Raw genomic sequence first — 54,647 nt, 5'->3', positions numbered from 1 at the left:
CGGTCCTCGCCCCGCGGGTCGTTCTTCCCCCGGGACGCGCAGTCGACGCACAGCGTGACGACGGTGGACAGGCTGAACTGACCGGCGCCCAGGCTCAGCTCGGGCGGCAGCGCCTCGTCCTGCTTGAACAGGTCGAGCCGGGGAATGCCCAGCTCGACCGACCACTGCAGTCCCGACGATCCCGGGAACGGGATCGGGGCCATCTGGGTGGCCGAGGTGCTGGACGCCGGCACGAACGCGGGTGACCCGTAGTGGAGCAGGTGCGGCCTGGTCGTGCACACCGCGGTGATGAGGTCGTTGAGCGCCGACTCCTCGACGGCGACGAAGACCTCGCTGGTTTCGGTGAGACTCATGGTTCCCTCCTGGATCATGCGGCCCCAGAGAAGGCCGTTGATGGGAGGAGTCGCCGGACCGCCCCGTGATACCGGAACCGTGAGCGGTGTCGCCGCGTCAGCCCGTCAGCAGTCCGCCGCGATCACGTGTGCGATCTGCACCTGACGGAGCAGGAACGCGCCGTCGTCGCGCTTCTTGCGACGCAGCCAGGTGGTCACCTCGGTGTTGCACTTGCTGGCGTTGCACGACCGGCACGCCGGCACGACGTTCGCCAGGGTGTACCGGCCACCGCGGGAGATCGGCAGCATGCAGTCCTTCTGCAGGGCGTCCGCGACGTTGCCGCAGTAGGCGCAGCCGCCCCACGCCTCCATCAGCGCGAACCACTGGGCGTCGGTCAGGTCGTGCTCGACGAGGGACATCCGGCGCTTGCGGCGACGGGCGTACGTCGCAGCGCGGGTGCGGGAGGCCACGGACCGAGACTAGAGCCGGGCGGGCCCGCTACGAGCGAGGCGTGCCGATCGCCCCCACACACCGGCCGCGTGCGCCACGATGGCAGGCATGGACGAGCCCACCTTCCGCACGATCTTCGAGCCGTTCCGCATCCACTCCGTGGAGCCGCTGCGGATGAGCACCCGCGCCGAGCGCCGGTCCTACCTCCGGGAGGCGGCGTTCAACCTCTTCCAGGTGCGCGCCGAGCACGTGCTGGTCGACCTGCTCACCGACTCCGGCACGGGCGCGATGAGCCGGGACCAGTGGGCCGCGATCCAGCACGGCGACGAGTCGTACGCCGGCTCGCCGTCGTACTACCTGTTCGCGGACGCCGTGCGCGAGCTGTTCCCCTTCGAGCACGTCATCCCCGTGCACCAGGGGCGGGCCGCGGAGAAGATCCTGTTCTCGGTGATCGGCGGGCCCGGCAAGGTGGTGCCGAACAACACGCACTTCGACACGACCCGCGCCAACGTGGAGGCGACCGGTGCGCAGGCGGTCGACATCCCGATCCCGGAGGGGCGCGACCTGTCGTCGCAGCACCCGTTCAAGGGCAATATGGACCTCGCGGCGCTCGAGGACCTGCTGGCGGCCCGCGCGGACGACGTACCGTGCGTCTTCGTCACGATCACCAACAACAGCGGCGGCGGCCAGCCCGTCTCGCTGGCCAACCTGCGCGGCGTCCGCGAGATCTGCGACCGCTACGGCAAGCCGCTGTTCCTCGACGCGTGCCGGTTCGCCGAGAACGCCTGGTTCATCCGCGAGCGCGAGGACGGCCAGGGCGACCGCGAGGTGGCCGACATCGTGCGCGACGTCGCCGGTCTGGCCGACGGCATGACGATGAGCGCCAAGAAGGACCCGATGGGCAACATCGGCGGCTGGCTGGCGATGAACGACGACGAGCTCGCCGCCGCCTGCCGCAACACGCTGATCCTCACCGAGGGCTTCCCGACGTACGGCGGGCTCGCCGGGCGCGACCTCGAGGCCCTGGCCCAGGGGCTGAAGGAGGTCGTGCAGCACGACTACCTGCGCTACCGGATCCAGTCCACGGCGTACCTCGGCGAGGCGCTGCACAAGCGCGGCATCCCGGTGCTCAGCCCGTTCGGCGGGCATGCCGTCTACATCGACGCCCGCGCGCTCGCCTCGCACCTGGATCCCCTGCAGTACCCCGGCCAGTCGGTCGCGGTCGCGCTCTACGAGACCGGCGGGATCCGCTCGTGCGAGATCGGGACCGTGATGTTCGGGCGGCAGCCCGACGGCACCGAGGTGCCGGCCTCGATGGACCTGGTCAGGCTGGCGATCCCACGGCGCACCTACACCCAGAGCCACATCGACTACGTCATCGAGGTGTGCGAGGAGGTGGCCGCCCACGCGGAGGACCTGCCGGCGTACCGGATCGTCGACGAGCCCAAGTCGCTGCGGCACTTCACGTCGTCGTTCGAGCCGATCTGACCGGCCGGACGCCCAGGCGCTGCCAGTGCTGGACGCCGCAGTAGTCCTCGACCATGCCGTAGGGGTACGGCGGCAGCCCGGGGTCGCTGACCTCGGTGAGCGCGCGCACGGCGTCGTCGTCGAGCTCGAGGTCGATCGCTGCGAGCGCCTCGGCCAGCTGGCCGACGGTGCGCGCACCGAGCAGCACCGAGGCGACGCCGGGCCGGGTCAGCAGCCAGGCCAGCGCGACGTGCGCGGGCGGCCGGCCGTGCCCCTCGGCGATGCGGGTGACGACCTCGAGGATCCGCCAGGTCCGCTCGGTGTTGCGGACGTCGTAGGCCTCCACGCCCCGCCCGGGGTCCTCGCCGAGCCGGGTGTGGCCGACGGGACGGCTGTCGGGCCGGTACTTGCCGGTCAACCACCCGCCGGCGAGCGGCGACCATGGCGTCAGCGCGACCGACTCCTCCAGGCAGAGCGGCAGCAGCTCGAGCTCGATGCCGCGGTCCAGGAGGTTGTACTGCGGCTGGAGGAGGGCCGGGACGACGTACCCGCCGAGCCGGGCGGTCGTCAGGATCCGTTGGAGCTGCCAGCCCGTCACGTTCGACCACCCCAGCTGGTGGATGGTGCCGGCACGCACGAGCGAGCTGAGGGTGTCCAGGGTGTCCTCGACCGGCGTCTGCTCGTCCCAGCCGTGCACGAAGTACACGTCCAGCGCGTCGAGACCGAGCCGCGAGCGGCTGCCGTCGACCGCGCGCCGGAGCCCACGGCGCGAGGCTCCCGGGGTGCCGGCGGGCGCACCGAAGCGCCCCTTGGTCGAGATCACCAGGTGCTCGTGCCGCCGGTCGGCGAGCCACCGTCCGATGATCCGCTCGGACTCGCCCCCGCCGTACACGTCGGCGGTGTCGACAAACGTGCCCCCCTGCTCGACGTAGTGATCGAGCTGCGCGAACGCCTCGTCCTCGACCGTCTCGACCCCGAAGGTCATCGTCCCGAGCGCGAAGCGGGTGACCACCGGGCCGCCTCGGCCGAGCGGCGCGGTGGAGGAGGTGAGGGACGGGGTGGGGACGGGCTGAGTGGACATGGGGCCAGTTCACTCGTTGGAGCGCACTCCACGTCAAGGGCCTCCGGTCCCGGGATCGCGGTGGGCCCTGCGATCATCCCCGGGTGTCCCATCCCACAACACCGGCCGCCGAGGACGTCATCGACGCACCTCCCAAGGTCCAGTTCGAGACCTTCCTCGATCAGCACCGCGACGCACTGAACGCCTGCCTCGACGGACTCACCGAGGAGCAGGCCCGCCGTTCACTGGTGCCCTCGAAGACCACGTTGTTAGGCCTGGTCAAGCACGCGACCTTCGTCGAGCAGGTCTGGTTCGGCGAAGCCGTCACCGGCCGTCCCAGGCACGAGCTGGGCATCCCATCCGGCCCCGACAGGTCCTTCGACCTCCACGACGACGACACCATCGCCACTGTCCGCGACGCGCATCGCGAGGTGTGCCAGGCGTCGCGTGAGGCGGTCGCAGCCCTGGAGCTGGGCGACCTTCTCCACGGGAACCGCCGCGGCCCGCTGCCGCTGCAGTGGGTCTACCTCCACGTGCTGCGCGAGCTCGCCCAGCATTGCGGACATGCGGACATCCTCCGCGAGCAGGTGCTGCGCGTTGCGCCGAGCGGTTGAGTCCGCTGTGCGTGCCCGAGCTCGCGATCGCCCGGCAGACCCACCCCGCCTCCACCCGCGCCACCACCGGCGACGCCCTGGACCTGCGGCACCGGCTGCCGGCGACCTGGGCCCAGGTCGTCGCACTCGAGTGCGAGCCCTGGGTGGCGTGCAAGGTGGCCCGGATGTCCCGCCGCCTGGAACGCGACCAGGTCCGCATCGTCGACCAAGCGGTCGCGGACGCGATCGGCGATGAGTCACCCGGCCGGATGCTCACCATCGCCGAGGCCAAGGTCGTCTAGGCCGACCCGCCCACACCGCCCGGTTCGACCAGGCCCGGCACCGCAAGGGCGACTGGGTCAGCCGCACCGACCTGGACACGCGGCCAGGTGACGACCTGGGATCACCGCGCCGGCGACCACACGCCGAGCCACTGCTCCGCACCGAACTCCTCGAACCGCTCCACCTCGGCGAACCCGAGCCGCGCCGCCAGTCGCATCGACGCGGCGTTGGCGGTCTGGGTGCAGAGCACCACCCGTTCACCCGGCAGTACGCCGGCAAGCCAGTCGAGCACCGCGGCGCAGGCCTCGGCGGCGTACCCGCGTCCCCAGGCGGTCGGCAGGAACAGGTAGCTGAGCTCCACCTCCCCGGCGTCGGAGCGGAGCTGACCGGGGCGCTCCGGATCGCGCCGACCGAGCGTCACCGTGCCGATCGCCGCGCCGTCGAGGTCGACGACGAAGTAGCCGGGGCGTTGCCCGGGCACCTCCGGCACGAGTCGCTCCAGCTCGTCGAGCGCACGTGGCCCGCCGAGATAGGCGTGCACCTCGGGCGACGCGTACAGCTCGATGACCGCAGGCCGGTCGCGAGCCTCCGCGTCACGCAGCACGAGGCGCTCCGTGCGGATCGGAGCAGGCGGCCAGGTGACGGGTCCGAGATCTGCCATGCGGGGCAGGGTAGCCACGTCTCCTCAGCGGACCGGGAAGCCCGCCCCGGCGAGCGACTGCTTGACGTCGGCGATCCGCAGCGTGCCGAAGTGGAACACCGAGGCGGCCAGGACGGCGTCGGCACCGGCCTCGACCGCGGGCGGGAAGTGCTCGACCGCGCCCGCGCCGCCGGACGCGATGACCGGCACGGTCACCTCGCGGCGTACGGCGCGGATCAGCTCGAGGTCGAAGCCGTCCTGGGTGCCGTCGGCGTCCATCGCGTTGAGCAGGATCTCCCCCGCGCCCAGCTCGGCCGCGCGGACCGCCCACTGGATGGCGTCGAGCCCGGCCGACTGGCGGCCGCCGTGCGTGGTGACCTCGAAGCCGGACGGCGTGCCTGGGGCGCGGCGGGCGTCCACGGACAGCACCAGCACCTGGTTGCCGAACCGGTCCGCGATCTCGGCGACCAGCTCGGGACGGTGGATCGCGGCGGTGTTGACGGCGACCTTGTCGGCGCCGGCGCGCAGCAGCCGGTCGACGTCGGCGACCGACGACACTCCCCCGCCGACCGTGAGCGGGATGAACACCTCCTCGGCGGTGCGCGACACGATCTCCATCGTGGTCGCGCGACCCTCGTGGGAGGCCGAGATGTCGAGGAAGGTCAGCTCGTCGGCGCCCTCGGCGTCGTAGGTCCGCGCCAGCTCGACCGGGTCGCCGGCGTCGCGGAGCTCCTTGAAGTTGATGCCCTTCACGACCCGGCCCGCATCGACGTCCAGGCACGGGATCACCCGGACGGCGAGCGTCATCGCGGCCCTCGGGTCAGCGCGAGGGCGTCCTCGAGCGTGAACCGGCCCTCATAGAGCGCGGTGCCGGCGATCGCACCCTCGACGCCGACCGGCACCAGCTCCATCAGCGAGCGGACGTCCTCGAGGGTCGTGACGCCGCCGGAGGCCACCACCGGCGCCGACGTGGCGGCGCAGACGTCGCGGAGCAGCTGCAGGTTGGGGCCCTGGAGCATGCCGTCCTTGTTGACGTCGGTGACGACGTAGCGGGCGCAGCCCTCCGCGTCGAGGCGCGCCAGCGTCTCGTAGAGGTCGCCGCCCTCCTGGGTCCAGCCGCGGGCGGCCAGCGTGCGACCCCGTACGTCGAGCCCGATCGCGACCCGGTCGCCGTGCTCGGCGATCACCCGGCGACACCACTCGGGCTGCTCGAGCGCGGCGGTGCCGATGTTCACCCGACGGCAGCCCGTGGCGAGCGCGGCGGCGAGGGACTCGTCGTCGCGGATCCCGCCGCTCATCTCGACCTGGATGTCGAGCGCGCCCACGATCTCGGCCTGGAGGTCGCGGTTGGAGCCGCGGCCGAACGCCGCGTCGAGGTCGACGAGGTGGATCCACTCCGCCCCGGCGTCCTGCCAGCGCATCGCGGCGGCGACCGGGTCGCCGTACACGCGCTCGGAGCCGGCAACGCCCTGGGCGAGCTGGACGGCGCGCCCCTCGGTGATGTCGACGGCGGGGAGCAGCTCGAGGTAGTCAGACATGGTGTCCTTCAGGATCGGCGGAACAGCATCGTGTGGAAGACGGGGGCGGCCAGCACGCTGACCACGAACGCGGCGAGCCGGATCTCCCACTCGCCGAAGAAGATCCAGGCCAGCACGTTGAACGCGAGCAGCCCGGCGAACAGCGCGCCGTTCTGGCGCCGGCGCCGCTGGGCGAGCAGCCCGGTCGGGCGCTTGGGCGGCTTCGGCAGCCGCGAGGTGACCGCGCGCACCCGCGCGTCGCGGCGCTCCTGGCGTTCGGCCTCCGCCGCACGGGCGGCGGCCAGCACCGCCGCCGCGCGCTCGCGCTCGGCCCGGCGCTGGGCCCGCTCCTTGCTCACAGCGAGCCCACCCAGTTGCGCAGCAGCGCGGCGCCGGCGTCGCCGGACTTCTCCGGGTGGAACTGGGTGGCGCTCAGCGGCCCGTTCTCGACCGCCGCGACGAACCGGTCTCCCCCGTGCTCCCTCGGACCGGTCTGGGCCCACGTGACCAGCGGCGGCCGGGTGCGGCCGTGGGTCTCCAAGGTCCACTCGCGCACGCCGTAGGAGTGCACGAAGTAGAAGCGCTCCTGCTCGATGCCGCGGAACAGCGTCGACCCGTCGGCGGCCTCGACGGTGTTCCAGCCCATGTGGGGTACGACGGGCGCCTGGAGCCGCTCGACGACACCCGGCCACTCGTCGCAGCCCTCGGTCTCGACGCCGTGCTCGACGCCCCGCTCGAACAGGATCTGCATGCCCACGCAGATGCCGAGCACCGGGCGGCCGCCGGCCAGCCGGCGGCCGATCACCTCATGGCGGCGGACCGCGCGCAGGCCGGCCATGCAGGCCGCGAACGCGCCGACCCCGGGCACCACGAGGCCGTCGGCCTCCTGCGCCAGCGCGCGGTCGGCGGTGAGCGTGACGTCGGCGCCGGCGCGCTCGACCGCGCGCACGGCCGAGCGGAGGTTTCCCGAGCCGTAGTCGAGGACGACGACGTTCGGACGGGTCACAGGCTGCCCTTCGTGGAGGGCACACCCGTCTCGCGCGGGTCGAGCGCGACCGCGTCACGGAACGCGCGGGCGAACGCCTTGAACTGCGTCTCCACGATGTGGTGCGGCTCGCGGCCGGCGAGCACCCGCACGTGCAGCGCGAAGTGCCCGTGGAAGGCGATCGACTCGAACACGTGCTGCGTGAGCGAGCCGAGGTACGACGGAGTGGTCCCGCCCAGCTGGACGTACTGCTGCCCCTCGGGCTCGCCGGTGTGCACGCAGTACGGCCTCCCCGACACGTCGACGACGGCCTGCACCAGCGCCTCGTCGAGCGGCACGGTGGCGTCGCCGAACCGGCGGATGCCCTGCTTGTCGCCGAGCGCCTGGCGCAGCGCCTGACCGAGCGCGATCGCGGTGTCCTCGACGGTGTGGTGGGCGTCGATGTGGGTGTCGCCGTCGGTCTGCACGGTCAGGTCGACGAGCGCGTGCCGGGCGAACGCGGTCAGCATGTGGTCGTAGAAGCCCACACCGGTGGAGATGTCGTGACGCCCGGAGCCGTCGAGGTCGACCTCGACGAGCACCTTCGACTCACTCGTCTGGCGCTCGACTCTGCCGATGCGAGGGGCTGCGGTGCGGCTCATGCTTCCTCCTTGACCCGGGCGATCACCTGGGTGAGTGCGTCCTTGAATGCCTGCATCTCCTCGGCCGTGCCGATCGACACCCGGAGCCAGCCGTCCGGGCCGGTCTCCCGGATCAGCACGCCCCGGTCGAGCAGCCCCTGCCACACAGCATGACGGTCGGGGAACGTGCCGAACAGCGCGAAGTTCGCGTCGGAGTCGGCGACCCGCAGCCCCTGGCCCCGCAGCCAGTCCACGGTGGCGTCCCGCTCGGCCCGCAGCCGGTCGACCTGGCCGAGCAGCTCGGGGGCGTGCCGCAGCGCCGCGAGGGCGGTCGCCTGGGTCACCGCAGAGAGGTGGTACGGCAGCCGCACCACCCGGATCGCGTCGCAGATCTCGGGCGCGGCCGCGAGGTAGCCGACCCGGGCGCCCGCCAGCGCGAACGCCTTGCTCATGGTGCGGGTGACGACGAGGTTGCGGTGGCGCGGCAGCAGCTCGAGCGCACTCGGAGTGCCGGCGCGGCGGAACTCGCCGTACGCCTCGTCGACCACCACGATGCCGCTCTGCTCATACCCGGCGGCCGCCTCACACAGCGTCGTGACGGCGTCGAGCGGCAGCGCCGTGCCGGTCGGGTTGTTGGGGCTCGGCAGCAGCACCACGCTGGGCCGCCGCTCCTCCACGAGCCGGCGCGCGTGGTCGAGGTCGAGGGAGAAGTCGCTCTCCCGGTGACCGACCACCCACTCGGTGACCGAGTCGCGGGCGTACTCGGGATACATCGAGTACGTCGGCGCGAAGCTCAGCGCCACCCGGCCCGGCCCGCCGAACGCCTGCAACAGCTGCAGCATGACCTCGTTGGAGCCGTTGGCCGCCCACACCTGGTCGTGGGTGACGCCGTGGCCGAGGTACGACGCGAGCGCCAGCCGCAGGTCGACGAACTCGCGGTCCGGGTAGCGGTTGAGCGTGCGCGCGGCGACCGCGACCGCGGCCGCGATGTCCGCGGCGCAGGCCGGGGACGGCCCGTAGGGGTTCTCGTTGACGTTGAGCTGGACGGGCACGTCCAGCTGCGGGGCGCCGTACGGCTCGATGCCGCGCAGCTCCTCGCGCAGGGGAGGCCAGGTCACTCTGCTGATTCCTGGCTGAACCGCACCGAGACCGCGGCGCCGTGGCCGGGCAGGTCCTCGGCCTCGGCCAGCGTCACCACGTGGCGGGCGACCTCCTCGAGCGCCGCGCGCGAGTAGTCGACGACGTGCACCGACTTGGTGAACGCCCGCACCGACAGCCCCGAGGAGTGGCAGGCGCAGCCGGCGGTCGGCAGCACGTGGTTGGACCCGGCGCAGTAGTCGCCGAGGCTCACCGGGGCGTGCGGGCCGACGAAGATCGCGCCGGCGTTGCGCACCCGGGCGGCGTACGACGCGGCGTCGGCGGTGTGGATCTCGAGGTGCTCCGCGGCGTAGGCGTTGACCACATCGAGGCCCTGCTCGAGGTCGTCGACGAGCACCACGCCCGACTGTCGGCCGGACAGGCTGGTGCGGATCCGCTCGACGTGCTTGGTCGCGGCGACCTGGACGTCCAGCTCGGCGTCGACCGCGTCGGCGAGCCGCACCGACGGGGTGACGAGCACGGCGGCGGCCAGCGGGTCGTGCTCGGCCTGGCTGAGCAGGTCGGCGGCGACGTACGCCGGGTCGGCGGTGTCGTCGGCCAGGATCGCGATCTCGGTCGGGCCGGCCTCGGAGTCGATGCCGACCAGGCCCTTGAGCAGCCGCTTGGCCGTGACGGTGTAGATGTTGCCCGGCCCGGTGACCAGGTCGACCTTGGCGCAGGGACCGGTGCCGTAGGCGAACATCGCGATCGCCTGGGCACCGCCGACGGCGTAGACCTCCTCGACCCCGAGCAGCGCGCAGGCGGCCAGGATCGTCGGGTGGACGGCGCCGCCGAACTCGCGCTGCGGCGGGCTCGCCAGCGCGATCGACTCCACACCGGCGGTCTGGGCCGGCACGACGTTCATCAGCACGCTCGAGACCAGCGGCGCGAGGCCGCCCGGCACGTAGAGGCCGACCCGGCCGACCGGCACCTTGCGGTGGGTGACCCGGGCGCCGGGGCCGAGGTCGGTGACCGCGTCGTGCTCGAGCTCGGCCGTACAGGTCGCACGCAGGCGGGAGATCGACTCCTCCAGCGCCGCCCGGATGTCCGGGTCGAGCTGCTCGAGGGCGGTGCTCAGCGCCTCGGGAGCGACCCGGATGTCGTCGACCGTGACGCCGTCGAAGCGCTCCGAGAGCTCCCGGATCGCGTCGAGACCGCGCGTGCGCACGTCCTCGCAGATCGCATGCACCGCCGGCACCGCGGCCTCGACGTCGAAGTCGGCGCGGGGAACCGCTGCGCGGTAGTCGACACTCTGGTCGGCTCCTCGCAGGTCGATGCGTCGGATCATGGGCCCGATTCTACGGGCGGTCGCCTGTCGCTCCGGACCGGCGACGGTGGCTGGACTACGTTGGCAGCGTGCCCGAGCCGCTGCCGATGTTCCCGCTGAACGCGGTGCTGTTCCCGGGGGTCAGCGTCCCGCTCACGGTGTTCGAGGACCGGTACCGCGCGCTGGTGCACCACCTGCTGCGCATCGAGGACCCGGCGGCCCGGGTCTTCGGGTCGGTCGGGATCCGCGAGGGCTACGAGGTCGGCGACCACGGCGCCCAGTCGCTGTACCGCGTCGGCTGCCGGGTGCAGCTGACCGACGTCGAGGCCCATCCCGACGGCACCTTCGACATCGTCGCCGTCGGGCAGGAGCGGATCCGGCTCGACCGGCTCGACGCCACCGGCCTGTTCCCGGTGGGGCACATCACCGAGCTGCCCGACCCGGAGGCCCCGGTGTCCGAGGCCGTCCTGGAGCAGGCCCGGGTGGCGTTCACGGCCTACCGGGCGGCGCTGGCCGACATCCGGGCGGACCCCTACAGCGGGGCGCTCCCCCGTGACCCGACGTACCTCTCGTGGACGCTGTCGGCGGTCGCGCCGCTGCCGATGCCCGAGCGTCAGGCGCTGCTCGAGGCCGAGGACGCCGCGGTCCGGCTGGTGCTGGTCACCGACCTGCTGCGCACCGAGCTGCGGGCGATGAACGTGATCCCGTCCCTCCCGGCCACCGAGGTGGCCCGCACAAGGTGGAGCCCCAACTGAGCGAGCGAGCAGTGGCACGCGAGGAATGAGCGTGCCGCGTCGCGAGCGAAGATTGAGCAAGCGACGCGACTGAGGAACGAAGTCGCGCGAGCGCGTCGAAATCCAGTCAGCTGAGTGGAGCGGTATGCCCAGGAAGACAACCGGAAGCACGCCCGCCACGGTGACCCTCACCAAGGCCGGCATCCCCTACACGGTCCACGAGTACGACCACGACCCGCGGGCGACGTCGTACGGGCTGGAGGCCGCCGAGGCGCTCGGGCTGGACCCCGGGTGTGTCTTCAAGACGCTGCTGGCCAGCGCCGACGGCAAGCTGGTCGTCGGGATCGTCCCAGTCTCCCAGCAGCTCGACCTCAAGGCGCTCGCCCGCGCCCTGGGCGCGAGCAAGGCCACGATGGCGGACGTGGCGGCCGCCGAGCGGGCGACGGGGTACGTCGCGGGCGGGATCTCGCCGGTCGGCCAGAAGCGCCCGCACCCGACCGTGCTCGACGAGAGCGCGCCGGCCCACGAGGTCGTCTACGTGTCCGGCGGCCGCCGGGGCCTCGACCTCGGCATCGCGCCCGCCGACCTGGTGCGGGTGACGGGCGCGACGGTGGCGCGGATCGCCCGGTAGCCCGTCAGTCGGTCGTGACCCGCAGCACCGCGTGGCTCACGCCGTCCTCGAGCCAGGCGCTGACGCCCAGGCCCTCGAGCGGCTCGAGGTTGTCGGCGACCTCCGGGTCGTCCTCCGCGAGGCCGGCGAGCCAGTCGCCGGCGTCGAAGTTCACGAAGACGACGGCGGCCGCATCGTCGGCCTCGCGCACGACGTTGTCGAACACGTCCGAGTCACCGAGCCCGCCGTCGTCGAGCAGCCGCTCGCGGTAGTCGCCGTCGGGGCCGATCGCGATGACGTCACCGTCGCTGTCGCTGCCGAGGGCCGACTCGGCGCCGCCCATCTGGGGGCGGAGCTTGTCGAGCACGGACTCGATCGCGTCGGGGTCGCCCTGCACCTTGAGCCCGACCGGCACCCCGCTGCCGTCGGCGGAGTTCACGAACGTCTCCAGGTCGAAGTCGCTGCCCAGGGCGAGCGCCGCGGAGTCGCCCATCATCGTCTCGACGTCGTCGGGGAGGTCGAGGCCCGACTCGGCCGAGAGCTCGTCGAGGAGCTCGTCGGCGGACATCCCGCCGACCTGGCTCGACACCTGGTCCATCAGGTCGCCGAACCATCCGTCGGCGAACCCGATGCCGATCGCGGCGGCGGTGTCCTCGGGCAGCGTCGCGAGCACGTCACCACCCCGGTCGGCGTCCTTGAGCGCGTCCTGGGACGTGCCGGGGTCGGCCGCGAGCTCGAGCTCGAGCGACCCGTCGTCGAAGCGGACGGTCGCCGCCATGCCCTGGAAGTCCTCGAGCGCCGTGGTGACCTCCGTGGGCGTGAGCGGCGCCAGCTCGCCGGTCGGTCCTGGGACCGCCTCGTCAAGGCCCTGCGTCAGGGGCATCAACCCGTTGAGACTGTCGGCGAAGAGCTTGCCGGCCTCGGGGGCGACGTAGAACGTCGCGATGCCGGCGTCGCCGGCCGCGTCGGTCCAGCTCTGGTATTCCTCGTCGTCGGACAACGACGTGTCGGCCGCGTCGTCGGCGATCCCGTCGACGATCTCCTGGGTCTCGCCGAGCAGCGCCCAACCGTCGTGGATCGTCCAGGCGCCCTCGGCGGAGCCGTCGCCGCCGTCACCGTCGGCGCTGCACTCCTTGATCTTGGCCATGCCCTGGTCGGCCCGGTCCTCGTCGGTGACCTGCAGCACGAACACCGGGGACGGGGTGTCCTCACCGGTGTCGACGGCCGCGACGGCCATCCGGTCACCGAGCCAGGGCTCCACGTCGTCGCCGTAGTCGAGGTCCTCGCACGCACCCGTGCCCTGGATCTCCTCGAAGATCCGCTGCCGGATGTCGTCGTCGGTCTCCAGGCCGATGTGGTCCTTGAAGGCGGGGAACTTGCGCAGCGTCCGGAGCGCCTCGATCTTCTGCCCGCCGCTCGGGTCGAGGTCGATGCTCGCGTAGACGACCGTCGACGCCGGCAGCGCCTCGGCCGGCTGGGGTCCGGTGGCGAAGAACGACCAGGCCGCCCAGGCGCCGGCTCCGATGCCCGCCAGGACGACGACCGAGCCGACGGCGATCAACGCCGTACGCCTGCCACCACCGCCGCCGGACGGGCCGCTCGGCGGCGGGATCGGGCGGCCGCTGCCGCTCTCGAGGTACTCCGGGCTGTTGGTCACGAGAATCCCCCATGCGTCGTTCGCGGACCGATCGTCCACGGCGGGAGCCTACCCGGCGCGGTGGGGATGGTCGTGGCGGTGAGCGTCGGGGTGGGCACTGTGGTGACCGTGGTCGTCGAGCGGGTGCCGCCGCCCGGCGGAGAGCCCGAAGAACACCAGCGTCAGGGCCACCAGCGCCCCGGCGGGCATCGAGATCCACGGCGTACGGCGGGACACCTCGAGCCGGCCGGGCAGGTGCGTGCCGTCCTTCGCGGTCGCCGCGAGGTGCACGGGGTCGGGGGGTCCGAGCGCGGCACCCACCTCCAGCATCAGCCAGGTGCCGAGCACCGAGCCGATGACCACGGCGAGCAGCGTCAGCAACGGGACCCGGTCGAGGAACATCGCGACCACGCCACCCGCGAGCAGGCCGGCGACGGTGGCGATGACCACGAACCACCCGGTGCCGGAGAACTGGCCGCGCAGGCCCGCCTCGTCCTCGGCCAGCCACTTGTGGTCGACGACCACGCCGACCGGCGCGGTCCACAGCCACTCCCACACGACCCCCGCGAGGGCTCCGGCGGCCCCGAGCACGAGCACGCCGATCGCCGCCTGCACCAGCCCGGGCCGCAGGGAGGCACCCCTGGATCGCGCATGCCCGGGGCCGCTCACCCCGTCAGGCACCCAGGCCCCAGCAGCTGCTTGAGGTCGGCGAACAGCGCCGGGCTCGGGGTGACCCGGAGCCGGTCGTCGAGGCGCATGACCAGGGTCTCCTCACGGGTCAACAGTCGCAGGCGCACCTCGGTCACGCCCGGGTGGGTGCCGAGCACGTCCTTGAGCTGCTCGACCACCGGGGGCGTGCACCGGGTCGACGGCAGGCTGATCACCACCGGGCCCGAGGGCCCGTCGGAGAGGTCGGGGACGGTGACCTCCTGGCCGTGGATCTCGGGCTGGTCCTTCTGCCGCGAGAGCCGGCCCTTGACCGTGATGATCGCGTCCTCGACCAGGTGCGGCCCGGCGAGCTGGTAGGCGCTCGGGAACAGCAGCACGTCGATCGCGCCGTCGAGGTCCTCGACGGTGATCATCGCCCAGGCGTCGCCGCGCTTGGTGATCTTGCGCTGCACGCCGGTGATCAGGCCGCTGATCGTGACGGGCGTGCCGTCGGCGCGGTCCTCGTCGAGCATCAACTGCCCGATCGTGCAGTCGCTGCTGTTGGCGAGCACGTGCTCCAGACCGAGCAGCGGGTGGTCGGAGACGTAGAGGCCGAGCATCTCGCGCTCGTGACCGAGCAGCGTGGTCTTGTCCCACTCGTCGATCTCGGGGATCGTCACCGTGATGCCGAAGCCGCTGCCCGCGGCGTCGTCGAGCCCGCCGAACAGCGAGTCCTGGCCGATCGCCTCGTTGCGCTTGATGTCGACGTACTGGTCGACCGCCGTCTCATGGATCGCCACCAGCGCCCGGCGCCGGTGCTTCATCTCGTCGAAGGCGCCGGCCTTGACCAGCGACTCGATCACGCGCTTGTTGCAGACCAGCGCCGGGACCTTCTCCATGAAGTCGTTGAAGTCGGCGTAACGACCCTTCTCCTCGCGCGCCGCGACGATGCCGTCGACGACGTTGCTGCCGACGTTGCGGATCGCCGTCAGGCCGAAGCGGATGTCGTTGCCGACCGGGGTGAAGTCGGCCGCGGACTCGTTGACGTCGGGCGGCAGCACCTGGATCTTCATGCGCCGGCACTCGTTGAGGTAGATCGCCGACTTGTCCTTGTCGTCGCGCACCGAGGTCAGCAGCGCCGCCATGTACTCGGCCGGGTAGTTGGCCTTGAGATAGGCGGTCCAGTAGGAGACCAGGCCGTACGCCGCCGAGTGGGCCTTGTTGAAGGCGTAGTCGGAGAACGGCAGCAGGATGTCCCACAGGGTCTTGACCGCGGCCTCGGAGTAGCCGCGCTCGCGCATGCCGGCGGAGAAGCCGGCGTACTGCTTGTCCAGCTCCTCCTTCTTCTTCTTGCCCATCGCCCGGCGCAGGATGTCTGCCTGTCCGAGGCTGTAGCCGGCGAGCTTCTGCGCGATCGCCATGACCTGCTCTTGGTAGACGATCAGGCCGTAGGTCTCGCCCAGGATGTCCTTGAGCGGCTCGGCCAGCTCGGGATGGATCGCCTCGACCGGCTCGCGCCCGGTCTTGCGCCGGGCGTACTTGTTGTGGGAGTCGGCGCCCATCGGCCCGGGCCGGTAGAGCGCGCCGACCGCGGAGATGTCCGCGAAGCAGTCGGGGCGCATGCTGCGCAGCAGCGCCCGCATCGGGCCGCCGTCGAGCTGGAAGACGCCGAGGGTGTCGCCGCGCTGGAGCAGGGAGTACGTCGCCTCGTCGGTGAGCGGGAGCTCCTCGAGGACGATCTCCTCGCCACGGTTGGCGCGGATGTTCTTGACCGCGTCGTCGAGCACGGTGAGGTTGCGCAACCCGAGGAAGTCCATCTTGATCAGGCCGAGGCCCTCACAGGTGGGGTAGTCGAACTGCGTGATCATCGCGCCGTCGGCGGGCCGCTTGAGCAGCGGGATGATGTCGATGAGCGGCTCGCTCGACATGATCACGCCGGCCGCGTGCACGCCCCACTGGCGCTTGAGGCCCTCGATGCCGATGGCGGTGTCGACGACGCGCTTGACGTCGTTGTCGCCGTCGTAGAGCGAGCGGAACTCGCCGCCCTCGCCGTAGCGCTTGTGGGCCGGGTCGAAGATCTCCTTGAGCGGGACGTCCTTGCCCATGACCGAGGCCGGCATCGCCTTGGTGATGCGGTCGCCCATCGCGAAGGGGTAGCCGAGGATGCGGGAGGAGTCCTTGACCGCCTGCTTGGCCTTGATCGTGCCGTAGGTGACGATGTAGGAGACCCGGTCGTCGCCGTACTTTTCGGTGACGTACTTGATCACCTCGCCGCGCCGGCGCTCGTCGAAGTCGATGTCGAAGTCGGGCATCGAGACGCGGTCGGGGTTGAGGAAGCGCTCGAAGATCAGGCCGTGCTCGAGCGGGTCGAGGTCGGTGATGCGCATGGCGTAGGCGACCATCGAGCCCGCACCCGAGCCGCGGCCAGGCCCGACCCGGATGCCGTGGTCCTTGGCCCAGTTGATGAAGTCGGCGACCACCAGGAAGTAGCCCGGGAACCCCATCGAGGTGATCACGCCGACCTCGAACTCCGCCTGCTTGCGGACCGCGTCGGGTACGCCGTTGGGGTAGCGGACCTTCAGGCCCCGCTCGACCTCCTTGACCAGCCAGGAGTCCTCGTTCTCCCCCGGCGGGCAGGGGAACCGTGGCATGTAGGTGCCGTTGCCCTCGGTGAACGACACGTCGCACCGCTCGGCGATCAGCAGCGTGTTGTCGCACGCCTCGCGCAGGTCGTACTTGTCGACCCAGAGCGCGCGCATCTCGGCCGGCGACTTGATGTAGTAGCCGTCGCCGGAGAACGCGAACCGCTGGCCGGGGCCGTCGCCGGCCGGGATGTCCATCGTCGAGCCGGAGTTGATGCACAGCAGGTGCTCCTGCGACGGAGCGTCCTCGCGCATGACGTAGTGGGAGTCGTTGGTCGCCAGCAGCGGGATCTGCAGGTCCTTGGCGAGGCGCAGCAGGCCGTCGCGGACGCGGTTCTCGATGTCGAGCCCGTGGTCCATCAGCTCGAGGAAGTAGTTGTCCTTGCCGAGGATGTCCTGGAACTCGCCGGCGACCTTGCGTGCCGCGTCGTACTGGCCGTAGCGCAGGTGGACCTGCACCTCGCCGGACGGGCAGCCGGTGGTGCCGATGATGCCCCGGCCGTGCTGCGCGAGCAGCTCGCGGTCCATCCGCGGCTGCTTGAAGAAGCCGTCCCGCCACGCCCCGGTGGAGAGCCGGAACAGGTTGTGCATGCCCTCGGTCGTCTCGCTCAGCAGCGTCATATGCGTGTAGGCGCCGCGCGCCGAGACGTCGTCGGGGCCGCCGTCGTAGAAGTTGACGCCCTTGCGCTCGAACCGGGAGATGTTGGGGGTGAAGTAGGCCTCGATGCCGATGATCGGCTTGACCCCGGCGGCCTTGGCCTTGCGGTAGAACTCGTGCGCCCCGAACACGTTGCCGTGGTCGGTCATCGCGATGGCCGGCATCCCCAGCTCCGCCGTGCGCTCCGCCAACGCCCCGAGCCGGGCGGCCCCGTCGAGCATGGAGTACTCGGTGTGGACGTGGAGGTGGACGAAGGAGTCCTGGGAGCCTGTCGCCATCGTCGCGGGCCACTCCTCGATGTGCTCAGCGGGAACTCGTGTGCGGGCATGCGGGACCAGAGCCACGGGCGAGCGCGGCGCCGATCAGGGGAAGGGGACCACCCTAACCCGCCCGCGGAACCCATCGTGGCAGCAACCGCCGACAAGGTCGGGAGGGGCCTATCGGTCGACCGTGTCCAGGCTCTCGGTGATGATCGTGTGCACGATCCGGGCCAGCCGGTCGGCGCCGAGGACGGGGGCGCGCAGCGCCATCGCCTCGGCGATGGCGCGCTCCCGCTGCGGGTCTCGGGATTGCTCCGGCTTGTGCGCCTGGACCGCCCTCGTCAGGGCCACCCGCCGGGCCAGCAGGTCGCCGAGCTGCTCGTCGACCTCATCGATCAGTCCACGGAAGAACGCCAGCGGCTCGGCCCCCGGCCAGGCCATCCGGAGGTCGGGCGAGCGCTCCTCGTTGGCCGAGCCGTCGGTGCGCTCGAGCTCGACCAGCCCACGGTGGCGGTAGAACGTGCGGGCCGGCTCGTTGCTCTCGAACACCCACAGGCAGAAGCCGCCGGGACGGCTGGCCTTCACAAGGTCGAGGAGGGCGGTGCCGATGCCCTGGCCGGCGTGGGTGGGCAGCACATAGAGGTCGTCGAGCCACGTGTCGGTGAGCCGCACGTAGCCGACGACCTCGCCGCCGGCCTCCGCGACCCACGCCTCGTCCTCGCGGAGCCTCGCCGCGAGCCAGTCGCGGACCTCATCGTCCTCGTGCACGGGCGGCGGCATCGCCGCGGCCCGGCGGCTGGCCAGGTGCACCTCGGCCACCGCGGGTGCGTCCGCCTCCGTGGCGGGCCGCAGGAGAAGCTCGCTAGTCGGCATCGCGGATCACCTCGAGCGCGTGCGCGAGGTCCTCCGGATACTCCGACTCGTACTCCACGTGCTCGCCGCTGTCCGGGTGCTCGAACCCGAGGCGTACGGCGTGCAGCCACTGTCGCTCGAGCCCGACCCGCTTGGCCAGCGACGGGTCGGCGCCGTACGTGAGGTCGCCCACGCACGGATGCTTGAGCGCGGCCATGTGCACCCGGATCTGGTGGGTGCGGCCGGTCTCGAGGTGGATCTCGAGGAGGCTCGCGAACCGGTGCGCCTCGAGCGTCTCGTAGTGGGTCACGCTGTGCCGGCCGTCGGCCATCACCGCGAACTTGTAGTCGGCCTTGGGGTGCCGCCCGATCGGCGCGTCGATCGTGCCCTCGTGCGGATCGGGGTGCCCCTGCACCAGCGCGTGGTAGACCTTGTCGACCGTGCGGTGGCGGAACGCGTTCTTGAGCACCGAGTAGGCGTGCTCGGACTTGCAGATCACCATGACGCCCGAGGTGCCGACGTCGAGCCGCTGCACGATCCCCTGCCGCTCCGACGCCCCGCTGGTGGAGATCCGGAAGCCGGCGCCGGCGAGGTGCCCGACGACGGTCGGCCCCGACCATCCCGGAGACGGGTGCACCGCGACCCCGACCGGCTTGTCGATCACCACGATGTCGTCGTCGTCGTGGATGATCTTGATCCCCTCGACGATCTCCGGCACCACCGCGAGCGGGTCGGCCTCGATCGGGATCGTCACGTCCACCACCGATCCCGGCAGCACCCGGTCGCTCTTGCCGACGGGCGCACCGTCGACGAGCACGTGTCCGGCGGCGATGAGATCTGCACCGCGGGTCCGCGAGAGCCCGAACATCCGCGCGAGTGCGGCGTCGACGCGCTCCCCCGCGAGCCCCTCGGGCACGGAGAGCACCCGGTGGTCGGCGCCCCGGCTCATGCGGACTCCTCCGTCGTGCGCTCCTTCGGCACGCGGGTGCCGTCGAGCCGGATCCCGCGGTAGACCTGCACGAGGATCAGCGCCGCCGCGGTGTCGATGCAGATGTCGGCCACGTTGAACACCGGCCAGTGCGGGAGCATGAAGAAGTCGATGACGTGCCCGCGCAGCGGGCCGGGCGAGCGCAGCAGCCGGTCGGTGAGGTTGCCCCCCACGCCGGCGAGCAGCAGGCCCAGCGCGACCGCCCACCCGGTGCTGCCGATGCGGCGGGCGAGGTAGAGCAGCACCAGCACGGCGGCGATCGCCACGCCGCTGAGGACCTCGGTGTACGCCGTGCCTGTGCTGAACGCGGCGCCGGGGTTGCGGACCAGGTGCAGCTGGAAGAGGTCGCCGACCAGCTGCACGTCCGGCCGGTCGGTCAACCGGTCGACGGCCACGACCTTGGATACGACGTCGACGGCGTACGCCGTGAGCGCCACCGCGGCGAAGACCAGCAGGCGGGTCCGCGGACGGCGGGTCGGGTCGGTCGGGGCCGGATCGGTCTGGTCGCCGGTCAGCGACGTTCCTCGCGCTGCTTGCATGTCATGCACAGTGTGGCACGCGGGAACGCCATGAGCCGCATCTTGCCGATGGGGTTGCCGCAGGACTCGCACACGCCGTAGGTGCCGTCGTCGATGCGGCTCAGGGCCCGCTCGATCTGGGCCAGCTTGTCCCGCTCGCTGTTGAGCACGGTGAGCTCGTGGTCACGCTCGAAGCTGGTCGCGCCAAGGTCGGCCTGGTCCTGGCCGGCACCGTCGCCGGAGTCGCGCATCAGGCCGTTGAGCTCGCTCTCCTGCTCGTCGACGACCTCCTGGCTGTGCGCCCGCTGCTCGTGCAGCTCGTCGAGCACCTCCTTGAGCTCGGCCTTGGTCCACGCGGCCTCGCCCTCCTGGACGACCAGCGCGCTGACCGGGGCCTTCTTCGCCGGGGTCTTCTTCGCCGGGGCCTTCTTCGCCGGGGCCTTCTTCGCGGGGGCGGCCTTGGTTGCGGGCGCCTTCTTCGCCGGGGCGTTGGTCACAGGAGCTGCCTTCTTGGCCGGGGCCTTGGTGGTGGCCGGGGTCGTCTTCTTCGCGGGGGTGGTCTTCTTCGCGGGGGTGGTCTTCTTCGCGGGGGTGGTCTTCTTCGCGGGGGTGGTCTTCTTCGCGGGGGTGGTCTTCTTCGCGGGGGTGGTCTTCTTCGCGGGGGCGGTCTTCTTCGCGGGGGCCACCTTCTTCGCGGGGGCCGCCTTCTTGACCGGCTCGGTCTCCGCCTTCTTGGCCGGTCGGCGCGCGATCACCTTGCGGGCGGCCGATGCCGCCTGGCCAGCGAGCGACTTCCTCGTGGAGCGAGCCATGGTCGGGCCTCCTTGGGCCTCGGGACTGTGGCTGCAGCCACAGGTGTGCGTGGAGGGTAGCCGGTGAGCCCAAGCCCCTCCAATGCGGCACACCGTGAAGACCCCGAACACCCGGGAACGCGAACTGCGGCCGCCCCCCGAAGGGGCCGGCCGCAGCAGCGTGCGTACGTCGTCGAGGCAGCGACTCAGGAGTCGTCCTCGCCCAGGATCGAGCGCAGGCGCTTGGGCGCCGGAGCGTCGTCGCCGGAGGCGATCGGGGCGTCGGTCGGCCCGCTCAGTGCCTCCAGCTGCTGGGTGAAGTAGCTCTTGAGGCGGGAGCGGTACTCGCGCTCGAAGGAGCGCAGGTTCTCCACCTCGCCGTTGAGCTTGTCGCGCTCCTTCTCCAGGTCGCCGAACATCTGGCGGCGGCGCTCGGCGGTCTCGGAGTCGAGCATCTGGGCACGGGTCCGGGCGTCGGACTCCATGCGGTCCGCCTTGGACTTGGACTCCGACTCGAGGCGCTCGGCCTTGGTGCGCGCCTCTCCGACGATCTTGTCGGCCTCGTTCTTCGCCTCCTCGACCAGCTCGTCGGCGTTGCGCGTGGCGATCTCGAGCAGCCGGGCCGCGGCGTTGGACGCCTGGGGCACGGTCTCGACCCGGATGGTCTCCACCGGGCTCGCGGCGACGACCGGGGCCGGCGCGACGACCGGCGTGGGCTCGGGCGTGGGCTCGGGGGCCCGCTCCTCCACGCGGGGCTGCGGGGCGGGCTCGGAGACCGCACCCGACCCCTGCGCGGCGGCGAGCTTCGACCTGAGGTCGTCGTTCTCCTTCGTGAGTCGCGCCAGCTCGGCCTCCACCTCGTCGAGGAACTGGTCGACCTCACCCATGTCGTAGCCCTCACGGAGCCGGACGGGAGTAAAGCGCTTGTTGCTCACGTCCTCAGGCGTCAGCGGCATGACCTCACCCATTCATAGATCGTCAAAGTAACTGTCGGTCGAACAATAGCGCTTGCACCGGGGCCCGGCGCATTGCCAGGGGCACCCCCGGAGCTGCGTCTCCGGTCTAGTTCAACATGATCTCCCGGTTGAGCTGGAGGAGCACGTAGGCCGCGATCATCACGATCAGGAAGCTCAGATCGAGCGAGATGCTCCCGATCCGCAGCGGCGGGATCACCCGGCGCAGCGCCTTGATCGGTGGGTCCGTCGCGGAGTAGACGCCCTCGAGGAGCACGAGCATCACCCCGCGCGGGACCCACGCCCGGGCGAAGATCTGCACCCAGTCCACGACGAACCGGATCCAGAGCAGGGCGATGAAGACCCAGAGGACGATCTCGATGACCGACCCGACCGCATGCACGTGTAGCCCTCAGCTCTGGTTGAAGAATCCGCCCTCAGCGATGCGCTGCTTGTCCTCAGCGGCGACCGAGACGTTGGCCGGCGAGAGCAGGAAGACCTTGTTGGTGATGCGCTCGATGGTGCCACGGGTCGCAAACACGAGCCCGGCCGCGAAGTCGACGAGACGCTTGGCGTCCGAGTCGTCCATCTCGGAGAGGTTCATGATCACCGGAGTGCCCTCGCGGAAGTTCTCTCCCACGGTGCGCGCCTCGTTGTAGGTGCGGGGGTGCAGGGTCGTGATGCGGGACAGCTCAGCCACCACTCCGGTCGGGCCCGTCGCCGGACGGCGGCGCTCGGACAGGTCTGACACGGGCGCCGGACGGCTCTCCCGCCTCGGCGAGCGGACGGCGACCGGAGCGGTCTCCTGGGTCTCGTAGTCCCCGGCCCGGTGGTCGTACTCGTCGCCGTACTCGTCGTCGTACCGGCCGGTGTCCTCGAGCAGGCCGAGGTACTCGCCGATCCTGCGCATCGCGCCGCTCATGACTGTTGTCCTCCGGAACTCCGCGCCCCTTGCGGGACGCACTCTTGGTGTCTTGGACCCTACTTGAACTTCGGCCGCGGACCGAGGACCGCGGAGCCTATGCGCACGTGTGTCGCGCCGACCCGTACGGCGTCCTCGAGGTCGCCGCTCATGCCCGCCGAGAGCCACCCCGCGTCCGGGTGGTCGACGAGGAACTCGCGGCGGATGGCAGCCAGGTGGGCGAACGCCGCGGCCGGCTCCTCGCCCCCCGATCCGGGCAGCGGCGCCACCGCCATCAGCCCGCGCAGCCGCAGGTGCGACGACTGCGCGACCGCGGCGGCGAGCGTCGGCAGGTCGTCCGGGTCGGCCCCGGAGCGACCCTCCGCGCCGGGCGGGTCCAGGCTGACCTGGAGCAGCACGTCGACGACGTGCCCGCGCCGCTCGGCGCCCCGCTCGAGCGGCGCGACGAGCTTGGCCCGGTCGACCGACTCGACGACGTCGGCGTACGCCGCGACCGCCGCGGCCTTGTTGCTCTGGAGGCCGCCGATGAAGTGCCAGCGCAACCCGAGGTCGGCACACTCGGCGGCCTTGGCCTCGGCCTCCTGGTGCCGGTTCTCCCCGACGTCGGAGACGCCCAGCTCGGCGAGCAGGCGCACGTCGGAGGCGGGGAAGAACTTGGTGACGACCACCAGCTGCACGTCGGCCGGGTCCCGGCCCGCGTCGGCGCAGGCCGTGGCGATCCGGCCGTGCACGGTCTCGAGGCCGGCCGCGATCTGGTCGCGGCGGGTGGTGCCGTCAGCGCCGTTCATGCCGCCCTCCAGATGACGCCGGCCATCCGCCCGGCATCGGCTCCGTCGCGTCGGTAGGAGTGGAGGGCCGGGAGCTCGCGGGTGCAGCCCCCGACCTCGACCACGGCGCAGTCCGCAGCGTCGAGCTGGGCCCGCACCCCGGCGCCCAGGTCGAGCGCGGGCGTGTCCCAACTGGTGGTGGCGTGGGTCTCCGGCACCGCGGCCGCGACCTCGGCGCGCATGCTCTCGGGCACCTCGTAGCAGCGCCCGCAGATGTGCGGCCCGACCCAGGCCCGCACCCGGTCGGCGCCGAGTGCCCGGAGCCGCTCGACCGCGGCCGGCACGATCCCTCGGCGTACGCCCTCGCGTCCGGCGTGCACCGCCCCGACGGCGCCGGTGTCCGCGGCCAGGAGCACCGGCACGCAGTCGGCGGCGCGGGTGAGCAGGGCGCGTCCGGGCTCGGTGGAGAGCAGCGCGTCGACGTGCGGGTCCCAGGTCGGCGCGTCCCACTCCTCGACCACGAGCACGTCGGTGCCGTGCACCTGGTGCATGAGGTACGGCGTCGCCCCCGTCACCGCCGCGAGCTCGGCGAGCGCGGCGTCGCGCGTCGCCGGCGGCGCCAGGTCGCCGAGGTCGAGGCGCCGCTCGGTGAAGCCGACCGACACCGTGCCGGCCGGCCCCAGGAGGAGGGTGTCGTGGTAGAGGAACGTCACTTCAGGAAGTCGGGGATGTCCAGGTCGTCGTCGTCGAACTGGACCTGTCGCGGCGCCGGGCGCGTGGCCGCGTCCGGCGTGGTGCCGCCCTGGGGACGCGCCTGCGCACCCGCGGGCACGCGCTCCTTGGACTGGGCGTCACCCGACGCCGGGGACCCGGCCGGGGCCGCGGACCTGGTCTCCTGCTGGGACTGGGCGGGCGCCGGGGCCTGCTTCGGCTCCCGGCGCAGCACCGTGCCCTCGCCGCTGCGCTTGGGCATGCCGCCGTCGAACCCGGCCGCGATCACCGTCACCCGGACCTCGTCGCCCAGGGCGTCGTCGATCGTGGCGCCGAAGATGATGTTGGCGTCGACGTGCACGGCCTCCGCGACCAGGGCCGCGGCCTCGTTGATCTCGAAGAGGCCGAGGTCGGAGCCGCCGGCGATCGAGAGCAGCACCCCGTGGGCGCCGTCGATGCTGGCCTCGAGCAGCGGGCTCGAGACCGCCATCTCCGCCGCGGCCACCGAGCGGTCCTCACCGCGTGCGGAGCCGATGCCCATCAGGGCCGAGCCGGCGTTGGACATCACGGACTTGACGTCGGCGAAGTCGAGGTTGATCAGGCCCGGGGTCGTGATCAGGTCGGTGATGCCGGAGACGCCCTGGAGCAGCACCTGGTCGGCCTGCTTGAACGCGTCGAGCACCGAGACGTTGCGGTCGCTGATCGAGAGCAGCCGGTCGTTGGGGATCACGATGAGGGTGTCGACCTCCTCGCGCAGCCCGGCGATGCCCTCCTCGGCGGACGTGGCACGGCGGCGTCCCTCGAACGCGAACGGCCGGGTCACGACGCCGATGGTCAGCGCCCCGAGCGACCGGGCGATCCGGGCCACGACCGGCGCTCCGCCGGTGCCGGTGCCGCCGCCCTCACCGGCGGTCACGAAGACCATGTCGGCCCCCTTGAGGACCTCCTCGATCTCGTCGGCGTGGTCCTCGGCGGCGCGGGCGCCCACCTCGGGGTTGGCGCCGGCGCCGAGGCCGCGGGTGAGCTCGCGGCCGATGTCGAGCTTGACGTCCGCGTCGCTCATCAGGAGCGCCTGCGCGTCGGTGTTGATCGCGATGAACTCGACGCCCTTGAGCCCGACCTCGATCATCCGGTTGACGGCGTTGACGCCGCCGCCACCGATGCCCACGACCTTGATGATGGCCAGGTAGTTCTGCGCTGCTGCCACGGCGGATTCGCCTCTCGCTGCTCGGGTGCGGGATGAACGGGTGCTTCGGGATGTCGGGGAAGCGGCTCGGTGTGTCGGAACTCTTACCCTCAGCCTGAGGGTTATAGTTATGTCAACCTCGCCGTGGTGACGAGACTAGGCAGCGCACACCGCCAGATCGTGGCGACACGCCCAACCCGTGTCGACCCGCCCGAAACTTTCGGGCGGGTCAACCGTGCGTGGTCGGTCGCCCGGGGACGCTCACGTCGTAGTGCGGAGCCTTCGGGGCCGCGGCGAGCAGGTCGGCGAGCACCCGGGCCTTGAGCTCGGAGTCGTCCGCGCTCCCCCACTCGACGCTGCGCCCGTCGCGCAGCTCCAGCGAGATCTCGTCGATCGTCGCGACCTCGACGTGGTCGACCTTGGCCTGCAGGTCCGTGGGCAGCGAGCCGGCCACGAGCGCGGCCTCGCGCAGCGCGTCGCTGCTGGTCGGTCCGCCGGTCTCCACTCGGGGCAGCCCGGCCGGCGGCTGGGCGTAGTCGCGGAACACGACCCCCTGGTCGTCCATGCCCTTCAGCTGCCCGCCGATCTCGACCACCGCGACGGCGACCCGCTCCTCGACCTCGATCAGCACCTGGTCGGGCCACTGGCGCGACACGTCGGCGGACCGCACCGGCGCGAGCGCCTCGACCCGGGACCGGATCCGGTCGAGGTCGACGCGCGCCAGCGCCTCGCCCTCGGGCACCGCGGCCGCCTCGCGGACCTCGGCCGCGCTGAGCTGGTCGACCCCGTCGACCTCGACCCCCGACACGGAGAGCCAGGAGGAGAAGTACACCGCCCAGATCCCACCGGTCACCAGTGCGACCAGGACGACCACGGCGACGACGTACCGCCAGGCCAGCCAGCGGCGGGCCCACTGGCGGCGCGCGAAGCGGCGCCGGGTCCGCTCCGCGGGGTCGCGCGGGGCGCCGCGCCTAGCCATCGAGCAGGTCCAGCACCCGCGGCCCGATCTGGGTGATCGTGCCGGCACCGAGCGTGAGCACCAGGTCGCCGGGGCGAGCCCGGGACACGAGCTCCGCGGCGACGTCGTCGAAGGCGGGGACGAAGGCGACGCGCTCCGCGGGCAGGGGCACCGCGGCCGCGACCAGCGCGCCGGTCACCTCGGGGTCGGCGTCCTCGCGGGCCAGGTAGACGTCGAGCACCACCACCTCGTCGGCCGCCCCGAGCGCCTCGCCCATCGCGGTGCCGAAGATGCGGGTGCGGGAGACGAGGTGCGGCTGGAACGCCACGACCACGCGGCCGGAGCCGGCGATCGCCCGGGCCGACTGGAGGTCGCCGGCGATCTCGGTCGGGTGGTGGGCGTAGCTGTCGTAGACCCGTACTCCCCCGGCCTCGCCCTTGAGCTCCATGCGCCGCTTGGTGCCGGCGTACGACGCCAGGCCGCGCCTCAGGTCGTCGGCGGCGAAGCCGAGCTCGACGCCGGCGGCCAGCGCCGCGAGGGCGTCGGCCAGGTAGTGCTCCCCCGGCGACCAGAGCGTGACGCCGTCGAGCGCCGCCGGCTCGCGGGCCGAGACCAGGACGACGCGCCGCCCGGCGGCGCGGTGGCGTGCGGCCAGCGCGGCCGCGCCGGGGTCGTCGCCGACGCAGACCAGGAAGCCGTCGGGGTCGAGGGTGTCGGCGAACTCGTCGAACGCCGCGGCGTACGCCTCGGGCGTGCCCCACTGGTCGAGGTGGTCGGCCTCGATGTTCGTGACGACCGCGGCGTAGGGCGAGTAGTGGAGGAACGCGCCGTCGCTCTCGTCGGCCTCGGCGACGAACAGGTCGCCGGTGCCCTCGGCGGCGTTGACCCCGGTCGCGGCCAGGTCGCCGCCGATCGCGTACGTCGGGTCCGCGCCTGCCGCCTGCAGCGCGACCGTGAGGAGGGAGGTCGTCGTGGTCTTGCCGTGGGTGCCGGCGACGGCGACCACCCGGCGCCCGGCCATCACCGCGGCGAGCGCCGCGGAGCGCGGCAGCACGCGGAGCCCCTGGCGCACGGCCTCGGCGTACTCCGGGTTGTCCTCGCGCACCGCGGTCGAGACCACGAGCGTGTCGACGTCGTGGACGTGCCCGGCGTCGTGGCCGAGGTGCACGCGGGCGCCGAGCGCCCGCAGCGACTCGAGGGTCGGGGAGTCGGTGCCGTCGCTGCCGCTGACCGCGATGCCGCGGGCCAGCATGATGCGGGCGATGCCGGACAGGCCCGCGCCGCCGATGCCGACGAAGTGGACGCGTCCGAGGCGGTCGGCGGGCAGCACCTCGTCGGGGACGGGGACCCTCATCCGCGGGCCGGACCTTGGGCGACCTCGAGGACGATCCGCGCGACCCGCTCGTCGGCGTCCCGCGGGATGACCTCGGCCGCGGCCGCACCCATCGCGGCGAGCCGGCCGGCGTCGGCGGCCAGCTGGGGCACGGTGCCGGCCACCCAGTCCGTGGTGAGGTCGGCGTCGTCGACGAGGATCCCGCCACCGGCGGCCACGACGGACTCGGCGTTCTTGCGCTGCTCGCCGTTGCCGATCGGCAGCGGCACGTAGATCGCCGGCAGCCCGACGGCTGCGGCCTCGGTGACGCTGTTGGCGCCGGCGCGACAGATCGCGAGGTCGGCCGCGGCGAACGCCAGGTCCATCCGGTCGATGTACTCCACGACGACGTACGGCACGTCGGACGGCCCGGAACCCGGCAGCGCGGGCGCGGCCCCGCCGTGCTTGCCCTCGGCGTGCAGCACCTGCACCCCCACGGCCGCCAGCGCACCGGCGGCGCCGGAGACCGCCTGGTTGAGCCGGCGGGCGCCCTGAGAGCCGCCGGTGACCAGCAGCGTGGGGCGGTCCGGGTCGAGGCCGAAGAACTCGCGGGCCTCGGCCCGGCGGGCCGCCCGGTCGAGGCCGGAGATCATCGGGCGGATCGGCAGGCCGACGTACTCGGCCCTGGGCAGGGGGGTGTCGGGGAAGCTCACCAGCACCCGCCGCGCGAACCGCGCGCCGGCCTTGTTGGCCAGGCCCGGGACGGTGTTCTGCTCGTGGATCACCAGCGGGACCGGGCCCTTGCGGACCGCGAGGTAGAGCGGCATCGAGACGTAGCCGCCGTAGCCGACGACCACGTCCGGGCGGACCCGGTCGAGCACGGCCCGGGTCTCCTTGACCGCCGCGCGGAGCCGGGCCGGGACCTTGAAGAGGTCGGCGTTCGGCTTGCGCGGCAGCGGCACCGGCGGGATCAGCTCGAGCGGGTAGCCGGCCTCGGGGACCACGCGGTTCTCGAGCCCGCGCGGGGTCCCGAGACAGGTGATCTCGACGTCGGGGCGCAGGCGCCGCAGGGCGTCGGCGGTGGCGAGCAGGGGCGAGGTGTGGCCGGCGGTGCCGCCGCCGGCGAGGAGTACGCGCATCGCGGACAGCCTAGGCGCGGGCCGACAGCCCGGCGGAGCGGGCCTTCTTGCGCTGGGCGAGCGCTCGGGCCGCCTCGGGCTCGCGACGGGCGAAGCCGATGAGCAGGCCGAGCGCGACGAGTGACGGCACCAGCGCGGAGCCGCCGTACGACACCAGCGGCAGCGGGATGCCGATCACCGGCAGCAGCGCGAGCACCATGCCCACGTTGATGATCATCTGCCCCAGCAGCCAGACCACGATGCCGAACGTCGTGTAGCGCACGAACGTGTCCTGGGTGTGGGCGGCGACCCGCACCGCGGCGTAGGCGATCGTGAGGAACAGCACGATCACCAGCAGCGTGCCGACCAGGCCGAGCTCCTCCCCCAGCACCGCGAAGATGAAGTCGGTGTGCGCCTCGGGGAGGTTGCCCCACTTCTGCTGGCTGGCGCCGATGCCCTGGCCGAAGACGCCGCCGTGCGAGAGCGCGTAGAGGCCGTGCGCGGGCTGCCAGCCGGCGTCGTGGAAGTCCTTGAACGGGTCGGCGAAGTTGGTCAGCCGCTCGCGCCGCTCCGTGCTGGTCGAGGCCAGCCAGATCGCGACCACCCCGATGAACGACATCGAGCCGGCGAAGAGCCGTCCGGGTGCGCCGACCACCCAGAGCATCGCGAGCATGATCGCCATCAGCACCAGCGCGGTGCCGAGGTCGTGGCCGACGACGACGAGCCCGATCACCAGGAGCATGCCGGGCACGACCGGCACGAACACCTCGTGCAGGCTGCCGAGGCGCTTCTCCTTGCGGGCGTAGACGTGGGCGGCCCACAGCACGATCGAGAGCTTCGCGATCTCGGCCGGCTGGACCACGAACGGCCCGACGCCCAGCCAGTTGGTGTTGCCGTTGACGGTCCGGCCCAGGCCGAGCTGGGTGAGCGCGAGCAGCACGATCGCGACCGCCAGCGCCAGCCAGGCGAAGCGGCGCAGGAACGAGTGCGGCAGCCGGGAGGCGATCCAGGCGCACGGGATGCCGATCAGCACCCACATCAGCTGGCGCTCGACCACGGCGTAGGAGCTGCCGTTCTTCTCGTAGGAGTAGACGCTCGAGGCGCTCAGCACCATGATCAGGCCGATGGTGAGCAGCAGCGCCGACGCGCCGAGCAGCAGGTAGTAGGCGGTCAGCGGCCGGTCGAGCGCGTGGCGCACGGCGGCGTACCAGCCGAGCGCGGTCGAACGACGGCGGGGCAGGTCCCGGGACAGCCCGGACACGTCGTCGGGGTTCGCGGTGGTCATGCCCACCCCCTCCCGTCGGGTCCTCGGCTCCTACAGCCTGCGTCGTACGGCGTCGGCGAACGCGTCGCCACGTTCGGCGTAGTTGGTGAACATGTCCATGGAGGCGCAGCCGGGAGCCAGCAGGACCGTGTCGCCGGGTCGGGCCAACTCGGCTGCTGCTCCCACCACGCGCTCCATGGAGGCACGTCCACCGTGGTGGTCCCCAGTCTCACCGCCGTCGACCACGATGACCGGCACATCCGGCGCGTGTCGCGAAAGCGCCCCGGCGATCACGTCGCGGTCGCGGCCGAGCAGCACCACGCCCCGCAGCCGGCCGCGGACGGCGAGCACCAGCTCGTCGAAGCTGGCCCCCTTGGCCAGCCCGCCGGCGATCCACACCACCGGGTCGTAGGCCTGCAGCGAGGACTGGGCGGCGTGCGGGTTGGTGGCCTTGGAGTCGTCGACCCAGGTGATGCCGTCCCGCTCGGCCACCACCGCAATCCGGTGCCCGTCGGGACGGAAGGACCGCAGCCCGTCGCGCACCGCGGCCTGCGAGACCCCGTGGGCACGGGCCAACGCGGCCGCCGCCAGCGCGTTCGCGACGTTGTGGGGGGCGGCCCCTGCCGGTGAGTGGAGTGCCAGGTCGGAGATCGTGCACAGCTCGGCGGCGCTGGTGTCGCGCTGCTCGATGAACGCCCGGTCGGCCAGGATGTCCTCGACCAGCCCGACCATGCCGACGCCGGGCATGCCGAGGGTGAACCCCACGGCGCGGGCGCCCTCGTGCACGTCGGCCTCGCGGACCAGCCGCTCGGTCTCGGGGTCGGCGACGTTGTAGACGCAGGCGCGCTGGACGCGCTCGTAGATGCGGCCCTTGTCGGCGGCGTAGTCGCGCATCCCGGTCGGCCCGGAGTACCAGTCGAGGTGGTCCTCGGCGACGTTGAGCACCGCGGCCGCCTCCGCGCTCATCGAGTCGGTGTAGTGCAGCTGGAAGCTGGACAGCTCGACCGCGAGCACGTCGTACGGCTCGGGGTCCATCACGGCCTCCACGATCGGGAGGCCGACGTTGCCGACGGCCATGCTGCGCAGCCCGGCGGCACGGAGGATCGCGTCGAGCATCTGGACGGTGGTCGTCTTGCCGTTGGTGCCGGTCACGCACAGCCACGGGCTGTGGTGGTCGGGGTCGCGCAGCCGCCAGGCGAGCTCGACCTCGCCCCAGATCGGTACGCCGCGCTCACGCGCCTGGGCGAGCAGCGGGGCCGTCGGCCGCCAGCCGGGCGAGGTGATCAGGAGGTCGACGCCGTCGGGCAGCACGGCGGTGGCCCCGGCCCCGAGGCGCACGTCGGCGCCGAGCACCTCGAGCAGCTCGGCCTTGGCCGGCCGGTCGTCGGCGTCGGACTCGTCGAGGGCGACGACGCTCGCGCCGAGGTGGTTGAGGTTGTCGGCAGCGGCGAAGCCGGACACGCCGAACCCGGCGACGACGGCGCGGACCCCCTCCCACGAGTCGTGGCGGCCCAGGCTGGTCGGGTCCATCAGATACCGGCTACCCATTCTGCGTAGAAGATGCCGAGGCCGGCCGCAACGCACAGGCCGGTGATGATCCAGAACCGGATCGTCACCGTGACCTGCTCCCAGCCGAGCATCTCGAAGTGGTGGTGGATCGGGGCGATGCGGAACACGCGTCGCCCGGTGCCGGTCAACCGCTTGGTGACCTTGAAGGTGGTGACCTGGAGCATGACCGAGACCGTCTCGAGCACGAACAGGCCACCGAGGATGATCAGCAGCAGCTCGGTGCGGGTCAGGATCGCCAGGCCCGCGAGCGCACCGCCCAGCGCCAGCGACCCGGTGTCGCCCATGAAGATCGCGGCGGGCGAGGCGTTCCACCACAGGAACCCGAAGCAGGCGCCGGTGATCGCGGCCGCCACCACGGCGAGGTCGAGCGGATCTCGGACCTCGTAGCAGAGCGTCGGCTGGTCCAGGCCGGTCTGCCCGCACCACTGGTTGTTCTGCCAGATGTTCACGAGCATGTAGGCGCCGAACACCATGACCGAGGCACCGGTCGCGAGCCCGTCCAGCCCGTCGGTGAGGTTCACGCCGTTCGAGGTGGCCGCGACGATCAGCCAGATGAGCACGACCACGACGACGGTCGGCAGGGTGATCCAGCTGATGTCCCGGATGAACGAGACGTGCTTGGACGCCGGCGTCTGGCCGCGGAAGTCCTCGAGCCACGGGGAGAGCGACAACGACCCGAACACCACCGCGACGACCGTCAGGCCTATCATCTTCGCCTTGCTGCGCAGGCCGAGCGAGCGCTGCTTGGAGATCTTGATGAAGTCGTCGAGGAACCCGACCAGGCCGGTGCCGACGAACAGGAACAGCAGCAGCAGTGCGGACGCGCTGGGCGCGTGCCCGGTGATGAGGTTCGCGCCGAAGTAGCCGATCAGCGTCGCGAGGATGATCACGACGCCGCCCATGGTGGGCGTACCCCGCTTGGTGTGGTGACTGGTCGGTCCGTCGTCGCGGATCTCCTGGCCGTAGCCCCACTTCGTGAACTGGTGGATCGCGACGCGGGTCCCGAGAAGCGAGATCAGCAGGGCCAGGCCACCTCCGAACAGGATGGCTCTCATGGCGTGCTTCCGTCTCCCTCCACCTCGGACTCCACTTCGATCTCCAGGTCGGGATCGAGCAATGCGTCGGCGACCACCCAGAGGCCGACGCCGTGCGACGCCTTGACGAGGACCACGTCCTCGGGCTCGACATTCTCGCGCAACCACTCGATCGCCTCGGCCGGGTGCTCCGCGACCAGGGCATCGCCGGACCAGGCGGCCACGGCCTCGAGGCCCTCCACGATGCCCCCGGCGGCCGCGCCCACCACGACGACGAGGTCGGTCCCGAGCCGGGCGGCCGCCCGGCCGACCTGGACGTGGCCCTTGAACGACTCCCGGCCGAGGTCGAGCATCTCCCCGAGGACCGCCACGGTACGCCGGTGGCGGCGGTGCCCGATGATCGCCAGCGCCTCGAGCGCGGCGGTCGCCGAGGCGGGGTTGGCGTTGTAGGCGTCGTTGACCACGATCAGCCCGTCGTCGCGCTCGTGCATCTCCATCCGCATCGGGGAGGACGCCGTCGCGGCGGAGAGCGCCGTCGCGATCCGGTCGAGCGGGACACCGACGGCCAGCGCCATCGTCGCGGCGGCGAGCGCGTTCTGGGCCTGGTGCAGGCCGGTCTGCTGCAGCCGGACCTGGTGCCACTCGTCGGCGTACCCGATCTCGAACGACACCCGGCCGAGGTCGTCGACCTCCGTACCCCGCTCGCTGACGTCGGCGTCGTCGGGGCCGAACGTGAGCACGTGGGCCTGGGTGCGCGACGCCATCGCCGCGACCAGCGGGTCGCCGGCGTTGAGGACGGCGGTGCCGTCGGACGGGAGCGCCTGGATGATCTCGCCCTTCGCGAACGCGATCGAGTCGCGGCTGCCGAACTCGCCGATGTGGGCGGTCCCGACGTTCAGCACCGCCGCGACCTGCGGCGGTGCGATCTCGCAGAGGTGCCGGATGTGGCCGATCCGGCGCGCACCCATCTCGAGCACGAGGAACCGGGTCTCGGCGTGGGCCCGCAGCACGGTGAGCGGCAGCCCGAGCTCGTTGTTGAAGCTGCCGTCGGTGGCGACGGTGGAGCCCTCGGGCCGGAGCAGGTGCGCGAGGTAGTCCTTGGTGCCGGTCTTGCCCTGCGATCCGGTCACCGCGAGGACGGTCGCGTCGAGGCGGCGCACCACGTAGGCGGCCAGCTTGCCGAGTGCGACGACCGGGTCGCGGACCACGACGGTGGGCGCCTCGGTCGCCGAGCTGCCGAGGACGGCGTGCGCGCCGGCGGCGTAGTCGTGCCCGTCGACGTGCTCACCGACGACGGCCACGAAGAGCCCGCCGGGGACGGCCTTCCGGGTGTCGACGTACGCCGGAGCGTCGACGACGATGTCGGGGTCGCCGACGACCTGGCCTCCGACCACCTTGGCGATCTTGCCCAGCGTCATCGCGAGCACGCGATCTCCTCTCGCACTACGTCGCGGTCATCGAAGGGGTGGACCACTCCGGCGACCTCCTGTCCGGTCTCGTGTCCCTTGCCGGCCACCAGGACGATGTCGCCCGGCCGGGCGCGGCGCAGCGCCTCGCGGATCGCGGCGCGCCGGTCGCCGACCTCGATCGCCTCGCCGGTCTCGACGCCGGCGAGCATGGCGGCCCGGATGGCGGCCGGGTCCTCGGTTCGTGGGTTGTCGTCGGTCACGACGAGTAGATCGGCCAGCCGAGCGGCGATCTCAGCCATGATGGGGCGCTTCCCGGGATCGCGGTCCCCGCCGGCACCGAGGACGACGATCACCTGCCCCGAGGTCAGGGGACGCAGGGTGCGGATCGCCGCCGCGACCGCATCGGGCTTGTGGGCGTAGTCGACGACCACGACGAAGTCCTGCCCGGCGTCCACCCGCTCCAGACGCCCGGGCACGCCGCCGCTCGCGGCGATCCCCGCGGCGACCGCGGCGGCGTCCAGGCCCGCCTCGGCGGCCGCGGCGACCGCGGCCAGGGTGTTGGCCACGTTGAAGTCACCGGGCAGGGGGCACCGGGCCGCGACCCGGTCGCCGGCGGGCGTCGTGATGACGAACGCCGAGCCCTCGGCGCTCAGCTCGACGTCGGAGGCCCGCCAGTCGGCGTCCGCGCCCGTCGCCGAGAAGGTGCGCAACGGGATCGTGGCGCGCTCGAGCAGCAGCCTGCCGTGCTCGTCGTCGATGTTGACCAGCCCGAGCCGGGCCCGCTCCGGCGTGAGCAGCGACGCCTTCGCCTCGAAGTAGTCGTCCAGGTCGCGATGGAAGTCGAGGTGGTCACGCCCCAGGTTGAGGAACACCGCGACGTCGAAGACCACGCCGTCCACGCGGCCCATCACGAGCGCATGGCTGGACACCTCCATCGCGCAGGCCTTCACGCCGCGCTCGCGCATCATCGCGAACAGCCCGTGCAGGTCGGGTGCCTCGGGCGTGGTCAGCGTGGTCCGCACGTCCTCGCCGGCCACCCGGGTCCCGACCGTGCCGATCACCGCGGCCGGCACACCGATGTGCTCCAGCCCACTCTCGGCCAGGCGCGTGGTGGTGGTCTTGCCCTGCGTGCCGGTGACGCCGACCATCCGCATCGAGGCCGCAGGCTCGCCGTAGATCCTGGCCGAGAGCCGGCCGAGCACCGCACGCGGGTCCTCGACCACCAGGAGGGGTACGCCGAGGGCCCCGGCCGCTGTCGCGCCCGCGTGGTCGGTCAGCACCGCGACGGCACCCGCCTCGACGGCCGCGTCCATGAACTCGATGCCGTGTGCGCGGGTCCCGGGCAGGGCGGCGTAGACGTCGCCGGACCGGACCCGCTGCGAGGACAGCGAGATGCCGGTGACCTCGATCCCCGAGCCGTCACCGTGGACCTCGGCGGCCGCCCACTGCGCCACGGTCGCGAGCGGGGTCCGCTGCGGCCGCACGGGTCGGGTCGAGTCGCTCACCACGCGAGGTTATCGTCGGTCGAGCCGAACCCCGCGATCACCACTCCACCGGCAGCCGGGAGGGCCGGGTGCCGGTCGGCGGGACGGCGTACCGCTGCAGCGCGTAGCTCATGATCTTCGCGAAGGCCGGGCCGCCGACCGAGCCGCCACCACCGCCGTTGCGGGGGTTCTGCACGACGACGTAGACGGTGAACCGGGGGTCGTCGGCGGGCGCGAAGCCCGCGAACGACACCGTGAAGGTGCCGTCGTAGCAGCCGCACTCGGCACCGACCCGCTGGGCGGTGCCGGTCTTGCCGGCGACGCGGTAGCCGGGGATCGCGGCGCCCGGCGCGACGCCGACGTCGGGGTCGACCACCCGCTCCATCATCCGCATCGTGTCGCGGGCGGCCTGGGTGCTGATCACCCGGCGCTTCGTCGCGGTGTCGGTGCCGACGACCTCGCCCTCGTCGGTGGTCGCCTCGCCCTCCACCAGGCTGGGCGAGACCCGGACGCCGCCGTTGGCTATGGTGTTGACCGCCGCGGCCATCTGCACGCCGTTGACCGAGAGCGACTGGCCGAACGCGATGCGGTCCTGCATCTGGTGGGTCCACGCGCTGCCGTCGGGCAGCAGCCCCTGGGTCTCGCCGCGCACCCCGATGTCGGTGCGCTGCCCGAGGCCGAACGCGTGCAGGTAGTCGTAGAGCTGGCCCTGCTCGAACTTGTCGGCCGCCAGCACCGTGCCGATGTTGGAGGACTTCGCGATCACGCCGGCGAGCGTGAGGTGGATGGTGCCGTGGGTGAACCAGTCGTTGATCGGCCGGTCCTCGCGCTGCAGCTGCGGAGGCACCGCGATCTTGGTGCGCGGCGTGACCAGCCCGAGGTCCATCAGCGAGCTGACCGTGAGCACCTTCTCGACCGAGCCGGGCTCGTACACGTCCTGCATGGCCCGGGAGCCCAGGTCGGCCTTCGGCGACTTCGTCGGCTCGTTGGCGTCGAACGTCGGGTAGTCGGCGACCGAGAGCAGCTCACCGGTGCGGCTGTCCATGACGACGGCGAACCCGCTGTCGCCACGGGCGTCCTGCACGGTCTGGCCGAGCACCCGCTGGGTGTACCACTGCAGGTCGAGGTCGATCGTCGTCCTCAGGTCCCGGCCGTCGACCGGGTCGGTCACCGTGCTCTCGCCGAGCGGGATCCGGTTGCCGCCGCCCACCTCGTAGCGTGCGGAGCCGTCGGTGCCGGCGAGCTGCCGGTCGAAGGTGCGCTCGAGCCCGGCCAGCGGCTCGTCGGTGCCCATGAAGCCGATCAGGTTGGCCGCGACGTCCCCCGCCGGGTAGTCACGCAGCGGGTCACGGCGGGTGCCGAGCCCCTCGAAGCCCGCGTGCTCGGCGGCCGCGACCACCGCGGTGGCCTTGGCCGCGGGCACCCGGCGCGCGATGTACTCGAAGCGGCTCCCCTGCTCGCGCAGCTTCTTGAGGGTGTCGACGTAGTCGACGTCGAGCCGGTGGTAGAGGAACCGGGCGAGCTCGGGGGCCTTGTCCGAGGTCATCTGCGGGTCGGCCACCACCATCAGCCCGTCCACGGACCCGGCGAGCGGCTTGCCGTTGCGGTCCAGGATGTCCCCCCGCTCGGCGGGCAGGTCGACCTCGACCAGGCCCTCGGCGGAGGCCATCGCGGCGTACGAGTTGGGATCGAGGCCCTGCAGCTGCACGAGCCGGGCGCCGAAGACCGAGAGCACCATCGCGATCACGACGAAGCCCATCCGCAGCCGCAGCTGCGGGGAGCCCCGACGGGAGCCGCGGGGAGGACGGGTCTGGCGCAACGTGGTCTCCGGTGGTCGGTCGGGTGATCAGCGGCGGGTCTGTTGCTGCTGTTGCTGATGTTGCTGGTGTTGCTGCTGGTTCTTCCTATCGCCTGCGTCGCCGTTCCCGGCGGCTCCGTCGCCCGTGTCGCCCGACGTGTTCGCCGCGGGTGGCGCGGTCACCCGCACGACGTGCGGCGCGGGATCGAGGGCGGCGGGCTTCACCGGCGTCGGCGGCGTGATGCGGAACCGGGCGCTGCCGTCGGCCGCGCAGGGCCGACCGGTGACCGTGCCGGTGCCCAGCCGGAGGAACGCCGGGGTGCAGGCCTGGACCATCCCGAGGCGCTGGGCCGCGGCGGCGATCCGCTGCGGGTCGCGCAGCCGGTCGAGCTCCATCTGCAGGCCCTGCTGGCGGGCGGCGAGCGTGGTGGCCTGGCCCTCGAGCGCGGTCGCCGCGAACGACGACTGCTGCATCGAGGTGTTGAACAGCAGGAGCCCGACCACACCGCCGAGCAGCATGAGGCTCACCAGGGCGACGAACGGCATCCGGGCCGCCTGGGCCCGGGTGCGAGGGACGACCGTCAGCCGGGCACGCTCGACAGCGCTCGTCCTGAGGCGCGAGCCTGCGAGCCTCGAAGGGGCCTCGGCGATCCGCGGCATCCGCGAGCGGACCTGGGGCACCGGACTGCTCATGCTGCTGCCTCTCTCGTTCGCTCGATCGCGCGCAGCCGGACCGAGGCGGCGCGCGGGTTCTCGGAGATCTCCTCGGCGTTGGCCTTCTCGGCGCCCCGGGTCACCAGGCGCAGGGACGGCTCGTGGCCCTCGGGCACGAACGGCAGGTCCTCGGGGACGTCGAGGCGGGTCGCGGCGACGAACGCCTGCTTGACCAGCCGGTCCTCGAGGGAGTGGTAGGACTCCACGACCACGCGGCCGCCGACGCCGATCGCGTCGATCGCCGCCGGGATCGCGCGGCGCAGCACCGCGAGCTCGTCGTTGACCTCCATCCGCAGCGCCTGGAACGTGCGCTTGGCCGGGTGCCCTCCGGTACGTCGGGCAGGTGCGGGGATCTCGGCGTACAGCAGCTCGACCAGGCGACCGGAGCGGGTGAACGGCTCCTTCGCGCGCTCGCGCACGATGGCGCCGGCGATCTTGCGGGCGAACTTCTCCTCGCCGTAGTCGCGCAGCACCCGGGTCAGGTCGCGCACGTCGTAGGTGTTGAGCACGTCGGCTGCGGTGATGCCGGTGCTGCCGTCCATCCGCATGTCCAGCGGGGCGTCCTCGGCGTAGGCGAACCCGCGTTCGCGGACGTCGAGCTGCATCGAGGAGACGCCGAGGTCGAAGAGCACCGCGTCCACCGAGGCGAGACCGAGGTCGGCCAGCACCGCCGGGAGCTCGTCGTAGACCGCGTGCACACCGGTGAAGCGGTCGCCGAACGGCGCCAGCCGCTCTCCCGCCAGCGCGAGCGCCTCGGGGTCGCGGTCGATCCCGATCACGCGGGTGAGCGCGAGCCGGGACAGTACGGCCTCCGTGTGGCCGCCGAGGCCGAGGGTCGCGTCCACGAGAACGGTGTCCCGCTGCCCGCGCTCGAGCGCAGGAGCCAGGAGGGCGACGACCCGGTCGAGGAGGACCGGGACGTGGGAGGGGGTCCGCATCGTCAGGCCTGACGAGCCAGGAGCGCGAGGAACAGGAACCCGAGCGTGACTCCGACGGAGGTCACAGCGGAGAAGGCCATCAGGGTCGCCGCGTCGCGGGCCTGCTGCCGGACGCGGCGCACCGGCGCCTCGACCGGTGCCTGTGCTGGCGCGATGCTCATGAGTTCGACCCTCGTGTCCCGACTGTCTCGAGCGATGTGTGGCGATGGACGGTGCTGCGTGGTGATGAAAGGGGCGATCCGCCTGACCAGGTCCCTGCCCGCTCCCGATGTGGTGACTCGGGGAAGTTGGCCCTCTGGAACCGGGGAAGGTGCCCCAGATGGCTGCGGGAGCGGGCTCGAGACCTCGTCCTGCGGATCGCTGTGGTGTTGTCGTGCCGTGCGCCTGCTGTGCTCCTGCTGCTAGCTCGGGGGTGGTGCCGGCTGCTCGTCGAGCTCGGCGAACTTCGCCTGAGCGCCGGCCGAGTACTCGCGCCACCGCACCGGGTCCCAGATCTCGATCCGGTCCATGACGCCGATCACGACCACGTCGCGGTCGAGCGAGGCGTACTCGCGCAGCGGAGCCGGGATGCTGACCCGGCCCTGCTTGTCCGGCGTGCCCTCGTCGGCGCCGGCGAACAGGATGCGGGCGTAGTCACGGGCGCCGCGCACCGTCATCGGCGTCGCCTGCGCGCGCCGTGCCTCCTCCATGAAGACGTCCGTGGGCCACACGACCAGGCAGTTCTCCTGACCTTGCGTCACCACGAGCCCCTCCGCCAGCCGATCCCTGAACTTGGCCGGGAGGAACAGCCGTCCCTTCTCGTCGAGCTTGGGGGTGTAGGTGCCCATGAAGAACATCGGGCGCCTCCACTCCGGTCCACTCCACGTGACCCTTCCTCCACTTCGCACCACTTTACGCCACTTTGCTCCACCGTCAACCACATCGTGCGTGTTGACCCGGCGGATCTCGGCCGTGCTGGGCGCGCTCGCCGCCGGCGCGGCGCCGGCGCAGCGCCGGCGCGTGGTCCCGGCGTACGCCGCATCTGCGCAGGTCAGCGCGCCCTTCGACGCGCCAGCAGGCCGACCGACCGGGCGAGGTGGAGCGCTGGTGGGGAGCGCGCCGCTCCGGTGGAGCGGAGTGGAGGAGAACGTGGGGCCCGACGCCGCTCCCCCAGAACACGAACCGGGACCGCAACCAAACCGTGATCCCAGGAGTCGGATCGGGCGGGGAGCCGAGCCCGTAGGTTTCCGAGACGACTACCGTTGGTCCATCCGGTGACACGGGTCACGCAGGAGGGAAAGGGACGCAGACGTGGGAACTGAAGCGGGGGGCGCGGACCTCCAGACCTTGGCGCGCGTGGTCGGTCGGGTGCGCAGCAACGTCGAGCGGGTGATCGAGGGCAAGCCCGACGTCGTCAACGCCTCGCTGGTCGTGCTGCTCGCCGAAGGTCACCTGCTGATCGAGGACGTGCCGGGGGTCGGCAAGACCCAGCTCAGCAAGGCGCTGGCCCGCAGCATCGACTGCTCGGTGCGGCGCATCCAGTTCACCCCCGACCTGCTGCCCTCGGACGTCACCGGCGTCTCGGTGTTCAACCAGAACACCCGTGAGTTCGAGTTCCGCCCGGGCGGCGTGTTCGCGAACATCGTGGTCGGCGACGAGATCAACCGGGCCTCGCCGAAGACCCAGTCGGCGCTGCTGGAGTGCATGGAGGAGCGCCAGGTCACCGTCGACAACACGACCTACCAGCTCGAGCAGCCGTTCATGGTGATCGCCACCCAGAACCCCATCGAGATGGAGGGCACCTACGCGCTCCCCGAGGCGCAGCGCGACCGGTTCATGGCCCGGGTCTCGGTGGGCTACCCGGTCGAGGCGGCGGAGATCGCCATGCTCAACTCCCACACCCGGACCAACCCGCTCGACGACCTCGAGCCGGTCACCGACGCCTCGGAGCTGCGCAAGCTGATCGGGATCGTCGGCCAGGTCTACGTCTCGGAGGCCGTGCAGCGCTACGCCGTCGCGATCGCGTCCGCCACCCGCCGGTCGGACGAGCTGACGCTGGGCGCCTCGCCCCGGGCCACCCTCCACCTGGTGCGCGCCGCCAAGGCGGCCGCCGCGCTGGACGACCGCGACTACGTGCTCCCCGACGACCTCACCCGGCTGGCGCGCTCGGTGCTCGCCCACCGACTGCTCCCCAGCGTCGAGGCGGCGATGACCGGACGGTCCACGACCGCGATCCTCGACACCATCGTCGCCGGAGTGTCGGTGCCCGACAGCTCCGCACGCTGACCGGAACGACCCGAGGGGACCTGCGATGAGGGAGGCACTGGCCGGGCTCACCGTCCGCGGGCGGGCGTTCCTGGCCGCGGGTGTGACCGCCGTCGTATGCGCAGTCGTGCTCGACCAGAGCGCGCTCACCCGGGTCGGCATCCTGGTGCTGGTGCTGCCGCTGCTCACCGCGTGGGTGGTGGGACGCAACCGCTACCGGCTCGCGCTGGTGCGCACTGTCACCCCGCAGCTGGTGGCCGCCGGCCAGCCGGCCCGGGTCTCGCTCGCGCTGAGCAACGAGGGCCGCAGCCCCAACGGCGTGCTGCTGCTCGAGGACCAGGTCCCCTACGTGCTCGGCACCCGGCCGCGGTTCGTCGTCGAGGGCATCGGCACGGGCTGGCGCCAGTCCGTGTCCTACCAGGTCCGCTCCGACGTCCGCGGACGCTTCGAGATCGGGCCGATGTCGGTGCGGGTGACCGACCCCTTCGGGTTGGTCGAGCTCGGGCGGACCTTCCGCACCACGGTGCCGCTCACGGTGACGCCCCGCACCGTGCTGCTCCCCCAGATCCCCCTCGGAGGAGCGTGGACCGGGTCCGGCGACAACCGGCCGCGCGCCTTCGCCACCGGCAGCGCGGAGGACGTCACCGTGCGCGAGTACCGCCAGGGCGACGACCTGCGCCGCGTGCACTGGCGCAGCTCGGCTCGGCTCGGCGAGCTGATGGTCCGCCGTGAGGAGCAGCCGTGGCAGTCCCGGGCGACGCTGTTCCTCGACAACCGCACCTACGCCCACCGCGGCCAGGGCATCGCGTCCTCGATCGAGGCGGCGGTCTCGGCCGCGGCCTCCATCGCCGTGCACTTGAGCCACCGCGGCTTCGCCGTACGCCTGGTGACCGCGCTCGGCGAGGACCCCACCAACGCCTGGCACCTGCGCGACACCGACCTCAACACCGCACCGCTCATGGAGGCACTCGCCGTGGTGCAGCCGACCCAGCAGGCGCACCTCGACACGACCTGGCTCGCCGAGGGGGCACACGGTGGACTCACCGTCGCGGTCTTCGGCGGCATCATGCCCACCGACCTCCCGGTGCTGCGCCGGATGCGGCACCAGGCCGGCTCGGCGCTGGCGATCGCCCTCGACGTCGACGCCTGGACGGGCGCTCCACCCAGCGGCGGCGCCACCCAGGCGCTCGGCCAGCAGGGCTGGCGGGCGGTGCCCCTCGGCCCGCGGGACCGACTCGACGCGGTCTGGCAGGAGCTCGGGCACACGAGCGCGCACAGCTCGCGCGGCGTCGCCGCGCCGGCACCGGAGGCGATCGGATGATGCACTCCCTGACCCGCTCACGCGGCAGCCTGTCGGCCAGCGTGACGCTCGCCGCGGTCGCCGCCATGACCACGCTCGTCGCGATGTACGCGTGGCGCGGCTTCGCCGAGCGACCCGGCGGCTTCCTCAACCCCCTCCTGCTGCTCGGCATCGTCGTCGCGGCGACCGGCACGGCCACCCGCTGGTGGCGCTGGCCGGGCGCGGCCGTCGTCGCCACGCAGGTCGTGGTCTCGGGGCTGGTCGCGGGACTGCTCATCACGGGCGAGCTGGTGCCCGGCACCGGGATGCTCGCCGAGGTGCGGTCCGCCGTCGGCGACGCGATCGACAGCGCCCAGGGTTTCGCGGCGCCGGTGCCGGCCACCGAGGCGCCGATCGACCCGCTGCTGATCCTCTGTGGTCTCGTCTGCCTGGTGCTGGTCGACCTCCTCGCCTGCACGCTGCACCGCGCGCCGCTCGCGGGACTGCCGCTGCTCACGATCTACACGATCCCGGTGAGCATGGTGGAGACCCCGATCGCATGGTGGGTGTTCGTCGGCACCGCGGCCGGGTTCCTCGGCCTGCTCTTCCTCCAGGAGACCGAGCACGTCAGCCGGTGGGGCCGGCCGATCGCGGAGGACCGCGAGACCGGGGACCCGATCTCGCTCGGGGCCGGATCGCACGCGGTGCGGCGTACCGCCACCGGCATCGGAGGCACCGCGACGGCGCTGGCCCTGGTCCTGCCCCTGCTCGTCCCGACGGCCGGCCTCCAGCTCTTCGACTTCGGCCCCGGTCGCGGCGACGGCAACGACATCCGGGTCGACAACCCCGTGGCCAACCTGGTGCGCGACCTCAGGCGCGGCGAGGACACCGACCTCGTGCAGGTCACGACCACGGACCCGGCCCCGGCCTACCTGCGGATCCTGACGCTCACCCACTTCACGGACGTCGAGTGGACCCCCGGTGACCGTGACGTGCCCACCGAGAACCGCGCCGACGGGCCGCTACCGCCACCCTCCGGGGTCGACGCCGAGGTCTCTCGCGAGGAGATCCCCTACGACGTCAAGGTGCTGCCGACGTTCAAGTCGCGCTGGCTGCCGACGCAGTTCCCGGCCAGCAACGTGCAGGCCGAGGGCGACTGGCGCTACGACACCTCCACCATGGACTACCTGGCGGTGCCCGACGACCTCACCACGGCCGGGCTGCACTACACGATGAGCGCGCTGCAGCTCGACCTGAGCGCCCAACGCCTCGAGAACGCCGGCTCGTCGACCGGCAAGGTGAACGAGTCCTTCACCGACTACCCCGCCGACATCCCGCCGATCGTCCGGGAGCTGGCCGCCAGCGTCACCGAGGGCAAGACGTCACGGTTCGACAAGGCGGTCGCGCTGCAGAACTGGTTCCGCAGCTCCGGCGGGTTCGAGTACTCCCTCGCCACGCACACCGAGGGCAACGGCGTCGACGCCCTCACCGCCTTCCTCACCGACGGGCCCGGCGGCCGGGTCGGCTACTGCGAGCAGTTCGCCTCGGCGATGGCACTGATGGCGCGGGTGCTCGGCATCCCCTCCCGGGTGGCCATCGGGTTCCTCACCCCCGACCGGGTCGGGCCGGGCACCTGGATGTACAGCTCGCACGACATGCACGCCTGGCCGGAGCTGTACTTCCAGGGCTCCGGCTGGGTCCGCTTCGAGCCGACCCCGGCGGGGCGGGCGGCCGACGTGCCGTCGTACACCGTCAACGGCGTGCCCGACGACCAGGGCCCCTCCCAGACCACCCAGACCCGCTCCGCGTCCGCGGCCACGGGACCGAGCAAGCGGCCCAGCCAGAGCGAGACCGCCGCCGCCCAGACGCAGGACGACGAGGGCGACGCCGGCATCCACTGGGCACCGCTCCTCCGCGCGGTCGGCGGCGTCGCCCTCGTGACCGGCCTGCTGCTGATCCCGAGCCTGGCCCGCCGCCGCCGTCGTGACCGGCGCCTGGCGGCGGGTGGTCCGGAGGACATCTGGGCCGAGCTGCGCGACACCGCGGTCGACCTCGGCATCACCTGGCCCGGAGGTCGCTCACCACGCGAGACCCGCGACGCGCTGGTCGGCCACCTCGGCCGGCCCGTCGACTCGACGACGCCCGACCGGCCCGAGCACGGGCCGGAGGTCGCCCAGGAGGGCGTCGGCGCGCTCGGCCGGCTCGTCACCGACCTGGAGCGGCTGCGCTACTCGCGCTCCCCTGCCGAGGCGGACCGAGCACGGCTGCGCGCGGACGGACGGGTCGCGCTGGCCTCCCTCGCCGGTGGGGCCACCCGCGCGTCGCGCCGGCGCGCCACCTGGTGGCCGCGGTCGGTGCTCGACCTGGCCGCGCTGCGGCCGACGCGCGGCACCCCGGCGACCGTCGAGGCGCGCTACGGCGGGGTCGTCGACCACGTGGGCTGAGCGCGCCGGCTGACGGAGCTGCGTCCGACGGGCCACGCTCGCGCGGACGCTTGCCGCCGCTGACTGGGCGAGCCTGTCAGTCGAGCCGCTGGCGCGTCTCGACTAGAACCCGCCGTTCTCGCGGCGGCGGCGCCACCGCTCATCCATCCGCTCCATGAAGGAGTGGTGGGAGCCGCCGGAGCGGCCGTGGCGGCGCGGGCGGCGGGTGCGGCCCGAGCGACCGCCGTCGACGACGGTGAAGCCGCCGCGACTGGGGTGCTGGATCGAGCGGGGATCGGGAGCCGCGGGGCCGCGCTGGCCGCGGATCGCGGTGAGGGCCACCGTGGCGGAGCCGAGCATGATCACGAAGCCGACGATCCCGACCGGCGTGATCCGGGCGACCGCGCCGGTCATCAGCACGACGACGCCCAGGACGAAACAGACCCCTGCGAAGATCGCCCGTCGACGGGCGGAGCGGCGGAAGGCCGTACCGCGCAGGGTCGAGGCGAGCTTGGGGTCCTCCTCGACGAGGGCGCGCTCCATCTGCTCGAGCAGTCGGAGCTCCTCTTCCGAGAGTGGCACCGTTCCTCCCCACAAGGTCATCGCCGTGTCGCCGGCCAGCGCCTCAAGTCTAGGCAGCGCCTGGTCATCGCGGTAGGCGGGTTGCAGAAAATCGTGACAGAACCGTTCCCGAGGGACCTGCTGTCGAAACGGGTCAGCCCGCGAGCACGTGCAGCTGAGCCGCCAGCGGGCGGAACTCCGGCCTCTCCGAGACCGCGCACTCGAGGTCGACCAGGGCCGCAGTGGACCCGGGCTCGAGGTCGAGCAGCGACCCGGGCACCAGGTCGGCGAACACCCGGATGCCGTGCACCGCGTCGACGCGGAAGCCTGCGGCCTCGAGCAACCCGGTGACCTCGGTGTCGGTGAAACGACGCCCCGAGCGGCCGGTGCCCGCGTCGCGGACCCCGGAGGCGTCCGTCGGGTCGAGCAGTGCCAGGGCCTGGGCGAAGTGCCCGGCCATCGCGCGGGCCACCACCGCGGCGTGGCGCTGGCCGACCAGGAGGCTGAGCGTCCCGCCGGGGCGCAGCACCTGGCGCAGGGTGGCGAGCGCGGCGGCGGGGTCGTCGACGACCTCGAGCACGCCGTGGCAGAGCACGACGTCCGCGGCGGCCGGGCCGGTCACGTCGAGCAGCGTGGACAGGTCGCCCTGCTGACCGGTGACCGCCACGCCGAGCTCGCGGGCTCTCCGGCCGAGGGCCGCGAGGGCGTCGGGGCTCGGGTCGACGACCGTCACCCGGTGCCCGAGCTCCGCGACCCGGACCGCGAAGCCGCCCGTGCCGCCACCGATGTCGAGCACGTCCATGGCGACGCCCTCCAGGGCCGGGCGAAGCGCGTCCCACACCACGGAGGTACGCGCCGCGCTCCTCCGCTCGCTGGGCCGCTCGCTGGGCCGTTCACTGGACCGCTCGTGAGGCATGACCCAACCCTAGGGCCCGGACCGGCGTCCCGCCCGCGGCGGGCTCACCAGATCGCCTCCGCCCACTCCGGGTGATCGACGAACGGGTTGCGGTTGTGCTGGTAGTCGGTGTAGATCACGTCGTTGCGGCGCATCTCGAACGCGCTGGGCGGGTCCTCGGCGTTCCACCGCAGCAGCACCGACAGCCGTCCGATGTGGGGCGTGGTGCCGTTGCCGACGAGGTCGTTGACCTCCAGGTCGGGCCAGCCGTCGCCGCCCTCGTAGCGCACCGACATGTAGAAGATCATCCGGGCGACGTCGCCCTTGACCGCGTCGCGCGGCTCCCAGGAGTCGGCGTCGGCGAAGTTGCCGGGCGCCTCGGCGTTCTGGCTGCCACCCTCGTCGAAGTCGAGGTTGCCCCGCGCGGAGTTGACGGTCACGTCCTCGGGGCGCAGGTGGTGCAGGTCGGTGCCGGGGCCGGTGGCCGTGCCGAAGTCGCCGTGCGACTTGGCCCAGACGTGCTCCCGGTTCCACTGGTCGGCGCCGCCGCCGTTGTCGCTGGCCGGCAGCGAGAACCCGCTGTAGAGGCAGATCACGCGGCTGGCGTTCGCCGGGTCACGGTCGGTCACCTTGAGCGCGTTCCACACCGCGTCGTAGGACAGCTTGGTGACGCCGCTGGAGATGATCGTGTGCAACGACGACTCCAGCGCACTGCCGGTCTTGCCGATCGCGGAGGCGTAGTAGGTGGAGTCGTACTCGCCGCTGCCTCCGGACGGAGGCGGGTTGGCCGGGTCGCTACCGCCGGCGAACGCGAACGCCGTGCTCGACGTGAGGCCGGGCCGGGAGAAGTACGCCGCGAGCGTGCCGGTCACGTCGATCTGGCGGCCCATGAGCCCCGGGTTGGACCGCAGGCCCCAGGCCGAGCGGAAGGCGCTGGGCACCTGGACGTAGACCATCCGCGAGGTGTCGGTCGTGCCGGGCGCGTCGGCGAGCGCGAGGGCGTAGTCGTTCGGGAAGCTGCTGGTGACGACCGTGGTCGACGAGGTCGGCTGCCCCACGACGTAGCCGCGGACCGTCGCCGACGATCCGTCCTGGGTGGAGCGCGCGGTGGCGACGCTGATCGGCACGGCCGCCTCGGCCGGCACCGCTGCGGCGCCCGTGACGGCGAGCAGCACGAAGGTGAGGATCCACGCCGCGCGGCGGCGCGGGCCGAGAGGTGGTCGCATGCGCCCAGCGTGCCGACCGCCCGGGCTCGCCCGCATCGCGGAAAACCCTTGTCGTGGATCAGCCCGCGCGCATCGCCGCCGCCCGAGGCGGGGCCGAGACGTGCGGGACCAGGCCCAGCGAGCGCTCGACGACCGCGAGGAACCGGTCGGCGTCACGCACCAGGTCGTCCGCCTCGCGCTCGGAGACCGCACGGGTGGACCCCGCCTCGGCGGCGGCCCGCTTGCCGGCACCGGCGGCGAAGAACCGGGCCCACTCCTCGAGCTCGGGGGCCACCTCGGCGAGCAGCACCCAGGCGTTGCGCTGGGGACGACGGCGCGCCGGCTCCGGGTGTGCCCGGGCCGCCAGCAGCGCGGCGGCGGCGCGCAGCGCCGCGACGTGCGCGCAGGCGTAGCGGGTCGGCACCTCCGTCGCCGCGACCGCCTCGCTCAGCGACTCCGCGGCCCGGGCGAGGTAGGAGTGGGTGGTGGCGGGAAGGGCATAGGGGTTCATCGAGGATCCTCTCCGTCGACCCCAGAGCGGCGACCCCTGGCACTGCACCGGATCCGGTGGACCGGACCCGGCGGGGACGGGGGTCGAGGTCGTCCCCGCCGGGCGGTTCGAACACGTGTTCGAACGCCTCCACCGTACACCGCCCCCGCCGGGGCCCGTCAAGACCACCGGGCGGCCGCGACCGAGCGGGCGGTGGACAGGACAGCAGCCGGGACCGGGACGGCGAACGTCCCCGTCAGGAGTGGAGGCTGCTCTCCACCGGGGCGTCGCTGGTGAACGCACGGGTGTCGCGGTGCCACAACAGCACGGCGGCAGCAGCGTCCAGCGCCAAGGACGCGACCGAGAGCACCACGAACAGCGCCGGCGGGTTCGCTCGCAGGCTGGCGAGGGTGGCGATCGCCATCAGCACCACCATGGCGCTGAGCAGCACCCGGGCCCAGTTGTGGCCCTGACCGAGGAACATGATGAGGACGGCGGCGAGCATCGCGACCACGACGAACATCGTGATCGCCACCGGCGCGAAGGCGGGCGGGTCGACCGACCCCAGGTCGGTCCGGTCCGCAGCCCAGGACGCGTCGAGGTCGTCGGTGAACACGAGGGTCAGCACAGCGGTCACCCCGCTCGTGACGATCAGGCCCACCAGCGCCCAGATCGCGGCGATGACCGAAACCGGCCGCTGCGGTGCCATCCGCACTCCTCTCCCCTGCTCGAAGACCCTAGGGTCTCGCACCATGACCACCGAGCACCCGACGATCACCCGATTCCGCGAAGACCACCGTCGCCGTGGCGGCGCCGGTGACATCGTCATCCTGCCCGACTCCGTGCACACGGCGGCCCTGGCCGCCGAGGCGCTCGGCTGCGAGGTCGGGGCGATCGCCAGCAGCCTGCTCTTCGATGCGGACGGCTCGCCGGCACTCATTCTGACCTCCGGCGCCCACCGCGTCGACACCGCGAAGGTAGCCGCCCGACTCGGTGTGACCAAGCTCAAGCGGGCCACGCCCGACTTCGTCCGCGAGCACACCGGCCAGGTGATCGGCGGCGTCTCCCCGATCGGGCACCCGGCAGCGGTTCCGACGTACCTGGACTCGTGGCTGCGCCGCTACGACGTGGTCTGGGCCGCGGCCGGCCACCCGGCCGCCGTCTTCTCCACGACGTACGACGAGCTCGTGACGATGACCGGCGCCCCGACGATCGAGGTCGAGTGATGGAGATCTGGCTCAACCCCGCCTGTTCCAAGTGCCGTACGGCGGTCGCCGAGCTCGACGCGGCCGGTGTCGAGTACACCGTGCGGCGCTACCTCGACGACCCGCCGACGGCGGCCGAGCTCGGCGAGGTGGTCGCGCGCCTGGGCCTCGAGCCCTGGGACGTGGCGCGGCCGAAGGAGGCGCGCGAGGAGGGCATCGACCTGCCCCGCGACGCGGACCACCGCGACGAGTGGCTGGCCGCCCTGGCCGCCCACCCGCGTGCCCTCCAGCGGCCGATCGTCACCGCCGCCGACGGCACGACCGTGGTGGGGCGCGACGAGGAGTCGCTGCGACGGGTGCTCGACGCCGAGGACTGAGCCGGCACTGGCTAGGGTTCGGCCCATGGCGCGGGTCGTGGTGGTGGGGGGCGGCTTCGGCGGTCTCGCGTCCGCGCTGCGGCTGGCCAAGCTCGGCCACGACGTCACGCTCGTGGAGCGCTCCCCCGACCTCGGCGGCGCCCTCGCGGAGGTGTCCGCCGACGGCTACGCCTGGGATGCGGGCCCGACGTACACGCTGCTGCCGGCGGTGGTCCGCGACCTGTTCCGCAAGACGGGGCGGCCGCTCGAGCGCGAGCTGGAGCTCGTGCCGCTCGACGTGGTGCGCGAGCACCGGTTCGAGGACGGCACGTCGGTGCAGCTGCCGGCCGGCCGGGCGCCGCAGCTGCGGGCCTTCGACGAGCTCGCACCGGGCCTCGGGCAGCGCTGGGTCGACCATGTCGCGTCGTACTCCGACGACTGGGACGTGGTGCGCCGCGGCTACCTCGAGAACCCGTGGCGACCCGACGACCTCCCCCGCGAGCTCGCCGCCCGGTTCGACAGCCGCGAGACGCTCGCCAAGCGGCTCAAGCGCACGTTCAAGGACGAGCGGCTCCGGATGGTCGCCGGGCACCCGCTCGTCGCCGAGGGCCACGACCTGCGCAACGTCCCGGCCTGGATGGGCCTGACGGCGTACGTCGAGCAGCGCTTCGGGGCCTGGACGGTCGAGGGCGGGATGGCCCGGCTCGGCGACGCCCTCGCGGCCCGGCTCACGACCCGCGGCGTCACCACCGTCACCGGCACCGAGGCGACCGACGTCGTCGTGCGCGAGGGCCGGGCCGTCGCGGTCAGCGCCGGCGGCGGCGAGCTCGACGCCGACGTGGTGGTGTGCGCCGTCGACCCGCGCCGGCTGCCGGCGCTCGCGCCGTACGTCGCCCGCTCGATGCCGGCGATCCCACCGGTCGTGGTGCACGTGGGCCTCGACGGCCCGGCACCGGACCTCCCGCACGAGCTCGTGCTGCACGGCGACCCGATGCTGGTGGTGCGCACCGGGGGCCGCGCACCCGACGGCGGCTCGGCGCTGACCGTGCACGGCCGCGGCCGGCTCTCGGAGGACATCCTGCGAGCGCTCGCCCGGCACAAGATCGACCTGCGCCCCCGGGTCGTCACCCGGGTCGACCGCAGCCCTCGCGACCAGGTCGAGCGGTGGGGCGGCTCCCCGATGGGCGTGCTGTGGCAGGGCCGGGCGACGATGCGGCACCGGCTCGGCCCGGGCACGCCGATCCCGGGTGTGTACGCCGCGGGAGCCCACGCGACCCCGGGCGCCGGGCTGCCGTTCGTCGGCCTCTCGGCCGCTCTCGTCGCCGCCGAGGTCGGTCCGGCCTGACGGGCGCCGGTCAGACCGACAGGTTCAGCGCCGCGAAGATCTCGCGCGTGGCCTTGGAGCGGTTGAGCGTGTAGAAGTGCAGGCCCGGCGCTCCCCCGGCCAGCAGCTCGTCGCACAGCTCGGCGGCGATCGCGATGCCCTCGGCGCGCATCGCCGCAGGGTCGCCCTCGTGGGCGGTGATCCGGGCGACGACCTCGTGGGGCACGTCGGTGCCGATCAGCTCGCCCTGCCGGCGGATGTTGGCGAGGTTCAGGATCGGCATGATGCCGGGCAGGATCGGCAGGTCGACGCCACGCGAGCGGACCCGCTCGACCAGCGCGAAGTAGTCGGCGGCGCGGAAGAACATCTGGGTGACCGCGAACTCCGCCCCGGCCCGCGCCTTGGCGACCAGCACGTCGGCGTCGTGGTCGAGGGATGCTGCGGACGGGTGGCCCTCGGGGAACGCCGCCACGCCGATGCTGAAGTCACCGCGGCTGCGCACGAGACGCACCAGGTCCTCGGCGTACGTCAGGCCGCCCTCGGTGGGCGTCCACAGCGCCCGCGGCCCCTCCGTGGGGTCGCCGCGCAGCGCCATCACGTTGCCGATGCCGACCGCGGCGTAGGCGTCGAGGATGGACTCGAGCTCGGCCCGGGTGTGGCCGACGCAGGTCAGGTGCGCCATCGCGGTCAGCGACGTCTCCGCGGCGATCCGGCCGGTGATCCTCACGGTGGAGTCGCGCGTGGACCCGCCCGCGCCGTACGTCACCGAGACGAACGTCGGCCGGTAGGGCTCGAGCTCGCGGATCGCCTGCCAGAGCTGCTCCTCGCCGGCCGCGTCCTTGGGCGGGTAGAACTCGAACGAGAACGACCGCTCGCCCTCGCGGACGAGATCGCCGATCCGCCGAGCCTCGTGGTTCGCCATGCCCAGGAGTCTAGGGACGACACCGGCCCGGGCCCGGCGGCGTCCACTGGCTGGTGGCCGTCGACGCGAGAACGTCGGAGGCCCCGGCGGGCGAGCGGAGACGGCCACTAGTCTCGGCCGGGTGACGGCGACCGGTGGCACAGACGGGCAGGACTGGGACAGCACGGCGTTCCGTGGGCGGATCCAGACCACGCTCGACGCGTTCATCGACGACCAGGCCGCGACGCTGGCCCCGTTGGGGAGCGACGCGGCCCGGCTGGTCCGTGAGGCGCACGCCTCGGTCTCCGGCGGCAAGCGGTTCCGTGCGGCGTTCTGCTACTGGGGCCACCGGGCCGTGGCCGCGGACGTCCCGGACGAGGACGCGCTGGTGCGCGCCTGCGCGTCCCTGGAGCTGCTGCACGCGAGCGCGCTGGTGCACGACGACCTCATGGACGCCTCGGACACCCGGCGCGGCCGGCCGGCGACCCACCGGCTGTTCGAGGGAGAGCACCGGGGCGCGCAGTGGCGCGGGGACCCCGAGCAGTACGGCGCAGCCGCGGCGATCCTGCTCGGCGACCTGCTGCTCAGCTGGTCGGACGAGCTGCTCCGCCGGTGCGGCCTGCCGATCACGCAGGTGGCGCCGGCCCTCGAGGTCTTCGATCGGTGCCGGGCCGAGGTGATCGCGGGCCAGTTCCTCGACGTCTCCGTACAGGCGCGTGGCCGGGCGGACGTCGAGACCGCGATGACCGTGCTGCGCTACAAGTCCGCGAAGTACTCGATCGAGCGGCCCCTGCACATCGGCGCGGCCCTGGGCGGGGCGGACCCGGCGACGATGGCCGAGCTGTCCGCGTTCGGGCTGCCGCTGGGCGAGGCCTTCCAGCTGCGCGATGACCTGCTCGGGGTGTTCGGCGACCCGGACGCCACCGGCAAGCCCGCCGGCGACGACCTGATCGAGGGCAAGCGCACCGTGCTGGTCGCGCTCGCCCTGGACGCCGCGGAGCCGGCCGCGGCGGCGCTCCTCGACCGCTCGCTCGGCACCGCCCTCGCCGTCGAGCAGGTCGCCGAGCTGCGCGGCATCATCGACGACTCCGGCGCCCACGCCCAGGTCGAGTCCGTCATCGGCGAGCTGGCCGCTCACGCGGTCGCGGCCCTGGAGAAGGCCGACATCGACGAGGACGCCCGCGGCGTACTGCGCCAGCTGGCGTCCGCCGCGACCCAGCGGGTCGTCTGAGGATCGGCTACAGCGCCATGGCCTGGGCGCGGCGCTTGGCCTCCGAGCCACGGTTCTCGCGCAGCGCGTCGATCGGCCGGCCCGGCAGGTCGTCGTCGGTGAAGAGCCACGCGATGCACTCGCGGTCGTCGTAGCGGCCGTCGTGCAGGATCGTCAGCAGGCCCGGCAGGCCCTTGACGACCACGCCGTCCTGGATGAAGTCGGCGGGCACCCGCTGCCCGGCGCCGGGCGTCGGCACCGCCGCGGCGAGCTCGTGCTCGCGGATCATCGTGCGGACCTTCGCGACGGTGACCCCGAGGAGACTGGCGGCCTCGGCCCAGTCCAGCCACTCCGGGACGAGGGCGGCGAGGTCGGTGTCGGCGAGTCGTGGCTGGTTCATGGTGACCAGTCTCCCACCGTGGTCCACGCCACGCCGGAGGCGGCTCAGCACCGTCCGGCGCACCGGCGTCCGTACCATTGAGTCTCCTGGTCCTTCCCCATCAGGAGCGCAGGAGGGTCGCTGTGCCGCCAGACCGGCAGTCCGATCGGCACGCCCACACGGGCGCCGACGCCGCTGGCGACCCCATGACCGGCCGGCTGCTCGAGGGTCGCTACCGGATCGGCGCCCGCATCGCGCGTGGCGGCATGGCCAGTGTCTACGAGGCCTCCGACATCCGCCTCGACCGCACGGTCGCGGTGAAGATCATGCACCCGGGCCTCGGCGACGACGCCGAGTTCGCGGCCCGCTTCGTGCGCGAGGCGCGGTCGGCCGCCCGGCTGTCGCACCCGAACGTGGTGGCGGTCTACGACCAGGGCGACGACCAGGGCACGGTGTTCCTCGCGATGGAGCTGGTCGACGGCATCACCCTGCGCGACCTGATCCGCAAGGAGAGCCCGATGCCGCCGGCGCGGGCGCTCGCGCTGATCGAGCCGGTGCTGTCCGCCCTGGCCGCGGCCCACCGGGCCGGCATCATCCACCGCGACGTCAAGCCCGAGAACGTGCTCATCGCCGAGGACGGCCGGGTCAAGGTGGCCGACTTCGGGCTGGCCCGCGCGGTCAGCGCCGACACGCAGCACACCGCCACCGGCGGGGTGCTGATCGGCACCGTCTCCTACCTCGCCCCCGAGCTGGTGGTCGACGGCCGTGCCGACGCGCGCGCGGACGTGTACGCCGCCGGCGTGGTGCTCTTCGAGCTGCTGACCGGCGCCAAGCCCCACGAGGGCGAGAGCCCGATCCAGGTCGCCTACAAGCACGTCCACGAGGACGTGCCGCCGCCGTCGCGCCTCGAGCCGGGCATCCCGGCGTACGTCGACGCGCTCGTCGCCCGGGCGACCGCCCGCGACCGCGGCCTGCGCCCCGCGGACGCCGGCGTGCTGCTCCACCAGCTGCACCGGGTCGCGCACGCGCTCGCCGAGGGGGTGCGCGACGACCCGGAGCTGACCGCCGACCTGACGCCGCTGCTCATGCAGGCCCAGCGGGTCGAGGCGCCGTCGCCCGACGACACCGCGCCGGACCCGTTCGACGCCCGCGAGTTCGCCACGCTGATGGCCCCCTCCCAGATCGTGAGCCCCTCGCAGGCTGCCGAGGCTCACGCCGACCAGACCACGCCCATCCAGACCCTCGACCGGCGCTCGGCGGCACCGCCGCCGAGCCCGCCCGCCCGTCGCACCCCGCCACCGACGCGGCCGCGGCGGTCCCGCCGCGGCCTGGTGCTGCTGCGGGTCGCGG

General features: G+C 72.7%; 57 protein-coding genes (1 of these 57 running past the window's edge). 13 read left to right on the top strand and 44 right to left on the bottom strand.

Annotated features, from left to right (window positions below; genetic code table 11):
- Together QQZ14_RS25090 and QQZ14_RS25085 are read right to left on the bottom strand one after the other, a co-directional pair.
- Positions 1 to 353: the 5' end (the start) of a hypothetical protein gene (locus tag QQZ14_RS25090; RefSeq protein WP_284537172.1), read on the bottom strand. The gene continues 382 nt to the left of window position 1, outside the view; only the first 353 of its 735 coding nucleotides appear in the window; it begins with the start codon at positions 351 to 353; the stop codon falls past the left edge of the window.
- Between the two features lie 105 nt (positions 354 to 458).
- Entirely contained in the window at positions 459 to 803 is a 345-nt protein-coding gene (locus QQZ14_RS25085) for an HNH endonuclease (protein ID WP_284537171.1), read from the bottom strand.
- A gap of 88 nt (positions 804 to 891) precedes the next feature.
- Between QQZ14_RS25085 and QQZ14_RS25080 the strand changes: the two genes are divergently transcribed.
- A complete protein-coding gene (locus tag QQZ14_RS25080) occupies positions 892 to 2,271 on the top strand; it encodes a tryptophanase (protein ID WP_284537170.1) in 1,380 nt (459 codons plus the stop codon).
- Here the strand turns inward: QQZ14_RS25080 and QQZ14_RS25075 are convergent.
- Positions 2,246 to 3,331 (bottom strand): aldo/keto reductase, encoded by a 1,086-nt coding sequence (locus QQZ14_RS25075; RefSeq protein ID WP_284537169.1) that lies wholly within the window; start codon positions 3,329 to 3,331, stop codon positions 2,246 to 2,248. The two genes, QQZ14_RS25080 and QQZ14_RS25075, sit on opposite strands and share 26 nt — an antisense overlap.
- Before the next feature lie 83 nt (positions 3,332 to 3,414).
- On the opposite strand from QQZ14_RS25075, the gene QQZ14_RS25070 reads away from it, so the two are divergent.
- A complete protein-coding gene (locus QQZ14_RS25070) occupies positions 3,415 to 3,924 on the top strand; it encodes a DinB family protein (protein ID WP_284537168.1) in 510 nt (169 codons plus the stop codon).
- 11 nt (positions 3,925 to 3,935) lie between these two features.
- The gene (locus QQZ14_RS25065) at positions 3,936 to 4,205 is read left to right on the top strand and encodes a hypothetical protein (protein ID WP_284537167.1); all 270 of its coding nucleotides are present in this window, start codon (positions 3,936 to 3,938) and stop codon (positions 4,203 to 4,205) included.
- Between the two features lie 101 nt (positions 4,206 to 4,306).
- Here QQZ14_RS25065 and QQZ14_RS25060 read toward each other — a convergent pair whose 3' ends face one another.
- Genes QQZ14_RS25060 through hisD form a run of 8 tightly spaced genes read right to left on the bottom strand, consistent with a single transcriptional unit; the run spans position 4,307 to position 10,372 of the window.
- Entirely contained in the window at positions 4,307 to 4,846 is a 540-nt protein-coding gene (locus tag QQZ14_RS25060; RefSeq protein ID WP_284537166.1) for a GNAT family N-acetyltransferase, read from the bottom strand.
- Between the two features lie 24 nt (positions 4,847 to 4,870).
- Positions 4,871 to 5,632: an imidazole glycerol phosphate synthase subunit HisF gene (hisF, locus tag QQZ14_RS25055; RefSeq protein ID WP_284537165.1), complete on the bottom strand. Its 762-nt coding sequence runs from the start codon at positions 5,630 to 5,632 to the stop codon at positions 4,871 to 4,873.
- A complete protein-coding gene (gene priA / locus QQZ14_RS25050) occupies positions 5,629 to 6,363 on the bottom strand; it encodes a bifunctional 1-(5-phosphoribosyl)-5-((5-phosphoribosylamino)methylideneamino)imidazole-4-carboxamide isomerase/phosphoribosylanthranilate isomerase PriA (RefSeq protein WP_284537164.1) in 735 nt (244 codons plus the stop codon). The genes hisF and priA overlap by 4 nt, the downstream gene beginning before the upstream one ends.
- A gap of 8 nt (positions 6,364 to 6,371) precedes the next feature.
- Entirely contained in the window at positions 6,372 to 6,701 is a 330-nt protein-coding gene (locus tag QQZ14_RS25045) for a hypothetical protein (RefSeq protein ID WP_284537163.1), read from the bottom strand.
- Positions 6,698 to 7,348, bottom strand: coding sequence for an imidazole glycerol phosphate synthase subunit HisH (hisH, locus tag QQZ14_RS25040; protein ID WP_284537162.1), 651 nt, complete (start codon positions 7,346 to 7,348; stop codon positions 6,698 to 6,700). Before hisH ends, QQZ14_RS25045 begins: the two co-directional genes overlap by 4 nt.
- Entirely contained in the window at positions 7,345 to 7,968 is a 624-nt protein-coding gene (hisB, locus tag QQZ14_RS25035) for an imidazoleglycerol-phosphate dehydratase HisB (RefSeq protein ID WP_284537161.1), read from the bottom strand. The genes hisH and hisB overlap by 4 nt, the downstream gene beginning before the upstream one ends.
- Complete coding sequence (locus QQZ14_RS25030) at positions 7,965 to 9,065, bottom strand: histidinol-phosphate transaminase (protein WP_284537160.1); 1,101 nt, start codon at positions 9,063 to 9,065, stop codon at positions 7,965 to 7,967. Before QQZ14_RS25030 ends, hisB begins: the two co-directional genes overlap by 4 nt.
- Positions 9,062 to 10,372 carry a histidinol dehydrogenase gene (gene hisD / locus QQZ14_RS25025; protein ID WP_284537159.1) on the bottom strand — a complete coding sequence of 437 codons (1,311 nt, stop codon included), beginning with the start codon at positions 10,370 to 10,372 and terminating at the stop codon, positions 9,062 to 9,064. Before hisD ends, QQZ14_RS25030 begins: the two co-directional genes overlap by 4 nt.
- A 68-nt stretch (positions 10,373 to 10,440) precedes the next feature.
- Between hisD and QQZ14_RS25020 the strand changes: the two genes are divergently transcribed.
- Together QQZ14_RS25020 and ybaK are read left to right on the top strand one after the other, a co-directional pair.
- A complete protein-coding gene (locus QQZ14_RS25020) occupies positions 10,441 to 11,106 on the top strand; it encodes an LON peptidase substrate-binding domain-containing protein (RefSeq protein ID WP_284537158.1) in 666 nt (221 codons plus the stop codon).
- Positions 11,107 to 11,230: 124 nt separating this feature from the next.
- Positions 11,231 to 11,716 (top strand): Cys-tRNA(Pro) deacylase, encoded by a 486-nt coding sequence (ybaK, locus tag QQZ14_RS25015; RefSeq protein WP_284537157.1) that lies wholly within the window; start codon positions 11,231 to 11,233, stop codon positions 11,714 to 11,716.
- Between the two features lie 4 nt (positions 11,717 to 11,720).
- Here ybaK and QQZ14_RS25010 read toward each other — a convergent pair whose 3' ends face one another.
- From QQZ14_RS25010 to mraZ, 26 genes are all read right to left on the bottom strand, one after another.
- On the bottom strand, positions 11,721 to 13,391 hold the full coding sequence (locus QQZ14_RS25010; protein ID WP_284537156.1) for a DUF3352 domain-containing protein: 1,671 nt from the start codon (positions 13,389 to 13,391) through the stop codon (positions 11,721 to 11,723).
- A 9-nt stretch (positions 13,392 to 13,400) separates the two neighbouring features.
- Positions 13,401 to 14,000: a hypothetical protein gene (locus QQZ14_RS25005; RefSeq protein WP_284537155.1), complete on the bottom strand. Its 600-nt coding sequence runs from the start codon at positions 13,998 to 14,000 to the stop codon at positions 13,401 to 13,403.
- The gene (dnaE, locus tag QQZ14_RS25000) at positions 13,997 to 17,557 is read right to left on the bottom strand and encodes a DNA polymerase III subunit alpha (protein ID WP_284537154.1); all 3,561 of its coding nucleotides are present in this window, start codon (positions 17,555 to 17,557) and stop codon (positions 13,997 to 13,999) included. The genes QQZ14_RS25005 and dnaE overlap by 4 nt, the downstream gene beginning before the upstream one ends.
- 159 nt (positions 17,558 to 17,716) lie before the next feature.
- Positions 17,717 to 18,412 (bottom strand): GNAT family N-acetyltransferase, encoded by a 696-nt coding sequence (locus QQZ14_RS24995; RefSeq protein ID WP_284537153.1) that lies wholly within the window; start codon positions 18,410 to 18,412, stop codon positions 17,717 to 17,719.
- Complete coding sequence (locus QQZ14_RS24990) at positions 18,402 to 19,340, bottom strand: RluA family pseudouridine synthase (RefSeq protein WP_284537152.1); 939 nt, start codon at positions 19,338 to 19,340, stop codon at positions 18,402 to 18,404. Before QQZ14_RS24990 ends, QQZ14_RS24995 begins: the two co-directional genes overlap by 11 nt.
- Positions 19,337 to 19,918 carry a signal peptidase II gene (gene lspA, locus QQZ14_RS24985; RefSeq protein WP_284537151.1) on the bottom strand — a complete coding sequence of 194 codons (582 nt, stop codon included), beginning with the start codon at positions 19,916 to 19,918 and terminating at the stop codon, positions 19,337 to 19,339. The genes QQZ14_RS24990 and lspA overlap by 4 nt, the downstream gene beginning before the upstream one ends.
- Positions 19,891 to 20,709, bottom strand: a complete 819-nt coding sequence (locus tag QQZ14_RS24980; protein ID WP_284537150.1) for a TraR/DksA family transcriptional regulator — start codon at positions 20,707 to 20,709, stop codon at positions 19,891 to 19,893. The genes lspA and QQZ14_RS24980 overlap by 28 nt, the downstream gene beginning before the upstream one ends.
- Positions 20,710 to 20,894: 185 nt before the next feature.
- Complete coding sequence (locus QQZ14_RS24975) at positions 20,895 to 21,656, bottom strand: DivIVA domain-containing protein (RefSeq protein WP_284537149.1); 762 nt, start codon at positions 21,654 to 21,656, stop codon at positions 20,895 to 20,897.
- 94 nt (positions 21,657 to 21,750) lie between these two features.
- Positions 21,751 to 22,044 carry a YggT family protein gene (locus QQZ14_RS24970; RefSeq protein ID WP_284537148.1) on the bottom strand — a complete coding sequence of 98 codons (294 nt, stop codon included), beginning with the start codon at positions 22,042 to 22,044 and terminating at the stop codon, positions 21,751 to 21,753.
- A 9-nt stretch (positions 22,045 to 22,053) separates the two neighbouring features.
- Positions 22,054 to 22,563, bottom strand: a complete 510-nt coding sequence (locus tag QQZ14_RS24965) for a cell division protein SepF (protein WP_284537147.1) — start codon at positions 22,561 to 22,563, stop codon at positions 22,054 to 22,056.
- A 59-nt stretch (positions 22,564 to 22,622) separates the two neighbouring features.
- On the bottom strand, positions 22,623 to 23,351 hold the full coding sequence (locus QQZ14_RS24960; RefSeq protein ID WP_284537146.1) for a YggS family pyridoxal phosphate-dependent enzyme: 729 nt from the start codon (positions 23,349 to 23,351) through the stop codon (positions 22,623 to 22,625).
- A complete protein-coding gene (locus tag QQZ14_RS24955) occupies positions 23,348 to 24,043 on the bottom strand; it encodes a polyphenol oxidase family protein (protein ID WP_284537145.1) in 696 nt (231 codons plus the stop codon). Before QQZ14_RS24955 ends, QQZ14_RS24960 begins: the two co-directional genes overlap by 4 nt.
- On the bottom strand, positions 24,040 to 25,248 hold the full coding sequence (gene ftsZ, locus QQZ14_RS24950; protein WP_284537144.1) for a cell division protein FtsZ: 1,209 nt from the start codon (positions 25,246 to 25,248) through the stop codon (positions 24,040 to 24,042). Before ftsZ ends, QQZ14_RS24955 begins: the two co-directional genes overlap by 4 nt.
- 208 nt (positions 25,249 to 25,456) lie before the next feature.
- Positions 25,457 to 26,206, bottom strand: a complete 750-nt coding sequence (locus QQZ14_RS24945) for a cell division protein FtsQ/DivIB (RefSeq protein ID WP_284537143.1) — start codon at positions 26,204 to 26,206, stop codon at positions 25,457 to 25,459.
- The gene (locus tag QQZ14_RS24940; protein WP_284537142.1) at positions 26,199 to 27,539 is read right to left on the bottom strand and encodes a UDP-N-acetylmuramate--L-alanine ligase; all 1,341 of its coding nucleotides are present in this window, start codon (positions 27,537 to 27,539) and stop codon (positions 26,199 to 26,201) included. The genes QQZ14_RS24945 and QQZ14_RS24940 overlap by 8 nt, the downstream gene beginning before the upstream one ends.
- Positions 27,536 to 28,636, bottom strand: coding sequence for an undecaprenyldiphospho-muramoylpentapeptide beta-N-acetylglucosaminyltransferase (gene murG, locus QQZ14_RS24935; RefSeq protein WP_284537141.1), 1,101 nt, complete (start codon positions 28,634 to 28,636; stop codon positions 27,536 to 27,538). Before murG ends, QQZ14_RS24940 begins: the two co-directional genes overlap by 4 nt.
- Before the next feature lie 10 nt (positions 28,637 to 28,646).
- A complete protein-coding gene (gene ftsW, locus QQZ14_RS24930; protein WP_284537140.1) occupies positions 28,647 to 29,900 on the bottom strand; it encodes a putative lipid II flippase FtsW in 1,254 nt (417 codons plus the stop codon).
- 30 nt (positions 29,901 to 29,930) lie between these two features.
- Positions 29,931 to 31,409 carry a UDP-N-acetylmuramoyl-L-alanine--D-glutamate ligase gene (murD, locus tag QQZ14_RS24925; protein ID WP_284537139.1) on the bottom strand — a complete coding sequence of 493 codons (1,479 nt, stop codon included), beginning with the start codon at positions 31,407 to 31,409 and terminating at the stop codon, positions 29,931 to 29,933.
- The gene (gene mraY / locus QQZ14_RS24920; RefSeq protein WP_284537138.1) at positions 31,409 to 32,503 is read right to left on the bottom strand and encodes a phospho-N-acetylmuramoyl-pentapeptide-transferase; all 1,095 of its coding nucleotides are present in this window, start codon (positions 32,501 to 32,503) and stop codon (positions 31,409 to 31,411) included. Before mraY ends, murD begins: the two co-directional genes overlap by 1 nt.
- Positions 32,500 to 33,900, bottom strand: a complete 1,401-nt coding sequence (locus tag QQZ14_RS24915; RefSeq protein WP_284537230.1) for a UDP-N-acetylmuramoyl-tripeptide--D-alanyl-D-alanine ligase — start codon at positions 33,898 to 33,900, stop codon at positions 32,500 to 32,502. Before QQZ14_RS24915 ends, mraY begins: the two co-directional genes overlap by 4 nt.
- On the bottom strand, positions 33,897 to 35,396 hold the full coding sequence (locus QQZ14_RS24910) for a UDP-N-acetylmuramoyl-L-alanyl-D-glutamate--2,6-diaminopimelate ligase (RefSeq protein WP_446740523.1): 1,500 nt from the start codon (positions 35,394 to 35,396) through the stop codon (positions 33,897 to 33,899). The genes QQZ14_RS24915 and QQZ14_RS24910 overlap by 4 nt, the downstream gene beginning before the upstream one ends.
- Before the next feature lie 37 nt (positions 35,397 to 35,433).
- Positions 35,434 to 37,194, bottom strand: coding sequence for a peptidoglycan D,D-transpeptidase FtsI family protein (locus QQZ14_RS24905; protein WP_284537137.1), 1,761 nt, complete (start codon positions 37,192 to 37,194; stop codon positions 35,434 to 35,436).
- Positions 37,195 to 37,221: 27 nt separating this feature from the next.
- Positions 37,222 to 37,866, bottom strand: a complete 645-nt coding sequence (locus QQZ14_RS24900; protein WP_284537136.1) for a hypothetical protein — start codon at positions 37,864 to 37,866, stop codon at positions 37,222 to 37,224.
- Positions 37,863 to 38,825 (bottom strand): 16S rRNA (cytosine(1402)-N(4))-methyltransferase RsmH, encoded by a 963-nt coding sequence (rsmH, locus tag QQZ14_RS24895; protein WP_284537135.1) that lies wholly within the window; start codon positions 38,823 to 38,825, stop codon positions 37,863 to 37,865. The genes QQZ14_RS24900 and rsmH overlap by 4 nt, the downstream gene beginning before the upstream one ends.
- Positions 38,826 to 38,827: 2 nt before the next feature.
- Positions 38,828 to 38,986, bottom strand: coding sequence for a hypothetical protein (locus tag QQZ14_RS24890; RefSeq protein WP_284537134.1), 159 nt, complete (start codon positions 38,984 to 38,986; stop codon positions 38,828 to 38,830).
- Between the two features lie 240 nt (positions 38,987 to 39,226).
- On the bottom strand, positions 39,227 to 39,661 hold the full coding sequence (gene mraZ / locus QQZ14_RS24885; protein WP_284537133.1) for a division/cell wall cluster transcriptional repressor MraZ: 435 nt from the start codon (positions 39,659 to 39,661) through the stop codon (positions 39,227 to 39,229).
- A gap of 454 nt (positions 39,662 to 40,115) precedes the next feature.
- Here mraZ and QQZ14_RS24880 point away from each other — a divergent pair, with 454 nt between their 5' ends.
- From QQZ14_RS24880 to QQZ14_RS24870, 3 genes are read left to right on the top strand one after another with little or no spacing between them, the layout of a single operon-like run.
- Complete coding sequence (locus QQZ14_RS24880; protein WP_284537132.1) at positions 40,116 to 41,090, top strand: AAA family ATPase; 975 nt, start codon at positions 40,116 to 40,118, stop codon at positions 41,088 to 41,090.
- A 25-nt stretch (positions 41,091 to 41,115) separates the two neighbouring features.
- On the top strand, positions 41,116 to 42,390 hold the full coding sequence (locus tag QQZ14_RS24875) for a DUF58 domain-containing protein (RefSeq protein WP_284537131.1): 1,275 nt from the start codon (positions 41,116 to 41,118) through the stop codon (positions 42,388 to 42,390).
- Positions 42,387 to 44,792 carry a transglutaminase family protein gene (locus QQZ14_RS24870; RefSeq protein ID WP_284537130.1) on the top strand — a complete coding sequence of 802 codons (2,406 nt, stop codon included), beginning with the start codon at positions 42,387 to 42,389 and terminating at the stop codon, positions 44,790 to 44,792. Before QQZ14_RS24875 ends, QQZ14_RS24870 begins: the two co-directional genes overlap by 4 nt.
- 102 nt (positions 44,793 to 44,894) lie before the next feature.
- On the opposite strand, the gene QQZ14_RS24865 is transcribed toward QQZ14_RS24870, so the two are convergent.
- The 5 genes from QQZ14_RS24865 to QQZ14_RS24845 all read right to left on the bottom strand — a co-directional run bounded on the left by QQZ14_RS24865 (position 44,895) and on the right by QQZ14_RS24845 (position 48,631).
- The gene (locus QQZ14_RS24865; RefSeq protein WP_284537129.1) at positions 44,895 to 45,353 is read right to left on the bottom strand and encodes a DUF3040 domain-containing protein; all 459 of its coding nucleotides are present in this window, start codon (positions 45,351 to 45,353) and stop codon (positions 44,895 to 44,897) included.
- A 133-nt stretch (positions 45,354 to 45,486) separates the two neighbouring features.
- On the bottom strand, positions 45,487 to 46,248 hold the full coding sequence (locus QQZ14_RS24860; protein ID WP_284537128.1) for a class I SAM-dependent methyltransferase: 762 nt from the start codon (positions 46,246 to 46,248) through the stop codon (positions 45,487 to 45,489).
- 44 nt (positions 46,249 to 46,292) lie between these two features.
- A complete protein-coding gene (locus QQZ14_RS24855; RefSeq protein ID WP_284537127.1) occupies positions 46,293 to 47,453 on the bottom strand; it encodes an endonuclease in 1,161 nt (386 codons plus the stop codon).
- A gap of 58 nt (positions 47,454 to 47,511) precedes the next feature.
- Positions 47,512 to 47,943, bottom strand: coding sequence for an SAV_6107 family HEPN domain-containing protein (locus QQZ14_RS24850; RefSeq protein WP_284537126.1), 432 nt, complete (start codon positions 47,941 to 47,943; stop codon positions 47,512 to 47,514).
- Between the two features lie 235 nt (positions 47,944 to 48,178).
- Positions 48,179 to 48,631, bottom strand: a complete 453-nt coding sequence (locus tag QQZ14_RS24845) for a hypothetical protein (protein ID WP_284537125.1) — start codon at positions 48,629 to 48,631, stop codon at positions 48,179 to 48,181.
- Between the two features lie 43 nt (positions 48,632 to 48,674).
- On the opposite strand from QQZ14_RS24845, the gene QQZ14_RS24840 reads away from it, so the two are divergent.
- From QQZ14_RS24840 to QQZ14_RS24830, 3 genes are read left to right on the top strand one after another with little or no spacing between them, the layout of a single operon-like run.
- On the top strand, positions 48,675 to 49,148 hold the full coding sequence (locus tag QQZ14_RS24840) for a YbaK/EbsC family protein (protein ID WP_284537124.1): 474 nt from the start codon (positions 48,675 to 48,677) through the stop codon (positions 49,146 to 49,148).
- Positions 49,148 to 49,504, top strand: coding sequence for an ArsC/Spx/MgsR family protein (locus QQZ14_RS24835; RefSeq protein ID WP_284537123.1), 357 nt, complete (start codon positions 49,148 to 49,150; stop codon positions 49,502 to 49,504). Before QQZ14_RS24840 ends, QQZ14_RS24835 begins: the two co-directional genes overlap by 1 nt.
- Positions 49,505 to 49,529: 25 nt before the next feature.
- On the top strand, positions 49,530 to 50,828 hold the full coding sequence (locus QQZ14_RS24830; RefSeq protein ID WP_284537122.1) for a phytoene desaturase family protein: 1,299 nt from the start codon (positions 49,530 to 49,532) through the stop codon (positions 50,826 to 50,828).
- Between the two features lie 10 nt (positions 50,829 to 50,838).
- Here QQZ14_RS24830 and metF read toward each other — a convergent pair whose 3' ends face one another.
- Positions 50,839 to 51,729: a methylenetetrahydrofolate reductase [NAD(P)H] gene (metF, locus tag QQZ14_RS24825; RefSeq protein ID WP_284537121.1), complete on the bottom strand. Its 891-nt coding sequence runs from the start codon at positions 51,727 to 51,729 to the stop codon at positions 50,839 to 50,841.
- Between the two features lie 121 nt (positions 51,730 to 51,850).
- Here metF and QQZ14_RS24820 point away from each other — a divergent pair, with 121 nt between their 5' ends.
- Positions 51,851 to 52,939: a polyprenyl synthetase family protein gene (locus tag QQZ14_RS24820; protein ID WP_284537120.1), complete on the top strand. Its 1,089-nt coding sequence runs from the start codon at positions 51,851 to 51,853 to the stop codon at positions 52,937 to 52,939.
- Positions 52,940 to 52,946: 7 nt separating this feature from the next.
- Here the strand turns inward: QQZ14_RS24820 and QQZ14_RS24815 are convergent, their stop codons facing one another.
- Positions 52,947 to 53,318 (bottom strand): Rv2175c family DNA-binding protein, encoded by a 372-nt coding sequence (locus QQZ14_RS24815; RefSeq protein ID WP_284537119.1) that lies wholly within the window; start codon positions 53,316 to 53,318, stop codon positions 52,947 to 52,949.
- Between the two features lie 185 nt (positions 53,319 to 53,503).
- Here QQZ14_RS24815 and QQZ14_RS24810 point away from each other — a divergent pair.
- The coding region (locus tag QQZ14_RS24810; RefSeq protein ID WP_284537118.1) for a protein kinase domain-containing protein at positions 53,504 to 54,647 on the top strand (1,144 nt) is incomplete at its 3' end.

It is taken from the genome of Nocardioides sp. T2.26MG-1 (assembly GCF_950101795.1).
Classification (GTDB): domain Bacteria; phylum Actinomycetota; class Actinomycetes; order Propionibacteriales; family Nocardioidaceae; genus Nocardioides.
Note: the sequence above shows the minus strand (reverse complement) of the source record. Positions and strands in the feature narration are given on the sequence as shown.

Bases quoted from the DNA above. Each gene is read 5' to 3' on its own strand.
- QQZ14_RS25080 (WP_284537170.1), top strand. From the start codon at position 892: ATGGACGAGCCCACCTTCCGCACGATCTTCGAGCCGTTCCGCATCCAC.
- QQZ14_RS25075 (WP_284537169.1), bottom strand. From the start codon at position 3,331: ATGTCCACTCAGCCCGTCCCCACCCCGTCCCTCACCTCCTCCACCGCG.
- QQZ14_RS25060 (WP_284537166.1), bottom strand. From the start codon at position 4,846: ATGGCAGATCTCGGACCCGTCACCTGGCCGCCTGCTCCGATCCGCACG.
- hisF (WP_284537165.1), bottom strand. From the start codon at position 5,632: ATGACGCTCGCCGTCCGGGTGATCCCGTGCCTGGACGTCGATGCGGGC.
- priA (WP_284537164.1), bottom strand. From the start codon at position 6,363: ATGTCTGACTACCTCGAGCTGCTCCCCGCCGTCGACATCACCGAGGGG.
- hisB (WP_284537161.1), bottom strand. From the start codon at position 7,968: ATGAGCCGCACCGCAGCCCCTCGCATCGGCAGAGTCGAGCGCCAGACG.
- hisD (WP_284537159.1), bottom strand. From the start codon at position 10,372: ATGATCCGACGCATCGACCTGCGAGGAGCCGACCAGAGTGTCGACTAC.
- ybaK (WP_284537157.1), top strand. From the start codon at position 11,231: ATGCCCAGGAAGACAACCGGAAGCACGCCCGCCACGGTGACCCTCACC.
- dnaE (WP_284537154.1), bottom strand. From the start codon at position 17,557: ATGGCGACAGGCTCCCAGGACTCCTTCGTCCACCTCCACGTCCACACC.
- QQZ14_RS24995 (WP_284537153.1), bottom strand. From the start codon at position 18,412: ATGCCGACTAGCGAGCTTCTCCTGCGGCCCGCCACGGAGGCGGACGCA.
- QQZ14_RS24990 (WP_284537152.1), bottom strand. From the start codon at position 19,340: ATGAGCCGGGGCGCCGACCACCGGGTGCTCTCCGTGCCCGAGGGGCTC.
- lspA (WP_284537151.1), bottom strand. From the start codon at position 19,918: ATGCAAGCAGCGCGAGGAACGTCGCTGACCGGCGACCAGACCGATCCG.
- QQZ14_RS24980 (WP_284537150.1), bottom strand. From the start codon at position 20,709: ATGGCTCGCTCCACGAGGAAGTCGCTCGCTGGCCAGGCGGCATCGGCC.
- QQZ14_RS24975 (WP_284537149.1), bottom strand. From the start codon at position 21,656: ATGGGTGAGGTCATGCCGCTGACGCCTGAGGACGTGAGCAACAAGCGC.
- QQZ14_RS24965 (WP_284537147.1), bottom strand. From the start codon at position 22,563: ATGAGCGGCGCGATGCGCAGGATCGGCGAGTACCTCGGCCTGCTCGAG.
- QQZ14_RS24960 (WP_284537146.1), bottom strand. From the start codon at position 23,351: ATGAACGGCGCTGACGGCACCACCCGCCGCGACCAGATCGCGGCCGGC.
- QQZ14_RS24945 (WP_284537143.1), bottom strand. From the start codon at position 26,206: ATGGCTAGGCGCGGCGCCCCGCGCGACCCCGCGGAGCGGACCCGGCGC.
- QQZ14_RS24940 (WP_284537142.1), bottom strand. From the start codon at position 27,539: ATGAGGGTCCCCGTCCCCGACGAGGTGCTGCCCGCCGACCGCCTCGGA.
- murG (WP_284537141.1), bottom strand. From the start codon at position 28,636: ATGCGCGTACTCCTCGCCGGCGGCGGCACCGCCGGCCACACCTCGCCC.
- ftsW (WP_284537140.1), bottom strand. From the start codon at position 29,900: ATGACCACCGCGAACCCCGACGACGTGTCCGGGCTGTCCCGGGACCTG.
- murD (WP_284537139.1), bottom strand. From the start codon at position 31,409: ATGGACCCGACCAGCCTGGGCCGCCACGACTCGTGGGAGGGGGTCCGC.
- mraY (WP_284537138.1), bottom strand. From the start codon at position 32,503: ATGAGAGCCATCCTGTTCGGAGGTGGCCTGGCCCTGCTGATCTCGCTT.
- QQZ14_RS24915 (WP_284537230.1), bottom strand. From the start codon at position 33,900: ATGACGCTGGGCAAGATCGCCAAGGTGGTCGGAGGCCAGGTCGTCGGC.
- QQZ14_RS24900 (WP_284537136.1), bottom strand. From the start codon at position 37,866: ATGAGCAGTCCGGTGCCCCAGGTCCGCTCGCGGATGCCGCGGATCGCC.
- rsmH (WP_284537135.1), bottom strand. From the start codon at position 38,825: ATGCGGACCCCCTCCCACGTCCCGGTCCTCCTCGACCGGGTCGTCGCC.
- QQZ14_RS24890 (WP_284537134.1), bottom strand. From the start codon at position 38,986: ATGAGCATCGCGCCAGCACAGGCACCGGTCGAGGCGCCGGTGCGCCGC.
- mraZ (WP_284537133.1), bottom strand. From the start codon at position 39,661: ATGTTCTTCATGGGCACCTACACCCCCAAGCTCGACGAGAAGGGACGG.
- QQZ14_RS24875 (WP_284537131.1), top strand. From the start codon at position 41,116: ATGAGGGAGGCACTGGCCGGGCTCACCGTCCGCGGGCGGGCGTTCCTG.
- QQZ14_RS24870 (WP_284537130.1), top strand. From the start codon at position 42,387: ATGATGCACTCCCTGACCCGCTCACGCGGCAGCCTGTCGGCCAGCGTG.
- QQZ14_RS24860 (WP_284537128.1), bottom strand. From the start codon at position 46,248: ATGCCTCACGAGCGGTCCAGTGAACGGCCCAGCGAGCGGCCCAGCGAG.
- QQZ14_RS24855 (WP_284537127.1), bottom strand. From the start codon at position 47,453: ATGCGACCACCTCTCGGCCCGCGCCGCCGCGCGGCGTGGATCCTCACC.
- QQZ14_RS24850 (WP_284537126.1), bottom strand. From the start codon at position 47,943: ATGAACCCCTATGCCCTTCCCGCCACCACCCACTCCTACCTCGCCCGG.
- QQZ14_RS24845 (WP_284537125.1), bottom strand. From the start codon at position 48,631: ATGGCACCGCAGCGGCCGGTTTCGGTCATCGCCGCGATCTGGGCGCTG.
- QQZ14_RS24840 (WP_284537124.1), top strand. From the start codon at position 48,675: ATGACCACCGAGCACCCGACGATCACCCGATTCCGCGAAGACCACCGT.
- QQZ14_RS24835 (WP_284537123.1), top strand. From the start codon at position 49,148: ATGGAGATCTGGCTCAACCCCGCCTGTTCCAAGTGCCGTACGGCGGTC.
- QQZ14_RS24830 (WP_284537122.1), top strand. From the start codon at position 49,530: ATGGCGCGGGTCGTGGTGGTGGGGGGCGGCTTCGGCGGTCTCGCGTCC.
- metF (WP_284537121.1), bottom strand. From the start codon at position 51,729: ATGGCGAACCACGAGGCTCGGCGGATCGGCGATCTCGTCCGCGAGGGC.
- QQZ14_RS24815 (WP_284537119.1), bottom strand. From the start codon at position 53,318: ATGAACCAGCCACGACTCGCCGACACCGACCTCGCCGCCCTCGTCCCG.